At 69.9% G+C, this 56316-nt stretch carries 48 protein-coding genes, 5 pseudogenes and 1 riboswitch (1 of these 54 only partly in view); of the genes and pseudogenes, 34 read left to right on the plus strand and 19 right to left on the minus strand.

Annotated elements, in window-relative coordinates; all coding sequences use genetic code 11:
- Positions 1–375, minus strand: a pseudogene (locus tag IEZ15_RS31050) (IS3 family transposase); the annotation flags it as partial.
- 20 nt (positions 376–395) lie between these two features.
- Positions 396–524, minus strand: a complete 129-nt coding sequence (locus tag IEZ15_RS46500) for a hypothetical protein (protein ID WP_268250449.1) — start codon at positions 522–524, stop codon at positions 396–398.
- Between the two features lie 265 nt (positions 525–789).
- Between IEZ15_RS46500 and IEZ15_RS31055 the strand changes: the two genes are divergently transcribed.
- The 3 genes from IEZ15_RS31055 to IEZ15_RS31065 all read left to right on the plus strand — a co-directional run bounded on the left by IEZ15_RS31055 (position 790) and on the right by IEZ15_RS31065 (position 2825).
- Positions 790–1425 (plus strand): ATP-dependent Clp protease proteolytic subunit, encoded by a 636-nt coding sequence (locus IEZ15_RS31055; protein ID WP_308427461.1) that lies wholly within the window; start codon positions 790–792, stop codon positions 1423–1425.
- A gap of 7 nt (positions 1426–1432) precedes the next feature.
- Entirely contained in the window at positions 1433–1741 is a 309-nt protein-coding gene (locus tag IEZ15_RS31060; protein WP_189280341.1) for a hypothetical protein, read from the plus strand.
- 434 nt (positions 1742–2175) lie between these two features.
- A riboswitch (cyclic di-AMP (ydaO/yuaA leader) is annotated at positions 2176–2348 on the plus strand.
- A gap of 3 nt (positions 2349–2351) precedes the next feature.
- Complete coding sequence (locus IEZ15_RS31065) at positions 2352–2825, plus strand: C40 family peptidase (RefSeq protein ID WP_189280342.1); 474 nt, start codon at positions 2352–2354, stop codon at positions 2823–2825.
- 83 nt (positions 2826–2908) lie between these two features.
- On the opposite strand, the gene IEZ15_RS31070 is transcribed toward IEZ15_RS31065, so the two are convergent.
- Complete coding sequence (locus tag IEZ15_RS31070) at positions 2909–3544, minus strand: LysE family translocator (protein ID WP_114243299.1); 636 nt, start codon at positions 3542–3544, stop codon at positions 2909–2911.
- Between the two features lie 72 nt (positions 3545–3616).
- Here IEZ15_RS31070 and IEZ15_RS31075 point away from each other — a divergent pair, with 72 nt between their 5' ends.
- Complete coding sequence (locus IEZ15_RS31075) at positions 3617–4555, plus strand: LysR family transcriptional regulator (protein WP_189280343.1); 939 nt, start codon at positions 3617–3619, stop codon at positions 4553–4555.
- Between the two features lie 43 nt (positions 4556–4598).
- Here the strand turns inward: IEZ15_RS31075 and IEZ15_RS31080 are convergent, their stop codons facing one another.
- Entirely contained in the window at positions 4599–5027 is a 429-nt protein-coding gene (locus tag IEZ15_RS31080; RefSeq protein WP_189280344.1) for an ATP-binding protein, read from the minus strand.
- A gap of 204 nt (positions 5028–5231) precedes the next feature.
- Between IEZ15_RS31080 and IEZ15_RS31085 the strand changes: the two genes are divergently transcribed.
- Together IEZ15_RS31085 and IEZ15_RS31090 are read left to right on the plus strand one after the other, a co-directional pair.
- A complete protein-coding gene (locus IEZ15_RS31085) occupies positions 5232–6092 on the plus strand; it encodes a helix-turn-helix domain-containing protein (protein ID WP_189280345.1) in 861 nt (286 codons plus the stop codon).
- 24 nt (positions 6093–6116) lie between these two features.
- Positions 6117–6323, plus strand: coding sequence for a DUF397 domain-containing protein (locus IEZ15_RS31090; RefSeq protein ID WP_114243303.1), 207 nt, complete (start codon positions 6117–6119; stop codon positions 6321–6323).
- On the opposite strand, the gene IEZ15_RS31095 is transcribed toward IEZ15_RS31090, so the two are convergent.
- Positions 6316–7458 carry an 8-amino-7-oxononanoate synthase gene (locus IEZ15_RS31095; RefSeq protein WP_189280346.1) on the minus strand — a complete coding sequence of 381 codons (1143 nt, stop codon included), beginning with the start codon at positions 7456–7458 and terminating at the stop codon, positions 6316–6318. The genes IEZ15_RS31090 and IEZ15_RS31095 overlap by 8 nt on opposite strands.
- 142 nt (positions 7459–7600) lie before the next feature.
- Between IEZ15_RS31095 and bioB the strand changes: the two genes are divergently transcribed.
- The 4 genes from bioB to IEZ15_RS31115 all read left to right on the plus strand — a co-directional run bounded on the left by bioB (position 7601) and on the right by IEZ15_RS31115 (position 11512).
- Positions 7601–8767, plus strand: a complete 1167-nt coding sequence (gene bioB / locus IEZ15_RS31100; protein WP_114243305.1) for a biotin synthase BioB — start codon at positions 7601–7603, stop codon at positions 8765–8767.
- On the plus strand, positions 8760–10064 hold the full coding sequence (locus IEZ15_RS31105; RefSeq protein WP_189280347.1) for an adenosylmethionine--8-amino-7-oxononanoate transaminase: 1305 nt from the start codon (positions 8760–8762) through the stop codon (positions 10062–10064). The genes bioB and IEZ15_RS31105 overlap by 8 nt, the downstream gene beginning before the upstream one ends.
- 1 nt (position 10065) lies before the next feature.
- Complete coding sequence (gene bioD, locus IEZ15_RS31110) at positions 10066–10755, plus strand: dethiobiotin synthase (protein WP_189280348.1); 690 nt, start codon at positions 10066–10068, stop codon at positions 10753–10755.
- Between the two features lie 79 nt (positions 10756–10834).
- On the plus strand, positions 10835–11512 hold the full coding sequence (locus IEZ15_RS31115; protein ID WP_189280349.1) for a class I SAM-dependent methyltransferase: 678 nt from the start codon (positions 10835–10837) through the stop codon (positions 11510–11512).
- A gap of 30 nt (positions 11513–11542) precedes the next feature.
- On the opposite strand, the gene IEZ15_RS31120 is transcribed toward IEZ15_RS31115, so the two are convergent.
- Positions 11543–11914 carry a fic family toxin-antitoxin system, toxin component gene (locus IEZ15_RS31120; RefSeq protein WP_093551070.1) on the minus strand — a complete coding sequence of 124 codons (372 nt, stop codon included), beginning with the start codon at positions 11912–11914 and terminating at the stop codon, positions 11543–11545.
- Positions 11911–12138, minus strand: coding sequence for an antitoxin (locus tag IEZ15_RS31125; RefSeq protein ID WP_189280350.1), 228 nt, complete (start codon positions 12136–12138; stop codon positions 11911–11913). The genes IEZ15_RS31120 and IEZ15_RS31125 overlap by 4 nt, the downstream gene beginning before the upstream one ends.
- Before the next feature lie 270 nt (positions 12139–12408).
- Here IEZ15_RS31125 and IEZ15_RS31130 point away from each other — a divergent pair, with 270 nt between their 5' ends.
- The 8 genes from IEZ15_RS31130 to mug all read left to right on the plus strand — a co-directional run bounded on the left by IEZ15_RS31130 (position 12409) and on the right by mug (position 22020).
- On the plus strand, positions 12409–15138 hold the full coding sequence (locus tag IEZ15_RS31130) for a SpoIIE family protein phosphatase/ATP-binding protein (protein ID WP_189280351.1): 2730 nt from the start codon (positions 12409–12411) through the stop codon (positions 15136–15138).
- Between the two features lie 62 nt (positions 15139–15200).
- Positions 15201–15626 carry a GNAT family N-acetyltransferase gene (locus IEZ15_RS31135; RefSeq protein WP_189280352.1) on the plus strand — a complete coding sequence of 142 codons (426 nt, stop codon included), beginning with the start codon at positions 15201–15203 and terminating at the stop codon, positions 15624–15626.
- Positions 15627–15800: 174 nt separating this feature from the next.
- Complete coding sequence (locus IEZ15_RS31140) at positions 15801–17138, plus strand: hemolysin family protein (RefSeq protein WP_189280353.1); 1338 nt, start codon at positions 15801–15803, stop codon at positions 17136–17138.
- The gene (locus tag IEZ15_RS31145) at positions 17135–18154 is read left to right on the plus strand and encodes a hemolysin family protein (protein WP_114243313.1); all 1020 of its coding nucleotides are present in this window, start codon (positions 17135–17137) and stop codon (positions 18152–18154) included. Before IEZ15_RS31140 ends, IEZ15_RS31145 begins: the two co-directional genes overlap by 4 nt.
- A 182-nt stretch (positions 18155–18336) precedes the next feature.
- Positions 18337–18993 (plus strand): LysE family translocator, encoded by a 657-nt coding sequence (locus tag IEZ15_RS31150; protein ID WP_189280354.1) that lies wholly within the window; start codon positions 18337–18339, stop codon positions 18991–18993.
- Positions 18994–19086: 93 nt separating this feature from the next.
- Entirely contained in the window at positions 19087–19935 is an 849-nt protein-coding gene (locus IEZ15_RS31155) for an SGNH/GDSL hydrolase family protein (RefSeq protein ID WP_189280355.1), read from the plus strand.
- A 59-nt stretch (positions 19936–19994) separates the two neighbouring features.
- Complete coding sequence (gene purB, locus IEZ15_RS31160; protein WP_189280356.1) at positions 19995–21437, plus strand: adenylosuccinate lyase; 1443 nt, start codon at positions 19995–19997, stop codon at positions 21435–21437.
- A gap of 19 nt (positions 21438–21456) precedes the next feature.
- Positions 21457–22020 carry a G/U mismatch-specific DNA glycosylase gene (mug, locus tag IEZ15_RS31165; protein WP_189280357.1) on the plus strand — a complete coding sequence of 188 codons (564 nt, stop codon included), beginning with the start codon at positions 21457–21459 and terminating at the stop codon, positions 22018–22020.
- A 200-nt stretch (positions 22021–22220) separates the two neighbouring features.
- Here the strand turns inward: mug and IEZ15_RS31170 are convergent, their stop codons facing one another.
- Positions 22221–22658, minus strand: coding sequence for a hypothetical protein (locus IEZ15_RS31170; RefSeq protein WP_114243318.1), 438 nt, complete (start codon positions 22656–22658; stop codon positions 22221–22223).
- Positions 22659–22757: 99 nt separating this feature from the next.
- Positions 22758–22933 (minus strand): annotated as a pseudogene (locus IEZ15_RS45245) (ABC transporter permease); the annotation flags it as partial.
- A gap of 213 nt (positions 22934–23146) precedes the next feature.
- Here IEZ15_RS45245 and IEZ15_RS31175 point away from each other — a divergent pair.
- From IEZ15_RS31175 to IEZ15_RS31185, 3 genes are all read left to right on the plus strand, one after another.
- Positions 23147–24319, plus strand: coding sequence for a sensor histidine kinase (locus tag IEZ15_RS31175; protein ID WP_189280358.1), 1173 nt, complete (start codon positions 23147–23149; stop codon positions 24317–24319).
- Positions 24320–24323: 4 nt separating this feature from the next.
- Positions 24324–24974, plus strand: coding sequence for a response regulator (locus IEZ15_RS31180; protein ID WP_114243320.1), 651 nt, complete (start codon positions 24324–24326; stop codon positions 24972–24974).
- Between the two features lie 100 nt (positions 24975–25074).
- The gene (locus IEZ15_RS31185; protein WP_189280359.1) at positions 25075–26232 is read left to right on the plus strand and encodes an ROK family protein; all 1158 of its coding nucleotides are present in this window, start codon (positions 25075–25077) and stop codon (positions 26230–26232) included.
- A gap of 49 nt (positions 26233–26281) precedes the next feature.
- Here IEZ15_RS31185 and IEZ15_RS31190 read toward each other — a convergent pair whose 3' ends face one another.
- Complete coding sequence (locus IEZ15_RS31190) at positions 26282–27049, minus strand: GntR family transcriptional regulator (RefSeq protein ID WP_189280360.1); 768 nt, start codon at positions 27047–27049, stop codon at positions 26282–26284.
- A 437-nt stretch (positions 27050–27486) separates the two neighbouring features.
- Between IEZ15_RS31190 and IEZ15_RS31195 the strand changes: the two genes are divergently transcribed.
- The 3 genes from IEZ15_RS31195 to IEZ15_RS31205 all read left to right on the plus strand — a co-directional run bounded on the left by IEZ15_RS31195 (position 27487) and on the right by IEZ15_RS31205 (position 30666).
- A complete protein-coding gene (locus tag IEZ15_RS31195; RefSeq protein WP_189280361.1) occupies positions 27487–29538 on the plus strand; it encodes a leucine-rich repeat domain-containing protein in 2052 nt (683 codons plus the stop codon).
- Between the two features lie 122 nt (positions 29539–29660).
- A complete protein-coding gene (locus IEZ15_RS31200) occupies positions 29661–30290 on the plus strand; it encodes an SMI1/KNR4 family protein (RefSeq protein WP_189280362.1) in 630 nt (209 codons plus the stop codon).
- A 55-nt stretch (positions 30291–30345) separates the two neighbouring features.
- Positions 30346–30666 carry a hypothetical protein gene (locus tag IEZ15_RS31205; RefSeq protein WP_189280363.1) on the plus strand — a complete coding sequence of 107 codons (321 nt, stop codon included), beginning with the start codon at positions 30346–30348 and terminating at the stop codon, positions 30664–30666.
- A 64-nt stretch (positions 30667–30730) separates the two neighbouring features.
- Here IEZ15_RS31205 and IEZ15_RS31210 read toward each other — a convergent pair.
- The 4 genes and pseudogenes from IEZ15_RS31210 to IEZ15_RS31225 form a co-directional block, all read right to left on the minus strand.
- Positions 30731–31382 (minus strand): annotated as a pseudogene (locus IEZ15_RS31210) (IS701 family transposase); the annotation flags it as partial.
- 227 nt (positions 31383–31609) lie between these two features.
- On the minus strand, positions 31610–32764 hold the full coding sequence (locus IEZ15_RS31215) for a HEAT repeat domain-containing protein (protein ID WP_189280364.1): 1155 nt from the start codon (positions 32762–32764) through the stop codon (positions 31610–31612).
- Positions 32761–35040: a leucine-rich repeat domain-containing protein gene (locus IEZ15_RS31220; RefSeq protein WP_189280365.1), complete on the minus strand. Its 2280-nt coding sequence runs from the start codon at positions 35038–35040 to the stop codon at positions 32761–32763. The genes IEZ15_RS31215 and IEZ15_RS31220 overlap by 4 nt, the downstream gene beginning before the upstream one ends.
- 171 nt (positions 35041–35211) lie before the next feature.
- Entirely contained in the window at positions 35212–36708 is a 1497-nt protein-coding gene (locus IEZ15_RS31225; RefSeq protein WP_189280366.1) for an ankyrin repeat domain-containing protein, read from the minus strand.
- Positions 36709–36913: 205 nt separating this feature from the next.
- On the opposite strand from IEZ15_RS31225, the gene IEZ15_RS31230 reads away from it, so the two are divergent.
- Positions 36914–37657, plus strand: a complete 744-nt coding sequence (locus tag IEZ15_RS31230; RefSeq protein WP_189280367.1) for a motility associated factor glycosyltransferase family protein — start codon at positions 36914–36916, stop codon at positions 37655–37657.
- Between the two features lie 60 nt (positions 37658–37717).
- Positions 37718–37966, plus strand: a pseudogene (locus IEZ15_RS31235) (transposase); the annotation flags it as partial.
- Between the two features lie 89 nt (positions 37967–38055).
- On the opposite strand, the gene IEZ15_RS31240 reads toward IEZ15_RS31235, so the two are convergent.
- Together IEZ15_RS31240 and IEZ15_RS31245 are read right to left on the minus strand one after the other, a co-directional pair.
- Positions 38056–38805: an SGNH/GDSL hydrolase family protein gene (locus IEZ15_RS31240; protein ID WP_229846210.1), complete on the minus strand. Its 750-nt coding sequence runs from the start codon at positions 38803–38805 to the stop codon at positions 38056–38058.
- A gap of 112 nt (positions 38806–38917) precedes the next feature.
- Positions 38918–39802 (minus strand): RNA polymerase sigma-70 factor, encoded by an 885-nt coding sequence (locus tag IEZ15_RS31245; protein WP_189280368.1) that lies wholly within the window; start codon positions 39800–39802, stop codon positions 38918–38920.
- 153 nt (positions 39803–39955) lie between these two features.
- Between IEZ15_RS31245 and IEZ15_RS31250 the strand changes: the two are divergent.
- From IEZ15_RS31250 to IEZ15_RS31270, 5 genes and pseudogenes are all read left to right on the plus strand, one after another.
- Positions 39956–40375 (plus strand): annotated as a pseudogene (locus IEZ15_RS31250) (alpha/beta fold hydrolase); the annotation flags it as partial.
- Between the two features lie 300 nt (positions 40376–40675).
- Positions 40676–42256, plus strand: coding sequence for an alkaline phosphatase D family protein (locus IEZ15_RS31255; protein ID WP_189280370.1), 1581 nt, complete (start codon positions 40676–40678; stop codon positions 42254–42256).
- Positions 42257–42328: 72 nt separating this feature from the next.
- Entirely contained in the window at positions 42329–43702 is a 1374-nt protein-coding gene (locus IEZ15_RS31260) for an SWIM zinc finger family protein (RefSeq protein ID WP_189280371.1), read from the plus strand.
- The gene (locus tag IEZ15_RS31265) at positions 43699–46371 is read left to right on the plus strand and encodes a DUF7824 domain-containing protein (protein ID WP_189280372.1); all 2673 of its coding nucleotides are present in this window, start codon (positions 43699–43701) and stop codon (positions 46369–46371) included. Before IEZ15_RS31260 ends, IEZ15_RS31265 begins: the two co-directional genes overlap by 4 nt.
- A gap of 309 nt (positions 46372–46680) precedes the next feature.
- Positions 46681–48114, plus strand: coding sequence for a GNAT family N-acetyltransferase (locus IEZ15_RS31270; RefSeq protein ID WP_229846211.1), 1434 nt, complete (start codon positions 46681–46683; stop codon positions 48112–48114).
- On the opposite strand, the gene IEZ15_RS31275 is transcribed toward IEZ15_RS31270, so the two are convergent.
- Positions 48050–49306 (minus strand): trans-sulfuration enzyme family protein, encoded by a 1257-nt coding sequence (locus IEZ15_RS31275; protein WP_189280373.1) that lies wholly within the window; start codon positions 49304–49306, stop codon positions 48050–48052. The two genes, IEZ15_RS31270 and IEZ15_RS31275, sit on opposite strands and share 65 nt — an antisense overlap.
- 59 nt (positions 49307–49365) lie before the next feature.
- Between IEZ15_RS31275 and IEZ15_RS31280 the strand changes: the two genes are divergently transcribed.
- From IEZ15_RS31280 to IEZ15_RS31290, 3 genes are all read left to right on the plus strand, one after another.
- Entirely contained in the window at positions 49366–49863 is a 498-nt protein-coding gene (locus tag IEZ15_RS31280) for an Lrp/AsnC family transcriptional regulator (protein WP_189280374.1), read from the plus strand.
- Positions 49864–49910: 47 nt separating this feature from the next.
- The gene (locus IEZ15_RS31285) at positions 49911–51596 is read left to right on the plus strand and encodes a DUF885 domain-containing protein (RefSeq protein ID WP_189280375.1); all 1686 of its coding nucleotides are present in this window, start codon (positions 49911–49913) and stop codon (positions 51594–51596) included.
- 62 nt (positions 51597–51658) lie between these two features.
- Positions 51659–52117: an Lrp/AsnC family transcriptional regulator gene (locus IEZ15_RS31290; RefSeq protein ID WP_189280376.1), complete on the plus strand. Its 459-nt coding sequence runs from the start codon at positions 51659–51661 to the stop codon at positions 52115–52117.
- On the opposite strand, the gene IEZ15_RS31295 is transcribed toward IEZ15_RS31290, so the two are convergent.
- Together IEZ15_RS31295 and IEZ15_RS31300 are read right to left on the minus strand one after the other, a co-directional pair.
- The gene (locus IEZ15_RS31295; RefSeq protein WP_189280377.1) at positions 52107–55298 is read right to left on the minus strand and encodes an AAA family ATPase; all 3192 of its coding nucleotides are present in this window, start codon (positions 55296–55298) and stop codon (positions 52107–52109) included. The genes IEZ15_RS31290 and IEZ15_RS31295 overlap by 11 nt on opposite strands.
- Positions 55295–56316: the 3' portion of an exonuclease SbcCD subunit D gene (locus IEZ15_RS31300; protein WP_114243341.1), read on the minus strand. 145 nt of this gene lie beyond the right edge of the window; 1022 of the gene's 1167 nt are visible here — the last part of the coding sequence; its start codon lies off the right edge, out of view; it ends in the stop codon at positions 55295–55297. The genes IEZ15_RS31295 and IEZ15_RS31300 overlap by 4 nt, the downstream gene beginning before the upstream one ends.

Genomic DNA, 56316 nt, shown 5'->3' on the forward strand with positions numbered 1-56316 from the left:
CGAGGGCCCGGTGGCGACCAGTTCGGGCACCGTCTTGTCGGCATGGGTGGCCTGCCGTCGGCGCTCACCGGACTGATCCTGCTCGCGCAGGATCCGGTACATCGCCGAGACGGAGCAGTGATAGCGCCCGGCATCCAGCTCGCGGGCCCAGATCTGCGCGGGCGCCGGCTCGGCGTACTCGTCACCGTTCATCAACTCGACTACCGCAGCCCGCTCTTCGGCCGTCAGGGCCGATGGCTGCACCTGCGGGGCACGTGCTCTGCGGGGTGGTGCCGGCCGGAGCCGACGGTAGTGCGTGGCGCGGGAGCGGCCGGTCAGCCGGCAGGCGGCCATGATGCCCAGCTGAGCCTCGACGCCGGTGAACGCCTCGTCCACGACAGGGCCGGCGGCAGGCTTCAGTCCGCGCTCTCGGAGATCATTTCCAAGAGCGCGAAAGCTTTTCCCATCACCTCGAGTGCGGCCTTGTTCCCTGCCAGGTCCCTCTGCAACCGCTCCACCTGCTGCCGCAGCTTTTCGTTCTCCACCTCCGCTGCGGACTTCTTCGCACGGGCCGGGCTGGTCCGGCGGTCGACCAGGTTTTCCAGGGCCCCGGCGTCCCGGGCGGCCCGCCATTCGGAGGGAGATGTCTAGAGATTGTGAGATATCCGCCCTCTGCGAACAGCCAAAACAGCCTCTGACCTGGGACTTTTAGTGGATCAACAGGATCACGCTCCCATAACCTTCTGTACGTCCTGTACATTTTTCACAGTACAGATCCCCGTACAGCCCCGGAGGAAAGGCAACGCCATGCTGTTCCGCCCCACCGCCCGTTACGTGCTGCCCGAGTTCACCGAGCGCACGACCAACGGGACCCGCACCCTCGATCCGTACTCCAAGCTGCTCGCCGAACGGATCGTCTTCCTCGGTACGCCGGTCGACGACACCGCGGCCACCGATCTGATCGCCCAGTTCATGTATCTGGAACACGACGCCCCGGACCGGCCCATCTCGCTCTACATCAACTCCCCCGGCGGCTCGTTCGGAGCCATGTCCGCGATCTACGACACGATGCAGTACCTCACCTGCGAGGTGGAGACCTACTGCCTCGGCCAGGCCGGTTCCTGCGCGTCCACGCTGCTTGCCGCGGGCGCTCCCGGCCGGCGGCACGCACTGCCCGGCGCAAGGGTCGTCGTGGAGCAGCCCGAACTCACCGAGCCGGTTCAGGGCCGGCCGTCCGATCTGGAGATCGAGGCACGGGAATTGGAACGGGTCCGCGAGATGATCACCACACTGTTGGCCCGTCACACGGGCCGCAGCGCAGAGCAGATCGCCACCGACATCGAGCGCGACCTCATCCTCGACGCGGCGGGCGCCAAGGCGTACGGTCTGGTGGACCACATCATGGAGAACCGGAAGTCGTCACACCCGCCGCACAGTGCGAGGTGAACGTCCGATGCAGCCACCGGAGTTGCCGCCGCTCCCCGCACTGACGCGCGCCGAGGGGGAGTTCATCGACTGCTACCTCGAAGTCCTTGACCAGCTGGGCCGGATCAACCCGGCCCGCGGCAGCGACACCTACGGCGCACTGCGCGCCGCGCAGGCACTGGCCTCACGGGCGGGCGCACTGCGGGACGCCCTCGCATTGATGCATGAGCGCGGCGAGGCGCAGATCCACGCCGCCACCTTGGCACGGGCGCTGCGCGTACTGGACGGGGAACGGCGGGCCGGACGCGTCACCGTACCCCCTGCTCAGACGAGTTGATCAGCCCACTTCTTCTCCGACCCCGGCCGGGTACGGCCAACTCCCCCGACTTCAACTCCGACGGGGTTTGCTCAACCCACGCCGACCCCGACTCCGGCGGACTTCGCTCAACTCCCCTGCGCGACACGCCCGGCAGGCACGTCGAAATTCCTAGCTCGTTCGGCGTAGGAGTTCCCCCTCACGGGCGACATCTCAACTTGCTCTTTCTGCGAGGGCAGTGAGCGGAATCTGCCATTCCACCCCTGGTACGAGACCGGTCCGAGTGACGTGCACGGTCTTCGGCGTCATCATTCTCACCCAAACAGGCCATTCGTGAGGAGAGTCACATATCGTCGTTTCCCATCGGAAATCCGGCAGTCGGTGCGTCAAGATCCCTGGGACGACAAGCCCCCGCCACCGCGACGGGGCGGTCCGGGCGGACGCCGAGTCCTGCCGCCGTCCGGATGCCTGGTCGACAGAAGTGGATCGGCAGGAGTGGAGGACCCGAGCACAACGGGTCGACCGGAACACCGGTCGCCCCTCGGGGTGAAGCCGCCGAGCGCGGCCGGGCAACTTCGCCAGCCCGAACCCGACAGGTCATCCTTCACAGGCGGCTGACGAAGGGTTGCGCATGACTGCGCAGGTTCATGTCCCGTCTCTGCTCGCCCGGGCCGGCACGGCCTCGGTTCTGACACTGGCCGCCGTCGGCGGCACCATGCTTGCCCCGGGCGCCACGCCGCAGGCCCAGGCAGCGACCCTCTCGATGAAGGCACTCAGCATCGCCGCCTCGAAGAAGGGATCGCCGTACGGGTGGGGGGCCACTGGCCCCAACCGTTTCGACTGCTCGGGTCTGACGGTCTATTCGTTCAAAAAGGCGGGCAAGAAGCTCCCGCGCACGGCCCAGCAGCAGTACAACAAGACCCGCCATATCCCGGCCTCGCACCGGCAACGCGGCGATCTGGTCTTCTTCCATTACGGCCGCAGCATCTACCACGTGGGGATCTACGCCGGTAAGGGCAGGATCTGGCACTCGCCGAGAACCGGCGCGGTGGTGCGGCTGGAGAAGATCTGGACGAAGAGCGTCTATTACGGGCGGGTCCGCTGATGCCTGTCCGGCGGACCGGGCCCGCGCCCCCGGCCGTGATCCGGCGGACAGGCCCTGGTCTCCGCCGCCCACCCGCTCGCCACTCAGTGCAGCAGGGGGCCTGACACCAGCACCAGCCCCAGACCGGTGAGCGCCGCGCCGCTGCCACCCTCGATGGCGCGGGCGGTACGCGGCCGGCGCAGCCACCGGCCCAGCCGGTCCACCATGAGGGCCACGGCGGGGAACCAGATCAGCGCCAGCAGCACCACGATCATTGCGAGCAGCAAGGTCCTCGGGAGCGGCGGCTGCCCGTCGGGAACGAACTGCGGCAGCAGACTCAGGAAGAGCACCGGCGCCTTGGGATTCAGGGCGTTCGTGAGGAAGCCCTGGCGCAGTGCGCGTACGGTTCCCTGCCCTGCTGGTTCGCCCTCGGCCCCGCCCGCCCCGCCCGTGGTGCGACGCCGCGCCGCGCACAGGGCGCTGATGCCGAGGTAGAGGACGTAGGCCCCGCCGAGCAGCTGAACGGTGCGGAACAGTACGGGCAGCGTCACCAGCACAGCGGCAAGCCCGGCGACGGCCAGCGCGGTGTGCACGAGGAGTCCACCGGCAACACCCAGCGCGGTCGCCACCCCCGCTGACCGGGAGGCGAGCGCGTTGCGTACGACGACGGTGAAGTCCGCGCCCGGCAGCGCGACCATTCCAGCGGCGATCCCGATGAAGGCGATCAATTGTGCGTCCATGGGTCCACCCTGGCCCGGCGGAGCCTTTAGCGTGTACTTGCAATCTTCTGGGTCTGCCAAAAGGAACGCTTAATGTACGACCCGACACGGCTCGCGGCGCTGGTGGCAGTCGCGGAGGCCGGATCGATCACCCGGGCCGCAACCCGACTCGGATACACCGCGCCCGCGCTCTCCCAGCAGATCGCCAAGCTGGAGCGGGAGGCGGGCGCCGCACTGCTGGTGCGCCACCACCGAGGGGCCCGCCTCACCGCCGCCGGCGAGCTGCTGGTCGGACGCGCACGCCGGATCCTCGACGAGATGGACCTGGCCCGCCACGAACTGACCCGTCTCTCCGGACTCTCCGGCGGACGCCTCCGGGTCGGCACGTTCACCACCGCGGGCATCCATCTGTTGCCGCCGGTGCTGAGCGCCTTCCGTCGCGCCCACCCGGATGTGGAACTGGCGGTCACCGAGTACGAGCCGCCGGACGGGGTCGCGGCGGTGGCCGCGGGCGAGGTCGATCTCGCGCTGACCCATGTGTACGAGCCGGCTGCCACAGCCTCCTGGCCCTCCGGGGTATTCGCCGAACCGCTGCTGGTCGAGGAACTGGTCCTGATCACGGCGGTCGGGCAGATGCTGTCCGAAGGCACCGGGAGACTGCCGGTGACGGAACTGGCGGGGCGCCCGCTGATCAGCAGCGCGCCGACGCATCCACCGCGCCGTGGGGTGGAGCAGGCGTTGGCCGAAGCAGGGGCGACGCCCGCCGTGGTCTGCGAGTCGCCCGGCTATGCGCTGGTGTGTGCGCTGGTCAGCGCGGGCATCGGAATGGCCGTCGTACCGGAGATGGTTGCCGCGATGTCGTCGACGCCGTTGTCCGTGCGGCGGCTGGAACCCGCTTCGTTCCGGCGGACGATCTCGATGGTGCACCGCGGCAACCGGGCGAGCGCCGCGGCGGCAACACTCCAGGCGCTGTTGCGCAGTGGGTTCGGCCGGGCTGCCTCGGCGCAGCGTCCGGGCGGCGAGGGCGGGTGATCACACGATCGGGAGGCGGGGAGGCGGCGGATCGGACGGTCGGTCAGCTCTGCAGGGTGCTCCACGGGAGCGCGATCCAGACCGTCTTGCCTCCGTCGGCAGTGGGGGTGACGGTGAGCCGGCCCCCGCACTCCTTGGCCAGACAGCGAATGATCACCATGCCGCGTCCGTTGTCCTGCTGAACGGCGGCCGGCAGCCGCCGGGGCCAGCGCGGGTGACTGTCCGTCACACCCAGATGCAGCTGTTCCTCCCGCTCCAGCCTCAGGTCCACGGTGAAGGTGGGCGACTGTCCGAAGGTGTGCTGGACTGCGTTGGTCGCGAGTTCCGAGACGATGAGTCGGATACTGTCGGCGAACTCCGTGTCGATGGCCAGGCCCCATTCGGTCAGCACCCTTGCCACATATCTCCGGGCCGACGAGACCGAGACCGGATCGCTCGGCAGAGTGACGCTTGCTTCCTGATGGTCTGCCATGGCGAGCCGTCCCTTTCCCACTTGGACCGACCCGCGACCGGTCCCGGTTGTGCTTCGCGCCAGATTGCCACTGATGCTGCCCTCTGTGACGGCGATCCACCAAGATATGCATATATCTGTCGCTCAATGCGGTGAACCCTGCCACGCAAGACCCTATGCGGGCGTCACACTGTCCGCTCGGCAGAAGAGGGAGGGAGGCCGCAGATGCAGCACGGCCCTGCGGTGAGGCGCCGCAAGCTCGGGGAGGAGCTCCGGAGTCTGCGCCATGTGTCCGGACTGACGAGCCGGGACGCCGCGCGGATGCTCGGCTGGCACCAGTCGAAGGTGAGCCGGATCGAGACCGGTGTCAGTGGGGTGCGGCCGGCCGATGTGACCCGGCTGCTGGACGCGTACGGCGTGGACGACACGCAGCTGCGGACGCTCCTGGCGGCGCTGGCGGGTTCTGCGGGCGGTGGCGGCACCGGGTGGTGGCACGCCTATCGCGGCCTGATCCCGCCGCAGTACCGCGACTTCATCAGTCTGGAGTCCCAGGCCCGGACCGCACGGACCCTGGAGACCTCGGTGGTGCCGGGGCTCCTGCAGACGGCCGACTACGCACGTGCGGTGACCCGGGCCTCGCTGGACGGGTTGCCCGCCGGCCGGCTGGACTCGCTGGTGGAGGTGCGGCTCGCCCGGCAGGGGGTGCTGCGGACCGATCCGCCGCTGCGACTGAGCGCGGTGCTCGACGAGGCGGTGCTCCGGCGCGAGGTCGGCGGGCGCCGGGTGATGAGAGACCAGCTGCGCCATCTGACTCGCGTGGCTCAACTGCCCCATGTGGAGCTTCAGTTGCTGCCGTTCTCGGTGGGCGGCCATGCCGGCCTCACCGGTCCTTTCGTAATCTTCTCATTTCCGAACACTTCTGATCTGGACGTGGTAGTTCTCGACCATTTGACGAGTAGCCTCTATCTGGAGCGGAAAGAAGACCTTGAGGCGTACAGCTCGGCCTTCCGCACGATGCAGGCACACGCGCTGTCGCCGGAGCACTCGTTGGACCTCATCGCCGCGGTCGACCGCGACGGTCGGTGACACCGGACTGCCCGAGGGGGGCTCATGTCGGATTGCCTCGCACAGCACGAGTTACGGTGGCGGCGCAGCAGCCGCAGCACGGGTATGAACAACTGTGTGGAGGCCGCGCCGTTCGGAGACGGGCGGCTGGCCGTGCGGGACTCCAAGGATGTGTCCAGGCCACCGCTGCGGTTCTCGGCGGCGGCCTGGACATCTTTTGTCTCCGGCCTGCACCGGGGTTCGGTCAGCTGACGGGAGCGGTCCGCCGTACGACCGCCACGGCGGTGGCGATCTGCTCCTGGGTCAGATCGGCTCGCGCGGTCAGCCGCAGCCGGGAGACACCGTCCGGCACCGATGGCGGCCGGAAGCATCCCACCGCGATACCCTCGGCGCGGCAGTCGGCCGCCCAGCGCACCGCGGCGTCCGCCGAGGGTGCCCGCACCGAGACCACGGCCGCGTCGGGGCGAACGGCGGTCAGACCGGCCTCGGTCAGCTGCTCGTACAGAGCGGTGGCGACCGCACGGGCCCTGTCGGCGCGTTCCGGCTCGCGACGGATCAGCCGCAGGCTCCCGAGAGCGGCGCCCGCCGCGGCCGGTGCGAGGCCCGTGTCGAAGATGAACGTACGGGCCGTATTGACCAGGTGTTCGATGACCCGGGCCGGACCGAGGACCGCCCCGCCCTGGCTGCCCAGGGACTTGGAGAGGGTGAGCGTGGTGACGATTCCCTCGCCTCCCGCGAGACCGGCGGCGGCGAGCGCACCCCGGCCGCCTTCGCCCAGCACTCCGAGGCCGTGCGCGTCGTCGACGAGCAGTGCCGCGCCCTCCGTCCGGCAGGCGTCGGCCAGTTCGGGCAGCGGCGCGGCGTCGCCGTCGACCGAGAAGACCGAGTCGGTGACCGCCAGCGCGCGTCCCCCGTGTGCGTGCAGGACCTTGCGTACGGCATCGGGATCGGCATGCGGTACGACGGCGGTCTCGGCCCGGGAGAGCCGGCAACCATCCACGATCGAGGCGTGGTTGCCCGCGTCGGAGACGATCAGCGAACCGCGGCCGGTGAGTGCGGTGAGGGCGGCGAGATTGGCCGCGTAGCCCGATGACAGCACCAGGGCCGCCTCGAAACCGCAGAAATCGGCCAGCTCGCGTTCGAGTTCGGCGTGCAATGCGGTGGAGCCGGTGACGAGCCGCGACCCGGTCGCCCCCGCTCCCCACCTGCGCGCGGCCCCGGCCGCGGCGGCGGTGACCTCGGGGTGCCGGGTCAGGCCCAGATAGTCGTTGCTCGCGAGGTCCAGCAGTTCCGGTTCGGCGGGCCGGGGGCGGAGCGTGCGGACGAGTCCGGCGTCCGCACGGCGGCGCGCCTCGTCGTCGATCCAGTCGAACGGGGCGAAGGGCATGAGCGGTCCCTTTTGTAGGCAGCTCACAGACCCTAACCGGGCATGCAGCGGGTCATGGTGTGGCAATACACACACCCCAGACGGGCTCTGTTGTCCGGTTCCTCCTTGGCTGCGGGCAGTGCCGTAGGACAGGATCAACGCCATGGACCTCCTGAACACGCTGGTGGACAAGGGACTGCGGCGCGAACTGCCGACCCGCGAAGAAGCCCTCGCCGTACTGGCGACCTCGGACGACGATCTGCTCGAAGTGGTGGCCGCGGCCGGAAAGGTGCGCCGTCAGTGGTTCGGGCGGCGCGTGAAGCTGAACTATCTGGTCAATCTCAAGTCCGGGCTCTGCCCCGAGGACTGCTCGTACTGCTCGCAGCGGCTCGGCTCGAAGGCCGAGATCCTCAAGTACACCTGGCTGAAACCGGACGAGGCGTCGAAGGCCGCCGCCGCCGGGGTGGCGGGTGGCGCCAAGCGGGTGTGTCTGGTGGCCAGCGGTCGCGGTCCGACGGACCGGGATGTCGACCGGGTGTCGGAGGCCATCGAGGCGATCAAGGAGCGACACGAGGGCGTCGAGGTGTGCGCCTGCCTCGGTCTGCTCTCCGACGGACAGGCCGACCGGCTGCGGTCGGCGGGAGCCGACGCGTACAACCACAACCTCAACACGTCCGAGGGGACGTACGGGGACATCACCACCACCCACACCTATGCGGACCGGGTGGAGACCGTGCAGCAGGCGCAGGCCGCCGGGCTCTCGGCGTGCTCCGGGCTGATCGCCGGAATGGGTGAGAGCGACGCCGATCTGGTCGATGTCGTCTTCTCGCTGCGCGAGCTCGACCCGGACTCGGTACCGGTGAACTTCCTGATCCCGTTCGAGGGCACCCCGCTGGCCAAGGAGTGGAACCTCACCCCGCAGCGGTGTCTGCGCATTCTGGCGATGATCCGGTTCGTCTGCCCGGACGTGGAGGTGCGGCTCGCGGGCGGGCGTGAGGTGCATCTGCGCTCGATGCAGCCGCTCGCGCTGAACCTGGTCAACTCGATCTTCCTGGGCGACTACCTCACCAGTGAGGGACAGGCGGGGCAGGCGGATCTGGACATGATCGCGGACGCCGGTTTCGAGGTGGAGGGAGCGGGGACGACGACGCTGCCTGCGCACCGTGCACAGGCGGGTGGCGGCTGCGGTTCGCACGACGGCGGGTGCGCACCCTGTGGCGACGCGCCCGCAGATGCCGCCGCCGAGCCGAGCGGGATTCCGGCTGCACGCACGGATCTGGTGGCGGTCCGCCGTCGCGGCGCGGGGACGGATCTCGCCCCCAATGCCTGAGGCCCTCTCCCCGGCCGAACTGCGGTCCCTGGACCGGGACCACGTCTGGCACCCGTACGGCCCGATGCCGGGGCGTCAGGAGCCGCTGGTCGTGGAGTCCGCGTCCGGGGTACGGCTCCGGCTCGCCGAACCGGCCCACGGGCAGCACGAATTGGTCGACGGCATGTCGTCCTGGTGGTCGGCGGTGCACGGCTACAACCACCCGGTGCTCAATGGAGCGGCACGCGGTCAGCTGGACCGGATGAGTCATGTGATGTTCGGCGGGCTCACCCATGAGCCCGCCGTGCGGCTGGCCACGCGGCTCGTGGAGATCACCCCGGAGCCGCTGCAGCATGTTTTCCTCGCCGACTCCGGGTCGGTGTCGGTCGAGGTCGCGGTGAAGATGTGTCTGCAGTACTGGCGCTCGGTCGGGCGGCCGGTCAAGCAGCGACTGCTGACCTGGCGCGGCGGCTATCACGGGGACACCTGGCAGCCGATGTCGGTGTGCGACCCCGAAGGTGGCATGCACGAGCTGTGGTCCGGCGTACTGCCCCGGCAGATCTTCGCGGACGAGCCGCCGGCCGGATTCGACGCGGAGCCGGATGCCGCGTACGTACAACACCTGTGGGAACTGATCGCGGAGCACGCCGACCGGCTGGCCGCGGTGATCGTGGAGCCTGTGGTGCAGGGCGCGGGCGGGATGCGGTTTCACTCCCCCGCCTATCTGCGAGTGCTGCGCGAGGCCTGCGATGCACATGACGTGCTGCTGGTGTTCGACGAGATCGCCACCGGTTTCGGCCGTACGGGGAAGCTGTTCGCTGCGGAGCATACGGGGATCTCGCCCGACGTCATGTGCGTGGGCAAGGCACTGACCGGCGGCTATCTGACGATGGCGGCGACGCTGTGCACCTCGCGGGTGGCGGAGGGCATCTCGCGCGGCGAGGTGCCGGTGCTGGCGCACGGGCCCACGTTCATGGGTAATCCGCTCGCCTCCGCGGTGGCGTGCGCCTCCATCGACCTGCTGCTCGGCCAGGACTGGGAGAAAGAGGTCGAGCGGATCGGCGGCGGGCTGCGGGACGGTCTCGCCCCGGCGGCGGAGCTGCCCGGGGTACGGGATGTGCGGGTGCTGGGCGCTATCGGTGTCGTACAGCTCGATCACGAGGTGGACATGGAGACCGCGACCCGGGCGGCGGTACGGGAGGGCGTGTGGCTGCGACCGTTCCGCGATCTCGTCTACACGATGCCGCCGTATGTGACCGGTGACGAGGATGTGGCGCGGATCTGCCGCGCCGTGTGCGCGGCTGCGCGGGAGGGCTGAGATGACGGTTCTGGTGGTGACAGGTACGGGCACGGAGATCGGCAAGACGGTCGTGACCGCGGCCGTGGCGGCGGCGTGCCGGGACCGCAGTGTCGCGGTGCTCAAGCCCGCCCAGACGGGCCTGGCCCCCGGCGAGCCCGGGGATGCCGCAGAGGTGGCACGGCTGGCGGGCGGCCATGTGACCGCGGTCGAACTGGCCCGTTTCCCCGAGCCGTTGGCACCTGCCACGGCCGCCCGCAGAGCGGGTCTCCCGCCGGTACGGCCGTACGAGGTCGCCGAGGCGGCCGAGAAGCTGGCGACCGAACACGATCTGGTGCTGGTCGAGGGTGCGGGGGGACTGCTCGTACGGTTCGACGACGACGGCGCGACCCTGGCCGACGCGGCACGGCTGCTGGGCGCACCGGTCCTGGTCGTGGCGGCGGCCGGACTGGGCACGCTCAACACGACCGCACTGACCTCGGAGGCCCTGCGGGCCCGGGGGCTGGAGTGCCTCGGTGTGGTGGTGGGCAGCATGCCCGCCGAGCCGGACCTCGCGGCGCGCTGCAATCTGGCAGACCTTCCGGTGGCTGCGGGCGCCCCGCTGCTGGGTGCCGTACCGGCCGGTGCGGGGGCGCTGGCGCCTGCTGACTTCCGTGTCCTGGCCGGGAGTTGGCTGGCGGCGGAACTGGGCGGCAATCGGCCGGCCGATTGAGCGGACGAGCCGCGAGGGACGGGGGAGAATCGAAACAGCCGTACCTTTCCGGTCGAGCACCGTGTCGAGGAGGTCCGTCATGCGTCTGCGCAGCACGAAAATCCCGGAGGACACGGTGCACCACCCCGTCTTCGCCCGGTTCTACGCCCGGATGAGCGTGGCCGCGGAGACCGGGGCGGGACTGGGCGCGCTGCGCTCGGAGCTGCTGGCCGGTATGTCCGGCCGGGTCATCGAGATAGGTGCGGGCAACGGCCTGAACTTCGCGCACTACCCGCCCGTGGTGTCGGAGGTGGTGGCCATCGAACCCGAGCGCAGCCTGCGGCAGTTGGCGGTGCGGTCGGCGCTGCGTGCCGGAATTCCGGTGGATGTGGTGCCGGGCGTGGCGGAGGCCCTGCCGGTGAAGAGCGAGGCGTTCGACGGGGCCGTCACATCGCTGGTGCTGTGCACCGTACGGAATGTGGAGCGTTCGCTCGCGGAGATCGTACGGGTGCTGCGGCCGGGCGGCGAGCTGCGCTTCTTCGAGCATGTGCGGGCCGACGACCGGGCCATGGCAGCGACCCAGCGGGCGCTGGACCGTACGGTCTGGCCGCTGGTGACGGGCGGGTGCCACACGGCGCGCGACACCCTGGCCGCCATCGAAAGGGCCGGGTTCACGGTGGAGACCTACCGCAGGGTCAGGATGCCCGACTGGGGAATCCGGCTGCCCACGTCCGCATGCGTGCTGGGCGTGGCGCGGCGGCCGGCCGTGGTCGACTGACGCATCGGCCACCACCGCGTACCGGCGGTGTCACAGACTCCACTGGCGCAGTTCGTCGGCGATGGCCCGGACGTCCGCCTTGCCCTCCTTCACCAGTCGAGCCAGGTCGCGCACCTGCTCGGGGGAGGTGATGACCTTGAGCCCGGAGGCGACGAGATAGCCGTATGCGACGGCCGAGGAGAACATCGCGTTCGAGTGTTCGAGCGCCGGAACGTGGAGCAGCAACTGCAGAAGGGCAGCGGCCCTGGAGTGCGGGTCGCTGTAGACGGGGCTGCCGAAGATCTCGGCCTCATGACGGGCCACCGCAGCCACGAGCGCACCCCAGTCGACGACCTGCGGATCGCCGGGGGTCTTGTGCTCGGCCACCATGAGCAGCCAGGAAAGGTCGATCTGGAGGTTCAACGCGTGCCTTTGCACTCCGGGCCGAACTCCTCGGCGAACACCGACTCGTACTGCTTCATGAAGTCGGCCGCGGCTTCGACAAAGGTGTGTCCGACCTCGCCCGCATCCTGCTTCACGAGCTCCTCTATGTAGCGGTTCACACTCATTCCCCTCTGCATCGCGCGCTGTCGCGCGGCCTCGGCGGTGGCCTCGTCCACTCTCACGTTCAGCTGAGTCTTGGGCACAGAAACACGCTAGCGCGGGTGCGCTAGCACCGGCAAGAGGAGCCCTCGGGTGCCCTGTACACCGGTCGCCGGTGACCGCATGGCGGAATTCGACCTCCGCCTTCTTCGTCGACTCTGCGAGGGCACCGCCCGGGGCAAGGGGAAGGGTGCCACCGGGATGCGGCGGCCCCCAGAAGCGGATTGCGACGGCCGTGTGCTCCCGCCGGAAAGGCCCTCCCTGGCCTGCCTCGCCTCACGCGCCGTCGACCTTGCGGTGTTAGAAAGGGCAATGTGGCCAGACGTTTCGGCCGATTCCGGAACGCACCGGTTCGGTCACTCACGGAGAAACACCCCTGGAGCCTCGCCGGGCAGGTCTTCGCCCTGCAGGTGGCTCTGGTGGTGTTCCTCGTGGCGGCCGCGGTGCTGGCACTCCTGCTGCAGTCCCGGCACGACACCAACACGGAGGCGAGACAGCGTTCGATCGCCGTCGCAGAGACGTTCGCGCACTCGCCGGGCGTCCTGGCCGCGCTGAAGTCACCCGATCCCTCCAAAGTCCTCCAGCCGCTCACCGAGGCGGCTCGGAAAGCGGCCGGCGTCGACTTCATCGTGGTGATGGACACGAAGGGGATCCGTTACACGCATCCCGATCCGAGCCAGATCGGTAAAAGGTTCGTCGGCACCATCGGGCCATCGCTGGCCGGCCATGTGTACACCGAGACCGTCAAAGGCCCGCTCGGCCGCGAGGTGCAGGCGACCGTCCCCATCTACGACCTCGGTCACAAGGTCGTGGGCCTGGTGTCGGCCGGCATGAAGGTCAAGAACGTGACCAGCGTGGTGTCCCGGCAGATTCCGATCATCCTCGGCACCGGAGCCGCCGCGCTTGCCGTGGCCACGGCCGGGACGGCGCTGGTGGCCAGACGGCTGCGGCGGCAGACCCACCGTCTGGGCCCCGCCGAGATGACTCGCATGTACGAGCATCACGACGCGGTGCTGCACGCCGTACGCGAAGGCGTGCTCATCGTCGGCAACGACGGTCGGCTGCTGCTGGCGAACGACGAGGCCCGACGGCTGCTGGATCTGCCGCACGACGCCGAGGGGCGGCACATCTCGGACTTGCCCGGCCTTGATCCCGGCACGGTGGAGCTGCTGACCTCGGGCCGTGCGGCCACGGACGAAGTGCTCCTTGCGGGGGACCGCTTGCTCGCGGTGAACCAGCGGCCCACGGATCGCCACGGTGGCCCCGAGGGGACGGTCGCGACCTTGCGTGACTCCACGGAGCTGCGGAAGCTGTCCGGAAGGGCGGAGATCGCCCGCCAGCGGCTGAGACTTCTGTACGACGCCGGGCTCGGCATCGGTACCACCCTCGACGTGGTGAGTACGGCCGAGGAACTGGCGAAGGTCGCGGTCCCCCGGCTGGCCGACTTCGTCACCGTCGATCTGTCCGACCCGGTCCTGCACGGGGACGAGCCGACCAGTACGGGCACGGACATGCGCCGCACCGCGATCCAGGGCATCCGGGACGACCATCCCCTCTATGAACGCGGCCGCCTGATCGACTTCCTCCCCTCCACTCCGCAGGCACAGGCCTTCGGCAGCGGCCGGTCCGAGCTGGTGCCCGACCTGTCCGCCGCACCCGGCTGGCTCGCCCAGGAACCGGAGCGGACACAAAGGATCATCGAGTACGGCATCCATTCGCTCATAACGGTGCCCCTCCAGGCACGGGGCGTCATCCTGGGCATGGTCAATTTCTGGCGCTCGGAGAAGCCCCAGCCCTTCGAGGAGGACGACCTGTCCCTGGCCGAAGAACTGGTCGCCCGGGCGGCGGTCAGCATCGACAACGCCCGCCGCTACACCCGCGAGCACGCCATGGCCGTGACTCTGCAGCGCAGCCTGCTCCCGCGGGCCCTGCCCGAGCAGAGCGCCCTTGAGGTCGCCCATCGATACCTGCCCGCGCTCTCCGGGGTGAGTGGCGACTGGTTCGATGTGATCCCGCTCCCGGGCAGTCGGGTGGCGTTGGTCGTCGGGGATGTCGTCGGCCACGGCCTGCACGCAGCCGCCACGATGGGACGGCTGCGCACGGCCGTGCACAACTTCTCCACGCTCGACCTGCCGCCCGACGAGATCCTCAATCACCTCGACGACCTGGTCGGGCGTATCGACCAGGAGGAGGTGGAGACGACCGTCGGTGCGGTGATCACAGGCGCCACCTGCCTGTACGCGATCTACGATCCCGTCTCCCGCCACTGCGCCATGGCGCGGGCCGGGCATCCCTTGCCCGCGCTGGTCCAGCCCGAGGGCAGTGTGTCGTTCCCCGATCTGCCGGCCGGGCCGCCCCTGGGCCTGGGCGGCATGCCGTTCGAGACCGCGGAGCTGGAACTGGCGGAGGGCGCGCAGCTCGTCCTCTACACCGACGGGCTCATCGAGGACCGCACCCGGGACATCGACGTGGGGATGGAGTTGCTGCGTCAGGCGCTGGCGTCCCATCCCGACCGGCCGCCGGAGGAGAGCTGCCAGGCAGTGCTCGAGGAGCTCCTGCCCAGTCGGCCGAAGGACGATGTGGCGCTGCTCATCGCTCGCACACGGGCGATCCCGCCCGACCACGTCGCCGACTGGGACGTGCCGTTCGATCCCGCCGCTGTGGCGGGGATGCGCGCCGCCGCGGCCGAGAAGCTCGACGACTGGGGGCTGTCCGAGCTCGCGTTCGCCATGGAGCTGGTGCTCAGTGAGCTGATCACCAACGCCATCCGCCACGGTTCCGCCCCGGTCACGATACGGCTGCTGCGCGACCGCACCCTGACCTGTGAGGTGGCCGACAGCAGCAGTACCTCGCCCCATCTGCGGTATGCCGCGGCATTGGATGAAGGAGGCCGCGGCCTGTTCCTCGTCGCGCAACTCTCCGAACGCTGGGGCACCCGCTACACCCCCCAGGGAAAGGTCATCTGGGCGGAGCTGGCGCTGCCCCGACCCGATGGGAGCGTGGGCGGCACGGCGTTCTTGAACATCCTTGACGCGGAACTCTGACAGCCGGATCTCCGCGCGGAAATCGTTCGCCGAGCAGGCCGGCCCTCTGCTTGGGTCGCCCCATGAGTGATCTCCACATCCGCTGCGCCGGCCTCACCGATATCGACCCCGTGTTGCGGTTCTGGCGCGAAGCCGCGGAAGGAACGAGCATCAGCGACGACCACGACGGGGTGGCGCGACTCATCTCGAGGGACCCCGGAGCCCTGCTTCTCGCAGAGCGCGAGGGCCTTCTCGCGGGAACCGTCATAGCCGGTTTCGATGGTTGGCGATGCTCCGTCTACCGGCTGGCCGTACACCCGGACTGCCGCCGGCGAGGCATCGCCACCGCCTTGATGGCAGCAGCGGAACAGCGGTTCGTCTCTCTGGGCGGGCGACGGGTGGACGCCATGGTCCTGGAAGCCAACGAACGGGCGCACCACACGTGGACTGCGGGTGGCTACCACCGCGAGGATCGCTGGCGGCGCTGGGTGAAGCCCCTCACGGACTGACACGATCAGCCGAAAGGGCAAACGACTTTGCCGATCCTTTACGATGGGTGGTCTCCTGACCGATCCTTCCGAAAGGTGTGAGCGTCCGCCCATGGGCGAGCCTCCCAGTAGCCGACATCGCCGACATCGAGCGATCCTCCTGCCCCTGCCCGATCATGGGACGGAGGTGAACCGATGACCGAAGTGCTTCTGCTGCTCGTGGCGGTATTGCTCTCGCTCGCCTGCGGCGCCTTCGTTGCGGCTGAGTTCTCTCTGACGACCGTCGAGCGCGGTCAGCTCGAACGGGCCGTGGAGCGGGGTGAGCGCGGCGCGGCGAGCGCCATGAAGGCCGTACGCAGCCTGACCTTCCAGCTCTCCGGCGCACAGCTCGGCATCACCGTCACCAACCTGGTGGTCGGCATGCTCTCCGAACCGTCGATCGCGAAGCTGATCCGCGGTCCGGTGGAAGCCGTGGGCCTGTCCCCCAGCGTGGCGTCCTCCCTGGCCCTCGTCCTGGGAACCGCGCTGTCCACCGTATTCCTGATGGTCGTCGGCGAACTCGTCCCGAAGAACTGGGCGATCTCCTCCCCGCTCGCCGTGGCGAAGGCCGTGGCGACCCCGCAGCGGGCCTTCACCGCCGTCTTCCGACCGTTCATCAGCCACCTCAACAACACCGCGAACCGGATCGTGCGCCGCATCGGCCTGGAACCGGCCGAGGAGCTGGCCTCCGCCCGCAGCCCGCAGGAGTTGGTGGCACTGGCCCGGCACTCGGCCAAGGCGGGCGCACTGGAGGCCGACACCGCGGAACTGTTCGTCCGCACCCTCAATCTGGCGGAGCTCACGGCGGAGAACGTCATGACCCCGCGGGTGCAGGTCACCGCACTTGAGGTGCAGGCGACCGCCGAGGACGTGGCGAACGCCACCCGTGCGACCGGGCTGTCCCGCTTCCCCGTCTACCGGGGCAACCTGGACACCGTCGTCGGCGTGGCACACATCAAGGACGTGCTGGCCATCCCGGTCGAGCAGCGGCCCCGTACACGCGTCTCGGAGATGCTGCGCGAGCCCCTGCTCGTACCGGAGACCCTCACCGTGGACCGGCTCCTGGACCGGCTGTCCGGCAAGCTCGCCATGGCCGTCGTCATCGACGAGTACGGCGGGACGGCCGGCGTCGTGACTCTGGAGGACATCGTCGAGGAGGTGGTCGGCGAGGTGCGCGACGAACACGACCCGCACGAGACGCCGGACCTGGCACCGGCGGGTGAGGACGCCGACGGACGGACCCTGTGGTCGGCCGACGGCGCCGCCCGCCTCGATCAGCTGAAGAGAATCGGACTGCGGGTGCCGGACGGACCGTACGAGACGCTCGCCGGACTTGTCGCCACCGAGGTCGGCCGCATCCCTGCCGTCGGTGATTCGATCGAGCTGGCCGGCTGGCGGGTCGATGTGGTGGACGCCTCCGGGCGCCGTGCCGCGCGAGCCCTGCTGCATGCGCCGCTGCCCGGCGACGACGAGCAGACGGAGGAAGCACGATGACCGCCGTCCAGCTCTTCATCGGACTGATGACACTGGTCGTCAACGCCTTCTTCGTCGGCGCGGAGTTCGCGCTGATCTCCGTACGCCGCAGCCAGATAGAGCCGGAGGCCGAGAACGGGAACCGGCGGGCGCGCAGCGTCATCTGGGGCCTCGAACACGTATCGGCGCTGCTCGCGGCGGCACAGCTGGGCATCACCCTCTGCACGCTGGTCCTCGGCATCGTCGCCGAACCGGCCATCGCGCATCTGCTGGAACCTTTCTTCACCGCGGTGGGTGTGCCGCACGGACTGATCCATCCGATCTCGTTCGTGATCGCGCTGTCCGTGGCGACCTATCTGCACATGCTGCTCGGCGAGATGGTGCCGAAGAACATCGCTCTGGCCGAGCCCGTGCGGACCGCACTGCTGCTCGGACCGCCGCTGGTGACCCTCGCCAGGGCGCTGCGCCCGGTGATCTTCGCCGTCAACGCCTTCGCCAACGCGCTGCTGAAGCTCCTGCGGGTCGAGACGAAGGACGAGGTGTCCGCCACGTTCTCCGACGACGAACTGGCCCGGCTGGTGAAGGACGCCGGGGACGCCGGGCTGGTCGACGACCGCGCTGCCGAGCGGCTGCACCACGCCCTTGAGCTGGGCCGTCGCCCGGTGCGGGATGTGGTGATGCCGGTGGAGCGGGTGGTGTACGCGAGGATCGGGACGACGCCGGAACAGCTGGAGCAGCTCTCGTACGAGACCGGCTTCTCGCGTTTCCCGGTGATGGACAGCGAGGAGCGGATCCTGGGCTACCTCCATGTGAAGGACGCCCTGGACGCCACACCGCGCGATGTGCCGTTCCCCGTGTCGGCAATGCGGCCGATCGCCCGGGTGCGGGCCGCCACACCGCTCGACGACGTGCTGACCGCGCTGCGGCGCAGCCGCACACATCTGGCGGCGGTTCTGGACGAGGACGATCGACTCGCCGGAATGGTCACGATGGAGGATGTGCTGCGCGAGCTGGTGGGCCGACCGCAGGCGCGCTGACCGCTGGACGGGGGCCACTGGGGGCCGGGTGCGGGTTCCATCGCAGGCAGGCCGACCGGTGACCGGCGGGGGCGCGGTGCGGGTTCCATCGCAGGCAGGCCGACCGGCGGGGGCGCGGTGCGGGTTCGGCCGCGCCCACCCGCAGAAGGGGGCGCCACCCGGCTCGGTTAGGCTGACAGTCCATGGCAATCAGCACCGCACTATGGTCATTCGCCCTGGTCGTAGGGCTCCTCACCCTCACTCCGGGCCTCGACACGGCCCTCGTCCTTCGCACCTCGGCGCTCGGTCACCGCAAGCGTGCACTCGGTGTCGTCCTCGGCATCCAGAGCGGAACCCTGGCCTGGGGCGCGCTCACCTCGCTCGGTGTCACAGCACTGCTCACCGCCTCGCACGTCGCATACGAAGCGCTGCGTTACGCCGGAGCCGCGTATCTGCTCTGGATGGGCGGAAGCATGATCATCAGCACCTTGCGCGGCCGGGGCGCCGAGGGGGTGGAGGTGCCGGAGGCCAAGGCTCATGCCCTGGCTTCTCAAGGAACCGACGGGCTCGCTGCCGGGTGGCGGCAGGGCGCCCTGACCAATCTGCTCAATCCGAAGATGGGCGTGTTCTACGTGGCCGTCCTGCCCCAGTTCATCCCGGCAGGCGCCCCGCACTTCGCCACAGGCCTCCTGCTGACCGGGGTGCACATCGTGCTCGGCCTGCTCTGGTCGGTGCTGTTGATCGCCTTCGCCCAGCTGCTGCGGGGCTGGCTGCAACGCCCGCAGGCCCGTCGGCTGCTCGACCGGATCACCGGGACCGTCATCGCCGGGTTCGGCCTGCGGCTGGCCCTGAGCGACTGAGAACGCGACCGCCGTCAGCGCACTGCGACGCCCGGTACCCGGCCTGCGCCTTCCGGAAGGGATCGGACCCCACCGCGATACGATCGCATCGCCATGGAAATGAATGCCTCCTACACCAGTCTCGTCGCGGTCGGCGACTCGTTCACCGAGGGCATGTCGGACCTGCTGCCCGACGGCTCATACCGGGGCTGGGCAGACATCCTCGCCGGACGGCTCGCGGTCCGCACCCCGGGATTTCGCTACGCGAATCTCGCCGTACGGGGCAAGTTGATCGCGCAGATCGTCGACGAGCAGGTTGATGCGGCCGCCGCCATGCAGGCCGATGTCATCACGCTCGTCGGCGGTCTCAACGACACGCTGCGGCCCAAGTGCGACATGGGCATGGTCCGCGAAAAGCTCGAAGAGGCCGTGGAGCGTCTCGCGCCCTCGTGCAGGAAGCTTGTGCTCATGCGCAGCCCCGGTCGCAACGGCCCGGTGATGGAACGCTTCCGCCCTCGGATGGAGGAGTTGTTCTCCCTGGTCGACGAGTTGGCTGCCCGCCACGGAGCGTCGGTCGTCGATCTGTACGGAGCACCGGCCCTGGGCGACCCCCGTCTGTGGGGCGTCGACCGGCTGCATCTGACGGCCGACGGCCACCGCCGGGTGGCGGAGGCGGTCTGGCAGACGCTGCGGCTGCCGCCGGAGAACGACTGGCGGACGCCGCTCCCGGCCTCCGCACCTCCGAAATGGGCGGTACGACGCGTCGACGACGCCCGCTTCGCCCGTCGGCACCTCATACCGTGGATCGGCCGCCGTCTGACCGGCCGTTCGTCCGGAGACGGGCGGACAGGCGCCCAGTACAGCGCTGAACTGGGGAGAGCGTTCTGGGTCACCCCCGAGGATGCCCGCGACCCCGGCCCGGTGGCGACGTGGCGCCAGGTGGATGTGACTCCGCTCTCGTAGCAACCCACAAACCGGACCGCGGCGCTGGCCTGCACAAACCGCCAGTAGAATCTGGACACGTGACTGCTGTGTCTGCGAAGCCTCGCATCCCCAATGTCCTGGCCGGCCGCTACGCCTCCACGGAGCTGGCCGTCCTCTGGTCCCCCGAGCAGAAGGTGAAGCTGGAACGCCAGCTGTGGCTGGCGGTGCTGCGCGCTCAGAAGGACCTCGGGATCGAGGTGCCGGACGCCGCGCTCGCTGATTACGAACGTGTCGTCGACCAGGTCGACCTTGCCTCGATCGCCGAGCGCGAGAAGGTCACCCGGCACGACGTCAAGGCCCGGATCGAGGAGTTCAACGCCCTCGCCGGCCATGAGCAGGTCCACAAGGGCATGACGTCCCGGGACCTCACGGAGAACGTCGAGCAGCTGCAGATCCGGCTCTCCCTGGAGCTGATGCGCGACCGCACGGTGGCGGTCCTGGCCCGGCTCGGCAAGCTGTCGGGCGAGTACCGCGAGCTGGTCATGGCCGGCCGCTCCCACAACGTCGCCGCGCAGGCGACCACGCTCGGCAAGCGGTTCGCGACCGCGGCCGACGAGCTGCTGGTGGCCTACGGACGGCTCGAGGACCTGCTGGGCCGCTACCCGCTGCGAGGCATCAAGGGTCCCGTGGGCACGGCCCAGGACATGCTCGACCTGCTGGGCGGCGACGCCGGAAAGCTCGCCGAGCTGGAGCAGCGCATCGCCGGGCACCTCGGTTTCGCTCAGGCCTTCACATCGGTCGGCCAGGTCTACCCGCGCTCACTCGACTACGACGTGGTGACGGCACTGGTGCAGCTGGCCGCGGCGCCCTCGTCGGTCGCGAAGACGATCCGTCTGATGGCCGGGCACGAGCTGGTGACAGAGGGCTTCAAGCCGGGTCAGGTCGGCTCCTCCGCGATGCCGCACAAGATGAACACCCGCTCCTGCGAGCGCGTCAACGGCCTGATGGTCATTCTGCGCGGCTACGCGTCGATGACCGGCGAGCTGGCCGGCGACCAGTGGAACGAGGGCGATGTGTCCTGCTCCGTGGTCCGCCGCGTGGCACTCCCCGACGCGTTCTTCGCATTCGACGGTCTCCTCGAGACCTTCCTGACGGTGCTCGACGAGTTCGGGGCGTTCCCGGCCGTCGTCGCCCGCGAGCTGGACCGCTACCTCCCGTTCCTCGCCACGACCAAGGTTCTGATGGGTGCGGTGCGCGCCGGTGTCGGCCGTGAGGTCGCCCACGAGGCGATCAAGGAGAACGCGGTCGCCTCGGCCCTGGCCATGCGTGAGCAGGGCGCCGAGCGCAACGAGCTGCTCGACAAGCTGGCCGCCGACGGGCGCATCCCGCTGGACCGCGCACAGCTGGACGCGCTGATGGCCGACAAGCTCTCCTTCACGGGAGCGGCGGGCGACCAGGTCACCGCGCTGATCTCCCGCATCGAGGAGATCACCAAGCAGCACCCCGAGGCCGCCGCATACACGCCGGGCTCCATCCTCTGACAGCCGCCACCGCAGCCGGATGACACCCGAAGAGCTCCAGGCCGCCCGCGACAGCACCGTTCCCGATGTGGTCGCGGGCGGCCTGCGTGTGCTGTTCTGCGGGATCAACCCGAGCCTGATGACAGGGGCAACGGGCCACCACTTCGCCCACCCCGGCAACCGCTTCTGGCCGGTACTCCACCGGTCCGGCTTCACCCCCCGGCAGCTGAAGCCGGCAGAACAGACCGAACTGCTGCGATACGGACTGGGCATCACCAACGTGGTCGCCCGGGCCACCGCACGGGCGGACGAGCTGTCCACCGAGGAGTTCCGCGAGGGCGGACAGATCCTGGCAGCCAAGGTCGAGCAGCTGCGACCGCGGTGGCTGGCAGTCGTGGGGGTCACTGCGTACCGCACCGCCTTCGGCAAACGAACCGCCCGGATCGGTCCGCAGGACCACACGATCGGCGGCGCCCGCGTCTGGGCCCTGCCCAACCCCAGCGGCCTGAACGCCCATTGGACCGCTCAGACGATGGCGGAGGAGTACGGACGCCTCCGTACCTCTGTCGAATGCGATGGCATCAGCACCACCGAAGGAACCTGACTCCCCGGCGGCTGTACGGCGACTCGATGCCGATGGCCGTCCGGTTGCGGTTGCGGTTGTGTCCGTGGCAGGAGGCTGGTGCCTGGCCCATGACGGCGAGCGGTGGCGGGGCCAGGGCCCGTCCGCAGGAGGCGGATACCCGGGCCGGACACAGCGGACGGCTGTCGCGCTCCGCCTCAGCGGGCAGCAGCCTGCTCACGTCACGGCGGATCAATCTCCGTCACTACAACGCTCAACTCGCAACCGGGGCCTTCCTCCTCCAGGTAGAGCCCCATGGCAACCCATCGGTCCTCGATCCGCCAGAGCTGGAGATACTCGCAGCCCGCAACCGTCTCGGCCCATGCCTCCGGTATTTCCTCACCGGCCATCATCCGCTCCTGCGCACTCCACAGACTGATCGCCTGCGGCTCGCCCCAGCGACCGGTGAACAGCGTCAGCAGCGCGTCATGCTCTGCGAGGCACTGGGCCCGGTGCTCCAGTCGCCCTGCCTCGTCGTCGTCCCAGTGATCGATGTCCGCGTGCAAGGAAACTGTGTGATAGCCGGGCCCGCTGACTCCCGAGCCTGACCGGATGCGCTCCGCGGGGAATTCCCGGGTGCGCATCCCGTCGATGAGGCGGAGGTGATGTGCGGTGGTCATGCCGCTAGTAAACCGCCCAGCACTGACAAGCCGCCCCGCGTCATGGGCTTTGAGGGGCTTTCAGCCGTCTTGCTCCATCTTTGAGGACGTGGCAGCGGGCTATGCGTCCCTTCGCCGGATCGCCCACCAGCCTGCGGGTAGTGCCGCCGATGCCCACGTCGCTGCCACCGTGAGTCCGCTCCACACGGTCCAAAACTGCCTTCTGGGCTCTGGTGGAGCACCAACTGTCCTGCCCTGTCGGGCAGATACTGTGCCGCGCCGCCGGCGACGTCTCCATGGCGTCGGAGGTGAGGTCGAGGCAGGCCTGTTCCAACGTGGCCTGTTCATCGATGAGTTCGAGGACGGAAATGCCTTCGGCGGCGGCTGTCGCACCGATCTCCCCGGCCTTCGCGCGGTCGCGCCCGGTGCCAGGCCTCCCCCCGCTCGGGGGAGCCGCCGGGTCCGCTCGGGGGAGCCGCCGGGTCCGTGCGGGCTGACACGATGGCAGCATGTTCCGCCTTCTCCGACCGCTCGCCGTACCTGTCACCTACACCCGGTGGCTGCATCTCCTCATCCCGGGTGCGGTCTACAGCGTGTGGCTGTACATCTCCCCGGACACTCCGTGGGCGCCCATGGTCTTCGCTGTCCCAGTGGGGTTGTTGCCCGCCATGCGGCTGGCCGAAGGTGTTCAGGCACAGCTCCTGCTCACGCCTGCCGAGCGGGGCCGCCCCCACGCGGCGATCTCCACAAGCGCTGCGGCCACTTGGACGGATCGCTGGCGAACCGTGTTGTGGCTGGAAATACGACTGCTGCTCTGCGTCGCCGTGGGGTTCGCAACAGTGCGGCTGCCGACGACCGCGGTTGATCTCGTCCTCACCGCGGCGGGCGACGGCCCGAGCGGCGAATGGCTGGTCCGCGCAGTGGCGCCGCGCTGGTGGTACGCCCTGCTGGCACCTCTGCCCATCCTCGTACTGCTTGCCGTGGTTGCGGCGAGCGGAGAGCTGATCACTGCGACCGCGCGTCGGCTCCTCAGTCCCTCACCGGCGCAGCGGTTGACGGCTCTGGAGGAGCGCACCGAGCAGTTGCTGGAGCGCAATCGCATCGCACGGGAGCTGCATGACTCGATCGGGCACGCGTTGACGGTCGCGATCGTGCAGGCGGGTGCGGCCCGGGCGGCTGACGACCCGGAGTTCACCGAGCGTGCACTGGCCGCGATCGAGGAGACCGGCAGGGACGCGGTCGACGATCTGGAGCGGGTTCTGCGGGTGCTGCGCGAATCGGGAACACCGGTGGGGCAGCGGCCCACGCTCGCGGAGGTGGACCGGCTCCTGGACTCCGCGCGTGGTTCGGGGGCCGAGATCGATGTGGACGTCTCCGGTCCGCTGGAGCAGGTTCCGGGGACGGTCTCCCGCGAGGGGTACCGCATCCTTCAGGAGTCTCTCACCAATGTGCTCCGTCACTCCGGGGCGGTGCCCGTCCGGGTGCGCATCAGCGTCACGAACGGCCGGCTGGAGATGGAGGTGACCAATCCGCTCACTGATTCCATGGGCACGCCGGGCGGTGGGAGCGGGCTGCGGGGCATCCGCGAGCGGGCCGCGCTGCTGGGCGGAAAGGCCAAGACAGGTCCGTACGACGGCGAATGGAGGGTGCACGCAAGTCTTCCGTTGAACGGCCTAGGCTGACCTGATGCCGGTTACCGTTCTTCTGGTCGATGACGAACCCCTCGTCCGCGCGGGGCTGCGTGCGGTTCTTGAGGCTCAGCCCGATATCGAGGTGGTGGGCGAGGCTGGTGACGGCGCCGCAGTGATCCCGTTGCTGCATCAGCTGCGTCCCGATGTGGTGGCCATGGACGTCAGGATGCCGCTGATGGATGGCATCGAGACAACGCGGGTGGTGCTGCGGACCGTGCCGGAACCACCGAAGATCCTGGTGGTCACCACATTCGAGAACGACGAGTACGTGTACGAGGCGCTGCGCGCCGGAGCGGACGGTTTTCTCCTCAAGCGTGCCCGGCCCGCCGAGATCGTGCATGCGGTGCGCCTGGTCGCAGAGGGCGAGTCGTTGCTGTTCCCGGCGGCGGTCCGGCATCTGGCCGCCGCGTACGGCACGAGCAAGGCGCGGGCGGCCATGGACCGGGCGTCGCTGACCGGCCGTGAGGCTGCGGTCCTCCGGCTGATGGCCCGTGGCCTGTCGAACGCGGAGATCGCCGCAAAGCTCGTGGTCGGTGTCGAGACGGTGAAGACCCATGTCAGCGCCGTACTGGCCAAGTTGGGTGCGAGGGACCGTACCCAAGCGGTGATCGCAGCGTACGAGTCCGGGTTCGTCGCTCCGAGCTGAGGGCCGTCGGCGCCGGATACCCGTTCCGGCCCGCAGTCGCCCTGCACCCGGGCAGCGAGTACCATCCGCCTGACATGCGCACGAGCTGGGAGGACACACCGTGGGCCGGCTGACCGGTGGGGATCCGTCACTGCTGCGACGGATCAATTCCGCGGTGGTGCTGCATGCCCTCCGGGGCGCCGACTCCCCCACCCTCACGGACCTGACCCGGGTCACAGGTCTGTCCCGGCCGACGGTCGAGGGCGTCATGGAGGGGCTCTTCGAGGCCGGACTGGTCGTGGAGTCGTTGCCCGACGGGGGTGAGACCCGACGCCAGGGGCGGCCGGCCCGCCGGTTCCGGTTCCGCGCCGAGGCCGGGCATCTGCTCGGTATCGAGATCGGCCCGCATCGGATCTCCGCACTGCTGTCGGGGCTGGACGGCCGGATCATCGGGGCGGGCTCACGCGAGGTGTCGGAAACGGCCTGCGCCGACGACCGGCTCGACAAGGCCAGGGTCGTGGTCGCCGATGTCCTGCGGCGGACGGGCGTGGCCCGGAGCAGTCTGCGTGCGGTCGGGGTCGGCAGCCCGGGCATCGTGGAGGCCGACGGCACCGTACGGCTGGGCACCGCACTGCCGGACTGGACCGGCCTGGCGCTGGGTGAGCGGCTGAGACGCTCCTTCCGCTGCCCCGTCCTCGTGGAGAACGACGCCAATGCCGCGGCGGTCGCGGAGCACTGGAAGGGTGCAGCCACCGAGTCCGACGACATCGTGTTCGTCCTGGCAGGGCTGAGCCCGGGCGCCGGTTCGCTGATCGGCGGGCGGCTGCACCGCGGTTTCGGTGGTGCGGCGGGTGAGATCGGCGCGCTGCATCTCCTCGGCCGCGAGGCGACGCCGGAGAAGCTTCTGTCGACGACGGACACGCCATTGGACCCGTTGGACGAGCCTGCGGTCGCCGCCGTGTTCGCAAAGGCACGGCATGGCGATGTCCGGGCGCAGGCGGCGGTCGAGCGGTTCATTCAGCGCCTGGTGCATGATGTCGCGGCGCTGGTGCTGGCGCTGGACCCCGAGCTTGTGGTGATCGGCGGCTGGGCCGCGGGGCTGGACGGTGTGCTGGATCCGCTCCGCCGTGAGCTGGCCCGCTACTGCCTTCGGCCGCCGCGGGTCACACTGTCGCTGCTCGGCGAGGCGGCGGTGGCCACGGGGGCTCTGCGGTTGGCTCTCGACCATGTCGAGGAGCAGCTCTTCGCGGTGGAAAAAACGGTGACGGCCCGCCGCTGAGTGCGACGGGCCGTACGCAGACATGGCAGACCGGCGGAGCCGGTCGTGCTCAGGAGGCCTGGCGCTCCTGGCCGTGATGGCTGATCTCCAAGTCGCCCGAGTCACCGAAGGTGAGCCGGCAGGTGTCGGCCCGGTAGGTGGCGACGGAGAGCGCCGCGGTGCCGCCCGCCACGAGATAGCGGGTGGTGACGACGAGAACAGGGGCGCCGGGAAGCCGGTCGAGCTCCTTGGCGTCGTCCACGCGCGCCGAACCGAGCTCCACCGAACGGTCCTGGCCGTCGAGGCCGAGGCGGTGCAGTTCGCGCAGGACGCCGCGGGCCCGGGCGGGGCCGGAAGGGGCGTCGATCGCGGAGAGTTCGGGCACGGACGACGACGGGACGTACAGCAGTTCCGCCGCGACCGCCTGTCCGTGGGTGACCCGGATCCGGCGGACGATGTGCACCGGCTCGTCGCCGTCCACGTCGAGCATGGCCACCACAGATGCCGGTGCGACCGCCGTCGTGCAGTCCACGGGCTGCCACGCCTCGACGGCGCCGCCGTCGGACCAGTCCCGCTGTGCCGTGGAGACGGCAACCCCGACCCGCGGCGGGGCGACGGTGGTTCCGACGCCGCGGCGGCGCTGCAGCCTGCCTTCGAGTTCGAGCTGTTCCAGAGCCTGCCGGAGCGTGGCTCGGGCGACTCCGAACCGGGCGGCGAGCTCGCGCTCGTTGGGGAGGATCTCACCCACCGCAAAGTCCGAGTCGAGTGCCTCACTGAGCACGGTCTTGAGGTGCCAGTACTTCGGCTCCTGCACCGTTTCCAGCTGCGTGGTCCCCACCCTGTCCTCCGCAATCGCCCAGCGGCTTTTCCGCGACGTTATTTATTAAAGGTTCCTGTCTTAACGTTGAGACCATAGGGCGGGACACACCCTTGGTCAAGACCAATCCTCCTTCGGTCACGCAGCGAAACGACCCTCTGCCGCAGAGCGTTCACAAGACGTTCGTGGTGCCGTGAGCCGACCGCAGCACTAGCCAGAGGCCGCCTCCGACAGCCACGTATGCCCGAACGCCTGCCCGCCGAGGGGCACCTGCCGCCGATCGGCGGGCAACATACCTGGTCACAGCGGTGCAGGCGCTCCTGGAACCACCACGCCGCGCTCGGTTCCGGCCGGTGAACTTCCGTAGCCGATTGCGTGGTTTCCCGGATGTCCTCGTCGCCCGGTGTCTGTGAATGTGGGTGCCTCAGGGGCGAACGGCGCAGCGGGAGGGACGGGTCATGGAGAGCACCACACCACAGGAATCGGGTGCGGCGCGGGGTGCCTCCGGCGCGGTGAGGCCGGTCCTGCCGCCGCGTGGTCACGAGGTCATCGGCGCGCGGGCCGCGGAGGAACGCTTCGGCCTGTCTGCCGACATCGGCAAGCCGGGCCACGATCACGCGTCGACGATCCGTCTGTACGGCGCCGGCCTGCACATCCGGGGTGACCTGGTCGCCCGGCACGGGGCCAGGCGCTGCGCGGACAACATCGTCGTGGATGGCGACCTGGTCATCGACGGTGCCCTCGACTGGTGGGAGGATCCGGACGGACCGCAAAGGTTCCTGTTGGTGACCGGGGATCTGAAGGCACGCTCGGTCCACCTCGGGGAATGCGTCGACCTCGTCGTGCGGGGGGATGTGGAGGTGAGCGGCGGAGTCTTCGCCTGGAGCCTCGGCGAGGGGCCGCTGGACGGCGATACGACGCTGACGGCCCGGAACGTGCGTGCCCGCTGCGTGTCGCTGCACGGGCACGTCGACATGGTGGTGCACGGAGATCTGGTGGCGGCCTGCGGCATCCTGGGCCGCGGCGTGGACGACCGCGGGTCGCTGTCCGTGGCCGGGCGCACCCGGGTCGGGGAACTGGTCACGGCCGACTGGTTCACCGTGACGCCGACGGGGCCGCGGGAGGTCGGCCGCAGCGCGGCGGTCGATCTGCGGGGCCTGCCGGAAGGTCTGCCGGAACTGCGAGAGCTGATCCGGCCCGAGCTGCTCGGCGACGTCGGCGACACCGACGACCCGCTCGGCCGGGAGCTCGGTGACCGCATCGAAGCCGCGCTGGCAGCCGGGATGCCCGTCCTGCGCGACACGCCCGGGCCGCAGCTGGCGGCCTCCGCGGACGAGGTGGCACGGCTGCGGGCCCGGCCCGCGGAGGTCACCGAACTCGACCTTGCGACGCACCAGGCCCTGTGGCAGGACCCGGAACGGGTGCTGGACTTCACCGCACTGCGCAGGCTCCGGCTCGCGGGCAACCGGTGGTCCGGCGCTGACCGGCTGCTGGCACGGCTCGGCGAGTTTCCGCATCTGAAGGAACTCGACATCTCGAACATGGCGCTGGCACAACTGCCCGCGGAAATCTGCCTGCTGCGTGGCCTGCAGGTGCTGAACATCGCCGACAACCCCCTGCGGGCCCTGCCCGACCAACTTGGTGACCTCTCCGAGCTGCGGGTACTGCGTACCTGGAAGCTGTCGTGCCCTCTCCCCGACGCCCTGTCCCGGTTGCCCGCCCTCGAAGAACTCGACCTGTCATGGCTGCACCCGGCACCGGCCGACCGCGTCGAGGACGACCCGGAGCTCGTCCCGTTCCCGCGACTCGCCACCCGGATACCCGGATTGCGCAGTCTCAACCTGTCGGTGGCAGTGCTGGATTCGGTCCCCGACGACCTGCTGCTCGCCACCGCGCTGGAGGAGCTGAACCTCGACAGCGCCCTGGGCCGGGTGGAGCGGCTGCCCGACCTGTCACGGCTGCCACGACTGCGCGTCCTGCGTATGAGCGGCAGCAGCGGCAACGCCGACCACTACCCCGGCCACCGCCTGCTCGACCGCGTGTGGGCGATCACCACGCTCGAAGAGCTGGAAATCAGCCGCTGGGGCGAGCAGACCCGGTACAACGAACGGACCGGACACAGGGAAGGGGTCCGGCCGCCCTTGACCCTGCCGGACGACGCCTTCGCCCGGCTGTCCCGACTGCGGGTACTGGACCTGGGGTTCAACGGCCTGACGACGCTGCCCGAGTCGTTCTACGCGCTCACCGAACTCGAGGACGTCACCATCGACTTCGGCCTTCTGGACCCGCCCGTCCGGCAGCGGCTCGCCGCCCTCGCCCGCAGCGAGCCCGACAACCCCGCCCGCGACTGGATCCGCGCCGTACAGGTCAAGCTGCTCCTCAAGGCGGACCGTACGGACGACGCCTACCAGGCCGCCAACCGGATCCTCGCCCGCCGCCCGGACTTCCGCGGCCTCGCCGACGTCGCCGCCTCAGCCGGCTACCGGACCTGGCGTGGCGACGCCGCCTGACGGCGCGTTGAGGCCGGCCGACGGCTTCCCGCCAGTCCCGTCGGCCCACCACCGGTGCCCGCCGCGTGCGGCACTACCGGAACGAGACCGCAAGAAGACCGCAAGATGAATGGAGCAGAGCGTTGATAGATGTACACGACAGCCTGGCGATCCTCCGCCGCGCCGCCGGGGACGGGACCGTCACGATCTCGGCATCGGAGCCTGCCTCGGCCGAGGCCGTAGCGAACCGGGAAACGGGCCTTGAGCCGCACTTCGGAAGCGTCAGCTGGACGGCGCCGCCCAGTTATCGGGCCTTCCTCGCCGAGCACAACGCCTTGAGCTGTGGACGCGAGACGGACGGCGGATCGGCGGAGTTCACCGTCGTCGATGACAAAGCCATCGCCGAGCTGAACGCGGATCTGGTGCACCTGCCCGAGCATGTGGGCCGCGGGGACGGCCGCTGGCTGTCCACCAACCATTTGGTCGGATTCGCCGTCGACGGGGGCAACGAGGCGGTGTGGTGCTTCGATGTCACCCAGCCGGACGCGGAGGGCGAGTACCCGGTCTACTACCACCACCAGGACGCCCAGGAGGGGCTCGCGCGCTATGTCGATGGCGGCGACTGGGAGTTCGCGGACGAGGCACGGCCGGACTATTCCTCGTTCGCGGCCTGGCTGGGCGCGATGAGTGCCGCGTTCACCGCACGCCGGCCGCCCAGCTGGTTCCAGGATCTGGGCGCGCCGTTTCTGAGGTTCCACAACGCCGCGCGCTGACGGCCCCCTGGGTCAGATCCGGCGCGGCATGGCGTGGGTACAGGATGGAGGCGGTATGGCAGGAGAATCACCGACCGCGGAGTGGCCGTCGGGCGGACCGCTGCTCGACGCATGGCGGATCAGGGCGGCGTACGAGCGGGTGAGACCGGCGCTGATAACGGATCCGCTGTTCGCCGAGGACGCCGCGGACTTCGACGTCAGTGTGGAGGAGCTCGACCGGTGGATGAGCCGCCCGCCCGGCTGCCTGGACGGTGACACGCTGTGGGACTGGCTCGGCGGAGCCGATCAGTACCGGTGGGCGGGCCTGTGGGTGCTGGCCGAAGCCTTCGCCGGTCCCGCATCGCTGCGGCTCGCCGGGCGGGTCGCAACTCCGTAATCACCGAGCCTGTGCCCGTTCCTGCTGCCAGTGTCCCCAACCCCGCCTATCCGCGCGACCACTTGATCTGCTGGGACTTCGGCACCGCCACCACGTAACCGACTTCGAGCTGTTCGAGCAGGCGGCGGAAGTTCCAGTCCTGCCCGTACGCCTCGTCCGCGGCCACCCAGGCGGGCCGGCAGACCCGCGGCCAGGCAGCGGCGCACGATGTCTCCGGCCAGCTCCCCCTTGGTCGCGAAGCCCCGCTCCTCGGGGATCTTCGCCGCCCGGCAGCGGTCACGGTCGGAGGTCCAGGACTTCGGCAGATACAGCTCCCGGTCCACCAGAGCCCGGCCCGAACCGGTGGCATAGGCGGCGAACACACCGATCTGGCAGTTGTCGATCTTTCCCGAGGTGCCGGTGTACTGCAGGCCGACCCCAGCCGAGGTGGTGCCCTCCTTGATGAACCCGGTGTCATCGAGAATCAGCACACCACCCGGACCGAGCTGCTCGGCCACGTAATCACGGACATCGTCACGCAGGGCGTCCGCGTCCCAGACGCTGCTGTTCAACAGCCGCTGGAAACCGTCCGGCGTGCGGCGGCCTGCCCATTCCGCGATCTGCCAGCCGTTCTTGCGTGTCACCCGCTCCAGCAGACCACGGACATAGTCCCGCATCCGCCACCGCAGATCCGCCCGAGTGAACCTACCCGCCACCCGCGCGAACACCGACTCCAACTGCGGCTTGACGTCGAGCTCGCGCGGATTGTTCAGCAATCCCTGCGATCCAGCACTACGGAGCGATTCAGCGGTGCCGCACTTCGGCCATCCGGCGCCCCGGCAGCCTGGCGACGCGACAGCGCAGCACAGAGCTGCCGGGAATTCCGGCTGTCATCTCATCGGTGTCTTCGACGTTGGCGGCGGCCACTGACAATCGGCCCCCGGCCGACGCCCGGCCGCCCCGGTCATGCACGGTCCAGCCATTCCTCCAGCGCGTCCGGGGTGTCGGGGAGCCCGTACTCCGAGGACAGGCGCATGCCCAACTGCCCCGACGCCCAGATCCGGTCACCGGTCAGCAGCGCCCGCAGCATCGCGTGCTGGCAGGGCGTCAGCGTGTCCGGGCTGCCGGGTTCGGCTTCGCCGAGCGCGAGGGCGACCAGATCCGCGGCCTCTGCCCATGGCACCTGGTCCTGGTTCTCGATACCGGCGATGGAACGTCCGGCTGCGTCCAGTGCGGCGTCCCGGGAGGCGGCGGGCAGCTGGTGGAGCGTCGGGACGATCAGCTGTTCCGGGGAGTTGAAGCAGAAGCCGGTCCTGGGCTCCATCTCGTATTCCTCCGGATCGGCACTGATCGCGCCCAGCTCCGCGACCAGTACGTCGATGGCCGTGGCCGGGACATCGGGGGTGGCGATCCTGCTCAGCGCCACCGCCGCCGCCCAGCGGTCGGGGTCGTCCACGTCGGCGAGCATCCGCTCCAGAGGGGCAGTGTCGGACCGGTCCCCGCAGGCGCCCGCCAGCAGCCCGATGGCGATGAGCACAGTCGTGCGGTCACTTCTGGGCAGCGGGCTCCGGACGCTCAGCCGACGCAGCGCGGGCAGGATGTCCGCCGCCCTGCCAGGGAACCAGGCCAGGAGATGGACCGCCTCGCCCGCGATCCCCGGGTCCTGGTGATCCAGCAGCGGCACGATGACCGGCACGCCCGCTGCCACGGCCGCATGGGTGGCGGCCTCGAGTTCCCTGTCCTGCTGCGGCCAGCCGGCGAATCCGGCCTCGTCGTAGCCGTCCGGCAGCAACGCGGCCTCGTCCTCGCCGACGACCAGGTGACGCAGGTAGACCAGGACGCGGGCCGGGTGAGGTGTGGTCCCCTCGGCGAGCATGTGCAACAGGAACGGCACGGCGTGGAGCGTGGCCTCGTAGACGCTTCCCTGGTGGTAGAGGTTGGACCACATACGGTCCCACGCCTGTGTCCGGCGTTCCCGGTCGCCGCGGACCAGAGCGCGCAGCTGCTCCGGGACGTCGGTCGCCGGGCCGTGGGCGTGTCGGAGTTCGGCCCAGGGCACCTGGTCGAGTTCGTCGAGTGGGCGGGTGCCGGGCGACGGTACGGCGCGGTCGGGTCTCACCGGGCGCTCCCCGGGGCCTCGGGTGCGGCGGTGCGCTGGGTCTGCCGCCACGACTGGAATTCGGGCAGCGCCGCGATGTCGGTGAGGTCGCCGAAGGACGGGTCGCGGCTGAGGATCTGGTCGGCCACCCGGTAGGCGTCGTCGGTGCGGCCGAGAGCGAGCAGGACGCGGACCTGGGTGTCGCGGACGAAGTCGTACTCCGGGGCGTCGGCAACCGACAGTGCCTGCTCGACTGCGGCGAGCGCGCGCTCGGGTTCGCCGCTGTGCAGCAGATGCCAGGCGAGGGCGTTGCCGGTGCGGCGTTTGACCTCTTCCTGGAAGGCGCCCTCGTCGGTGAAGTGCCAGATCGTGCCGGGTACCAGGGAGAGTGTCTGCTCGGCGTAACGGATGAGCTTCGCGGTCGGTTCGGGGCGGTCGCCGTCCGGGGCGTTCTCGGCGAGTTGGCCGAGGGCGTCGACCAAGCCGTAGTGGGCGTAGAGCCGGTCGTAGTCGGAGTGGCAGGCGCCCGGGGCGCAGAGCGCGACGGCTTCCTCGAAGGCGGTGACGGCCGCCGCGTGGTCCTGCGCGACCTGCTTCTCGGCGCCCATCCTGACCAGAGCATGCACGGACTGCCAGTTCGGGTCGTGGACGACCTCCTTGGTGCCGGTGTCCCGCAGGTCGAGCCGGGTCCGCGGAAACATCGCGCGCAACCGCTCCAGCGTGGGCCGGTCGAGCTTGGTGTACCGCAGGCCCGCGAAATCGAGCCGGCGCAGTCCGAAGAACGACTCTGGAAGGGTGGTGAGTTCGTTGAACGACAAGTCGATGTGTCGCAGGTTCGACAGGTGGGTGAACGCGTCGTCGGGCAGCGCGCGGAAGGCGGTGCGCGCCTTCCGGCCGTCGAACGTTTCCTTGCCCCAGCGGTCGATCTCCAGGTGTTCGAGGGTGGTGATGTCCCAGATTCCGGAGAGCAGGTCGCGGCTGGGCGGGGGCTGGTTGGAGCCCGGGGTTCTGCCGCTCAGGCGCAGGACGCGCAGCCGGGGCAGCCGGGCCAGGTCGGGCAGCCGCGTCAGCCGGGCGGACAGGGAGTTGCTCAGGTTGAGTTCCTCCAGTTCGGTCAGGTTCAGCAGTTCGTCGGGGACGGAGGCCAGCCAGACGTACGACAGGTCGAGTGTCCTCAGTCCGGTCAGGCGGGTGACGATCGGAGGGAAGTCGACCAGGGTGTCGCAGTGGTAGCGGCCCTGGTGCTGGCGGGACAGGTCCAGTTCGCGCAGCGTGTGCAGCCGGGCGAGCGTGTCGGGGAGCGGGCAGGTCAGCTTTGCGGCGTGCAGCACCTCCAGGCGGTCCAGGTCGCCGAGGGAGTCCGGCAGGGCTGTGAAGGCGTTGTCGGAGATGTCCAGCAGCCGCAGGTTCCGCAGCCGGCCGATGGACTCGGGCAGCCCGGTCAGCTGTGTCCCGGCCAGGCGGAGTTCTTCGAGGGCGGCCAGCTCGCCGATGCGCGGGTCGATTGTCTTGAGCTCGGCGTTGCCCTCCAGGGAGAGGACCCGGAGGTTGGGGAAGGAGAGGAGCTGCTCGGGGAAGTGCCTCAGCTTGCGTTCGGACAGGTCGAGTTCTGTCACCTCCTCCGCACGCACCAGCAGCGCGTCCAGCTCCTCCAGGGCGGCCAGATGGCTCGGCCGGACCCCGGCGCGCAGCACCTGCCGCCCCTCGCGCAGGGCCTCCTTGATCTTCCACGCGTCGGCCGTGCCGTGGTCGTCTAGGAGTTCGGGCAGCAGGACGGTGTCCAGCTCCTCTTCGGTGAAGTCCACCGGGCAGTTGGTGTAGTGGGGGTCGGCGACGAGCAGTGCCTGCGGCTGCTCGGCGAAGGTCATGCCGAAGTACGACCTGCTGATGATGATCCGGGCGCGGGTCCGCCCGCACACCACGAGCACACCGCCGTCTTCCCCGTACGAGCCGCAGATGCCGCCCGCCACCTCCAGGTCACCACGCACCACCACGTTGGGGCAGCCGGACAACAGCACGTTGCGCGCCCGCAGAGCCCCGGTGACCAGGAAGAAGTTGCCGCCGCTGTCGTCCCACCAGGCCAGGTCACCGTCGACGGTCAGATCACCGTCCACGACGGTGTTGTACGGCACCCAGTCGCTGTCGCCCTCCGGCTCCAGGTGACCCGCGACATGCAGACCGCCCTCGTACAAGCGGATCTCCTGCTCGTCGGCGAAGTCCACGTACGGGTAGCCGACATCGGCGGAGACCCGGAACCGCTCCTCCGCCTCCTGGGCGCTGATGAGGCGGTACCCCACCGGTGAGTGCACCGTTGTGAGGGCGGGGGGTACTGACGGGCCGCTCTGGGATTCGTCATCGGCCATCTGTGGTTGCTCCGTGGGGTGAAGTGCCCGGTAAGGCGGATTCGGTGGGGGAAGTGCGAGGCGCGGTCGGCTGGGGCGGGCCGCCAGGCCGACGGGTACATGCGCTCAGTGGGCCTCGGCTTGCGCGTCCGCGCGGAAGACCGGCAGACCCTCGCGGAGCCGGGCGAACAGCAGACCCCGGTCCATCATTTCCTTGCCCTCGTCCTCGTCCTCGTCCTCGTCAGCGGCGAAGACCTCGTCCACCAGCAGCTCGCGCAACTGCTCCTGGACGCCTTCGCCGTGCCCCTGCTGGAAGTCGTCCAGGTCGAAGTGGAGATCCGCTTCCACCGAGGCGATCGTCGCGTGCTCGTCCTCGATGACCAGGCGGGCGCGGATGGTGCCCGCCTGGAGCGTGTTGTCGTTGTAGTAGCCGTAGACGACATCGGCCTCGATGTCTCCGTCGACGGACATCTCGCCGTCGGTGAACACCCCTCGGGCCGTCACCCCGCCGCGGATGGCCACCACCGAATCCGGGCCGCAGTCCGCCAGCACGCCTTCCACCGCCAGGGAGCCGGTGACCACGAAGGGGGCCACCACATCCAGGTCGCCCTTCACCACCAGGTCGCCGTGATGAAAGAACGGCGTGTCCACCGACTGGTCGCCGACCAGGGTGCACGTCGCACCCGTTCCGCCGAGCGCCCTGGCGCACAACTCGGGAAGATGCGGCAGATGGTCGGGATTGCAGCCGTTGCCCAGTTCGGCCACGAAGTCCTGGTAGCTGTCGAAGTCCGGCTCCACCCGCCTGGTGAGCCAGCCGCTGTCGTCCGGGATCCCGGCGGCCTCACACACCTCGGACAGCTCGGCCCGCATCACCCCCGCCGCTTGCCGCAGCGCCTCCATGTCGATGGGCAGCGGCCCGCCCTCCACCACGGGATACCGCACATGCGCCGGGGCACCCGCAGCCTCCAACAGAGCCACGATCTCCGACCGTGCCTGCCGCTGCTCCATGCTGTACTCCGGCAGACGCAACGCGATCCCCAGCGGAGTCCGGCCGAGGCCGTCGACCGCGGCGTTGTCGGCGCCGTGCTCCAGCAGCAGCTTCACCAGCCCCGGTCGCGCCGAACGGACGGTCGCGTGCAGCGGAGTGTGTCCGCGATCGTCGACCGCGTCGGTCGGTGCGCCGTGGTCGAGCAGGAAGGCGTAGAGCGGCACGGCTGCGCAGCTGTTGTGGGCGAGGGACCCGCCGGTGGTGAATCTGCTCGGGCCGTCCAGCCGGGCGCCGTGCTCGACGAGCAGGGCCAGCACCTCCACGGAACGCCGCACCACGGCCACCGGATCGGAGTCGTTCAAGGCCACGGCCCACACGGCGGGGGTGACACCGTTCTTGTCGACGGCGTGCACATCCGCGCCGCACTCCAGCAGCGCCCGTATCACCTCAAGGGAAGGCAGCGGGTCGTCGGCGCTGTAGGGGGCCTTCACCGCCCGGTGCAGCGGGGTGGCGCCCTGCTCGTCGTGCGCCGAGACATCCGCCCCGTCGGCGATCAGTGATCGAACCAGTGCGGCACCCTCGGTGGGGTCACCGCCACGATCAGGCTCGACAGCAGCAAAAAGGGATTCGCTCATGACTTTGCTCATGGTGAGGACTCCTGGACAGCGCACTGACAACGGACCCCGGCAGGCCGGACGCCGGACCTGACGGAACGTAGAACATGTGACCAGGCCGTTGGTCATGAGCAGGGAGGTTCCGGTGGTTTCCGTGGCCGATTGCGTAGTTCTACTGACACTGGCGCCGGTCGAGACGCACACGGGGAGACGGCGCCATGCTCGGATGGGCCGGGTACCGCAGGCCGGCCACATCACGAAGGAGAACGAAGCCGTGCAGCTCGACGAAGAAGGCCAGGCGAGTTCGATCCCGGAGATCCTCGAACAGTTTCCCGGCCGCGAGTGGTCGTGGGCGCTGGAGGCGTTCGAGTACTGGGGCGCACCGCCGACGGTGCGGGTCTACCCCTCTGGATGCACGACGACGCAGCCGGTCGAGACCGGCGACGGCCCGTATTTCGTGGTGGTGGACGGCGACCTCACGTCCACCGCCCCCGTGGATCTCGCGACGTGCGACTACACCCCGGGGCTCGTGATCGTGACCGGGAGCCTGAACGCCCCCTTGCTGTATTTCGCCGACAACATCCGTGTGTTCGTCGGTGGCGATGTCCGCGTCAGCGGTGCCTGTCTTGGGGCACTCGGAGACCGCAACGCCATGCTCACCGTCGAGGGCGAGCTCCACGCACGCGCCCTGATCCTGGGCTCATACGCCGAGGTCTGCGCGGACGGAGGCATCCGTGCGCTCGTCTACGCCCACGGGTTGGATCAGCTCTGCCCCGACATCGTCAGCGACGGCTTGGGAGACGACTCCCGCTTCTTCCGCCCGGAGTTGCTCGACCACCACGAGAACTACCCACCCATACTGTCCTTTCCCGCGGCGGTCAAGGCCGCCTTCGCCGGGGAGGAACTGTTCCTGCCGGGGGTGGAGGAGCGCTTTCCCGAACGCCTGGTGCTGCGCCGCGACTCCGCATGACAGACTCCCGGTGACGACGCCGGACTTCCGTACCAGGTTGGATAGTTCCACGGATGCCCACGCCGGACGGCAATCCGTGCCGTCATCCCTCAGCCTTCGGACCAGGTCGGTCACCGCCGGCGGCGCGGCCGTGCCGGTGGCCGGCCGCCCGCCTTCGACGCCGAAGCGTACAAGCAGCGCAACGCGGTGGAACGCTGTATCAATCGGCTCAAGCAGTGGCGCGGCCTGGCCATGAGAACCGACAAGCTCGCCATCGCCTGCCAGGCCGCACTCCACCTTGCCGCCATCCTCATCTGGAGCCGCAGATGACCGAGGTTCCAGACTTCGGTCCACCACCTGCACCTCGTCGGCACGCAGACCTCCGCGCCCTTGGATGGCCGGCGGGGCCGCATGCCCTCCTACCGGTTGAGGATCTGCTCGACCGTGTCGGCCACCTGCTCGGCCTGGATGTCGCGGCCCTTCTCATTGGGATGCGCATACCAGGGGACCTTGGCTCCGAGATCGATCTGGGAGTCCTCCAGCAGGCCGCCGATGCCCCGGTCGGCGCCGTCGCACGCCGTATTGCCGCCGGTGTGGGCGTAGAGGTCGACGAAGTCGGCGCCGCCTTCGGCGTCAGCGGCGGCCTTCTTCATGACGTCGTTCAGCCGCTTCTGGATCTGGTCCAGGACCGGCAGAGCGTCCTTGGAGATGTCGGCGAACGGCAGCTCCGTCTGACCGGGCGCCGCGGTCAGGCACTTGGTGGTGTCCTCGGGCACGAGCCGGGGGTAGCCGACCAGGACGCGCTTCGCGTCGGGGGCGAAGTAGCCGATGCGGTCGAGCAGCTCCTCCAGATCCCCACCGACCTGCTCGAACCGACCGTCCAGCCACCGCTTGCCGTCCCCGGACTCGAAGAACTCACCGCACTTTGAGGCCGGCTTGTCCCCATCCACCGGCTCTCCCGGCAGCAGGGGGTGGCCCCGGAGCTCGTCGGAACACTGCTTCAGGATGCGGTTGAAGCCCAGCGTGTTGCCGCCCATGCTTCCCACGGCCAGCTGGGTGTCCTGCTTGAGCGCGTCCTGCTGCGGCGGGACCGTCATGCCGGGCAGCAGCAGCTCCTGTTCTTGCCAGAAGTGCTCGACGAGGGCGCCTGGGAAGGAGACACGGCCCAAGCCCCACGGCCGGGCAGCCCGTGGGGCTTCGGGCAGGGGCGACAGAGGGTCCCTGAGTAAACCGCAGGCGCCCGCGACGGCCGGGGGCGCGCCCAGCGGCCCGGAGGTCCGACTACACTCCTGTCAGACTGATGAGCTTGTCCGGATTGCGCACGATATATACGCACTGAATGAGCCCGTCCCTGACGTCCACCTGAAAGACGGAGTCGGGCTTTCCGTCCGAGAGCACGAGCAGGCCCGGTGCACCGTTGAGCTCCAGGAACCGGATGTCGAGGTCCTGGGTCTGCTCGTGAGTCACGGCGAAGAGGAAGCGGCCGACCTTGTCGGCGCTCTCGATGATCCGCAGCGGCGCCTTGGACTTTCCTCCGCTGTCGCCGACGAGGCGCACATCGGGTGCGAGCAGGGCCAGCAGCTTCTCGATGTCACCGCCCGCCGCCGCCGCGAGGAACCGCTCCGTGAGGTCACGACGCCGGGCCGGGTCGACGTCATAGCGCGGTTTGCGCTCCTCGACATGGTGCCGCGCACGTCCTGCGAGCTGCCGTACCGCGGCCTCGGTCCGGTCCAGGGTGGCGGCGATCTCGGCGTACGGGAAACCGAACGTCTCGCGCAGGACGAAGACGGCCCGCTCCAGCGGCGACAGCGATTCGAGGACGACAAGCACGGCGACCGATACGGAGTCGGCGAGAACCGCCTGTTCCGCGGCATCGGGCACGGTCGGTCCGAAGTCGGTGACGAGGGGCTCCGGCAGCCACGGCCCGACGTACGCCTCGCGCCGCGACTGCACCTGCCGCAGCCGGTCGATGGCGAGACGGGTGATGATCCTCACGAGAAAGGCGCGCGGCTCCCGTACCTCCTCACGTGATGCGGACGACCAGCGCAGCCATGCCTCCTGCACCACATCCTCGGCGTCGGCGATCCCGCCCAGCATGCGGTAGGCAACCCCGGTGAGCACGGGGCGGTGGTCCTCGAAGATGTCGGTCGCGGTGTCGACTGTCACCCCTCCATCCCAGCCGAGAGTCCGCAGACTGTCCAGCACGAACCGCGCGGCCTCTCGAACTGCAAGCTACCGAGCGGTAATTGTTGTTGACGAGACGTCTAAGTCGCCTTCAGGCATGGCCCGTTCATGCTGGATCACCCCGGGAGCACCAGCATGGCCACCACGGTCTCGTTCGGCGTCGGCTCACCGCAAGGGCCTCGGACCGTGTCCGTGGCGTATAAACGGACCGGTTCCGGAGAGCCGTTGCTCCTGCTCCACGGCATCGGCCATCACCGTCAGGCCTGGGATCCGGTGCTTCCCGTCCTGGCCGTGGAACGGGATGTGGCAGCCGTGGACCTTCCTGGTTTCGGTGCCTCCTCGGCGCTGCCCGACGGTGTTCCGTACGACCTGGCGAGCATGGCTCCGGTGCTCGGTGCGTTCTGCGAGGAGCTCGGCCTGGACCGGCCGCATGTGACAGGCAATTCGCTGGGCGGTCTGCTGGCCCCGGAGCTGGGCCGCGAGAAGCTCGTGCGGTCGGTGACGGCGCTGTCGCCCGCCGGTTTCTGGACGCAGAGCGAGCGGCGCCATGCCTTCTCCTGACGGGCGCCGAGGCAGGAGCGGCCCTGCGGCCACTGGGCGACTTCGGCACCGTGCCCGCCACGGACCGAACGGTGAGCATGGTTCTCGGCTACGCACATCTGGCTCCCCAGGACATCGCGCAGGGTGTGCGGTTGCCGGCAGCGGCTCAGCGATACGACAGCGGACCCGACATCGGTGAGGGCCGGGGCCGGGTGTTCATCCGAGGTTGGTGTGCGCGCCGCAGACGGGCACAAGGGTGGGGTCGGTCGACCAGCCGGCCGTTCGTCCGCTGTCCACTGCCCCGGAGGCGCCTCGATGTCGTACCGTCCGCGTATTCCGTCCCTCGACCGCCGCGGTGTGCTGCGCGGTTCGCTCGCCGCTTCGGCGGCGCTGGCACTCCCCGTGGTGGGCGCCGCGGCGCCCGCCTTCGCTCTGTCCGGCAGGCCGCGCGCGGCCTGGGGCGTGCAGGTCGGCGATGTCACCGCCTCGTCCGCGCTGGTCTGGGTCCGGTCGGACCGTCCGGCCAGGATGGTCGTGGAGACATCGGCGACGGAGTCCTTCCGGCGGGCCCGCACATGGCACGGTCCGCTGGTCGGTTCCGACACGGACTTCACCGGGACGACACCGCTGTATGGGCTGCCACCGGGTGAGCAGGTCCACTACCGGGTGACGCTCTCCGATCCCGAAGACCCCCGTCGCACCGGCGAACCGGTGTACGGAACCTTCCGGACCGCGCCCGCCCGGCGCCGGGACGGGGTGCGCTTCCTGTGGTCCGGCGACATCGCGGGGCAGGGCTGGGGCATCAACCCGGACATCGGCGGCTACGTGGTGTACGACGAGATGCGCCGTCTCGACCCGGACTTCTTTCTCTGCAGCGGCGACAACATCTACGCGGACGGCGTGATCGAGCCGAGCGTGACCCTGCCCGACGGGCGGGTCTGGCGCAATGTCACCACGCAGGAGAAGGCGAAGGTCGCCGAGACCCTTGCCGAGTACCGCGGGAACTTCCGCTACAACCTGCTCGATCGCAACCTCCGCGATTTCAACGCGCAGGTGCCTTCGATCGTTCAGTGGGACGACCACGAGGTACGCAACAACTGGTATCCCGGGCAGATCCTCGACGACTCCCGCTACACCGAGAAGAACGTCGATGTGCTGGCGGATCGCTCGATGCGGGCGTTCCGCGAGTACTTCCCGGTGTCCACGCTGCATGCCTCGTCCGACGAGGGGCGGATGCACCGAGTGGTGCGGCACGGTCCGCTGCTCGATGTGTTCGTCCTCGACATGCGGTCCTTCCGCAACGCCAATTCCCCTGGCCGGCAGCCCGACGACACCACCGGCATCCTCGGCGCCGAGCAGCTCAGCTGGCTCAAGCACGAGTTGTCGCGGTCCCGCGCGGTGTGGAAGGTGATCGCCGCAGACATGCCGCTGGGGCTGGTGGTCACCGACGGTGCGACGGATTTCGAAGCGGTCGCACAGGGCGATCCCGGAGCCCCGCTCGGCCGTGAGCTCCAAATCGCTGAACTGCTCCGGTACATCAAGCACCGGCGGATCACCGGCACGGTCTGGCTGACAGCCGATGTGCACTACACCTCGGCGCAGCACTACGAGCCCGAGCGCGCAGCGTTCAAGGACTTCGCACCCTTCTGGGAGTTCGTGTCCGGGCCGCTGGCAGCCGGTCAGTTCCCGGCCAACGCACTCGACGCAACGTTCGGTCCCGACCGGGTCTTCGTGCGGGCGCCCGACCGCGCGAATGTGTCACCGATGGAGTCTCCGCAGTTCTTCGGTGAGGTCGACATCGACGGCGACAGCGGCGAGTTGACCGTGCGGCTTCGGGCGCAGGGCGGTTCTGTACTGTTCAGCAAGGTGTTGCAGCCGGGGCGCGTCGGACAGTGATTCAGCACGCTGACAGTCGGCCCCGGGCAGTGGCCGGGGCCGACTGTCAGCGGTGGGTTCTACGGTTTTTGCATGACCCGATCCGTTCAGGCATTGGCCTACGCACGCCCGTCCGCTCTGGAGTCCTCGCAGACCGGACAGTTCCTCGGCCTGGAGACCGCCGGTGGTCACACGCCGCGGGGCGCCGAGCCCCACCCCCGGTTCTTCTCCGGATTTCTCACATCGCCGAGAATCGCTGCCCGCGGCCTGCTGGCCGTGGCGGACGTGGCGTCCGCGCGCTATTACCAGCGCACCCTGCCCGCCTCGCTCGACCCGGTGGTGACGGGCAACGGCGACCGGTTGCGCTTTGAGTCGTTCTCCGGCTGTTGCGGGGTGTATGCGCGCCTCGATGTGCTGCGGGACGGTCTGGACGGTGCGCGGACGGGTCACGGTACGACGAATGTGGATGTGAACAACCCGCTGCGGGAGGCTCTTTCCCGGATAGCGGTGGACGATCCACTGCACATGCGGGTGGGGCCGGACGAGTTGGCCGTCACCACCATGGACGGTCCGGTCGTGGAGAAGAAGGTGCCCTTGCCTGACCGGTGGTTGCGCGGCTTCGCCGAGGCGCAGGTGGTGTCCGCCGGTTTCGATCTGCGGGCCGAGTTGTCGGCCGCGGAGGCCGTACGGTTCCTGCGTTCGCTGCCTCGTTCGTCGGGGAATGCCTCGCGGGGCGCGCAGTGGGTGGTTCCCGCCGGGAAGACGTTGCGGCCGACGACACGGCCGGTGGCGGGGGCGGTGTGTTTGCCGGGCCCCGAGCGGCTGGTGGCACTGCAGCGTGTGTTGCGTCATGCGACGTCACTGCGGGTGTACGGGCCGGTGGCCGACGGGGCGGCGACCGCGAGCGCCTGGGAGGTGGTGCTGCCGGGCATGCGGCTCACCCTGACGCTGTCGCCCGATGCCTCACGCGGGTTCTCCGGCGAGGGCGGGGTGCTCGATGCGCTGGCCACCGACGATGCCGCGGCCGACGCCGAGCTGGTCTCCGTGCTCCTGGCCTGGGAGCCGCGGATCGAACCCGCCGACCTCGCGGAGCAGTCGGGTCTGACGGTGGAGCGGGTGCGGGCCGCACTCACCCGGCTGGGGACAGCGGGCCGGGTCGGCTACGACCTTGCCGACGCGGCCTACTTCCACCGCGAGCTGCCGTACGACGCCGACCGGGCCGAGCGGCACAATCCGCGGCTGGTGGCGGCGCGGCAGCTGGCCGGCTCGGGCGCAGTCGTGCTCGACGGGGAAGTGGCGGCCGTGGCCTCGGGAGAGCGCCGCTACCAGGTGAGGGAGAAGGACGGGATGTCGAGCTGTACGTGCCAGTGGTGGGCGGACTACCGCGGGCGGCGGGGCCCGTGCAAGCACGCGCTGGCCGTCCGGATGGTCCGTCGCGGTGCACCGGTCGTCGGAGGCGTGCGATGAAGGAGCTGCTCACCGCAGTACGGGAAGGTCGCAAGCAAGACGTGCCGGCGTTGCTGGCCCGGCTGGACAAGGCCGAACGCCGTTCGGCGCTGGCGGAGTTGAAGGAGCTCCGCAAGGAGGCGCGGAGCTGGCACTGGCGCGAACAGGACAAGATCAGGAAGGCCCTGCTGGTGGCCGGGGCGGGCTGTCACACCGGCGCCGCGGGCTGCGCCACCTGGATCGGGGGCCGGGATCTGCTGGGCTGGACACGGTCCCCGTACCCGCTGGTTCTCGAAGTCCTGGCGGACCGTGACCCTGCCTGGCTCGGTGACGTCGCGCATCGGCTGGCGGGGCGGGCCGCGACGGCGGAGACCGCGTACGAGCTCATCTCCGGGCTGGTGAAGATCGCTCAATGCCCGGTGCCCACCACTGACGGCTTCGTGCAGGGCTGGGCCGAGACAGTGTCGACCGCACCCTGGCGCCGGCAGAGGACGCAACCGCTGCGCGACATCCTCCGTGCCGACCCGCATCTGACCGTTCTGGTGCCGCTCCTGTTCGAGGTGGCGGAACTGCCGCCACAGGTGACCTGGATCGATGAAGCCGACAACCCGTGCCACTGGCCCGAGGCGCTGGCCTCCCTCGCGGACGAGGGCCTGTTGGAGCGGTCGGTGCTCGTCAACAGTTGTGTGACCCGGCTCCTGCGCGGCGGAAAGCCCGGCGATCTCCGGTTCTTCCTGGCCGTGTTGCGCCGGCTCGCGCTGACCGAGCAGGAGGAGGCCGAGCGGGTCGCCGACTGGATCGGCATGGCCGCGGACGGGATCTCCACCGTGGCCGGCCATGCCCAGGAGGCGCTCGGTCGTCTGGGCGAGCGCGGAGAACTGCCCGTGCGGGCCCTGGCAGATATGTCGGGTTCGGTGCTCTTCCGCACCGAGAAGAAGCTGGTCCGGGCTCAGCTCGTACTGATCGGCAAGGCACTGCGCCGCGATCCGTCGACGGCCGACGAACTGCTGCCCGTCGTCGCGGAGGCCTTCGGGCATGAGGACATCGCCATCCAGGAGCGGGCGCTCAAACTCGTGGCGCGGTACCTGCCCGTCGTCGGTGACCCGGTGCGGGAAGAACTTTCCCTGTCCGCCTCGCTGTTGGGACCGGCTCACCGCACCGCTGCGGCCGAGGTGTTCGGCGACCTGCTGGGCGACCGGTCGGCTGCTGAGCCGTACGAGGAGCTGCTGCCACCCGCTCCGCCCCTGCATCGTCTCGAACCGGCACCGGCGACGCTGCCCGAGCTCGTCGAGGAGGTGGTGGTCCTGGCGAGATCCGCATCGCGCGATGTCACCGCCTTCGAGCGGGCGCTGGACGGACTGGTCCGCCATGCCCACACCGATCGGTCGGCGCTGACCGACGCGCTGCGTGATGCGCTGGCGGGTCAGTGGTGGCTCGACGACGAACCGTTGCCGGAGGTCGAGCGGCGGCTCCGCTCGGAGGCGGGTATCGAGCTCGTCGTGGCCGTACTGCTCGGACGGGTGCCGGTGCAGGCCGTGCAGGACGGACGCGCCGCCTGGACCGGCACCGGGACCTGCGTCCATGCCGCGCTCAAGGGGGTGATGAAGGCCCGGCTGTGGGAGGCCGCCGACGCCGTGCTGAGCGGCAGCGCACCGTTCCTGCTGGCTTTTCCGACATGGCACACCGGCTCGCTCGACCCTGCTGTGCTGGTCGAGCGACTGCGTACGTATCAGCAGCTCGGGATCCGGCCCGGAGACGCGGATTTCGCCCAGGCCCTGCTGCGCGTGCGGCGCAACGGTCAGCACGAGGCCGCGGCGGCGGCCGCCCTGCTCGGCACCCCGGAGGGTGACCGGCTGGCCGCCTGGCTGCAGGCCGACGAGCCGCTCGCGCCCGTATTCCGGTTCGATCTGGAGAAGCAGACGTCCTTGGCCCATGGCTGGGACATGCGACAGCCGACCGACTGGAACCGGCGCGTCCTGATGGCCAGCAACGAACGCCCTTTCATCCAGCGGGAGTTCCCTCGTTCCTTCCACTGGCTGGGCCATCCGCATACGCCGCGCCATCGCATCTGCTACCACTGGGGCGACCAGCCGGGGTCCTGGCTCGCCACGCTGCCCGAGGACGGCGAGACACTGGCCGCATGGCTGCTGCCGAGCATCGCAACTTGTACGACCGATGAACTGAGGGGCTCGGCCCAGCCGCTCACCGCACTCGTCGAACTCGGCGGGCCCGCCTCCGAGGCCATACATCTGACCGTGGCATACGGGCTGGGAGCCCGACATCCGGAGGACCGGCTGTCGGCGGTGGACGCCCTGCTCATACTCGCGGCCCAGCAGCGGCTGGACGCGGCGTTGCTCGGCAAGATGCTCGCGATCCTCCACGACCACAGCCTGGTGAAGCCCAGTCGTATCGCGGATTCCACCCGTACCGCGGCAGCCACCGGGGCATACCGGACAGTACTCTGCGTACTGGCCCCCGTTCTGCCGGGACTGCTGGCGCGCAAGAAGGGACCTCGCGGGCTGAGCGACCTGCTCTCCGTGGCCGCCGAATGCGTGGAGCACTGCGGTGCGACAGGCACCGAGCCGATACTCGGGCTCGCCGAAACTGCCGCACGCGGCGGATCCTCGCAGCTGGTACGTCAAGCAGCGCGCCTGAAGGCGGCCTGGGAGCAAGGTTCGGTACTGACATGACCACCCAGGACATCCTGGCGTAACCCGCAGCGACCTGTCCGGGGTGCTGGGTTCTGCCCTGACAGGGCAGGTCCCGTCCGGCGCGGCGGCCCCTGTCCCGGCCCGGTGCTCGGGGGTCCGGGCCCGGACGGGAGCTGCCGTGCCGCCGTCTCATGGCCCGGGCCCAAAGGAGGCCGCAATACTGCTGCGAACCACAATCGATCAAGACATTAATCCGCCAAAACCGGTGATAGGGGACCAGACCCACACTTAACCGATCAGTCACAGAGCGTTCGTGATCAGGCAACACCGCTCAGTCACAGTGAAGGCATGACTGACGTGACATCCGCCAAGACCGCCCGCCGCTCCCACCACTGGCGGCGGGACGTGACCGAGCTGGCCGCACTGTTCACCGCGGTCGCGGTGGCCGACGCGATCGCCAACCTGATCGGACACCAGCCGGACGGACCGTATCTCCTGATCGCCTCGGCCGTGGCCCTGGCCGCCACAGCCGCGTTCCACACCTGGTGGGCACGTCGCCACAGCCACGCCCCGCCGCCGACCCGCACCGACCTCATCCCCGAAAGCGACAGCGTGTCCCACCGCACCGACGCCGCCGCGACCGCGCTCGTGACCACGCCCGCCACCACAGGCCCGGCCCTGTCCCCCGAGAACGCGGTGCTGTGGCGGATGCGTACCACCGTTCGGGACATCCCGGGCAGTCTGGCCGCGCTGTGCGTCGCGCTCGCCCGGCAGCGGGTCGACATCCTCACCCTGCAGACACACCCGCTGGCAGAGGGCACGGTCGACGAGTTCCTGCTGCGTGCCCCCGCCCCGCTCCAGGCCCAGCAGCTGAGCCGGGCGATCTCCGCCGCGGGCGGCTCCTCCACCTGGATCGAGCGGGCCGACGCGCACGACCTGGTGGACGCCCCGACGCGCATCCTGGGCCTCGCCACACGCACGGCCCTGGACGCCGCCGAACTCCCCCTCGCCCTGCGTCAGCTGCTCGGCCGCTGCACGATCCATTCGCTGCCCGCCGTCTCGCTCACCGGCCGCACAACCGGTGGGACCGCGCCCGTCGAGGGCGTGCTGGAGGAGACGGTGATGCGGCTGCGCGACCCGTCCGGAGGTGCCATCACCGTCGAACGGCCCTACCTTCCGTTCACCCCGACCGAGTTCGCCCGGGCCCGCGCCCTGGTAGAGCTCGACGCCCGGCTCGGCCCCCGTATGCCGCGCAGCGAGCAGGTACTCACCCTTCCCGAGGGCAACGAGATCACCGTGCGCCGCGCGGACCGCAACGACCTCGAAGAGGCCCGCGCCATGCACGACCGCTGCTCCGAGCAGACGCTGCGGCTGAGGTACCACGGCCCGGTCCGTGACGCCGACCGCTACCTGGACCATCTGCTGAGCCCTCGCTTCGGCCGCACTCTGGCCGTGCAGACGGCCTCGGGCCGCCTGGTCGCCCTCGGCCACCTCCTCTGGGACGGCGACGAGACCGAGGTCGCCCTCCTGGTCGAGGACGAATGGCAGCGCCGCGGGATCGGCTCCGAGCTCCTCGGACGCCTGGTGACGCTCGCCATCGAGGCAGGCTGCGAAAGCGTCTACGCCGTCACCCAGGCCTCCAACACCGGCATGGTCGCGGCCATGCGTGCGCTGTCCCTGCCGCTCGACTACCAGATCGAGGAGGGCACTCTGGTCATCACCGCACGGTTGGACGCAACTCCGGTCCGTTCGCTGCCGCCGTACGAGCAGGCCGGCCGCTGACCTCCTGACGGAGGACTTCCTGACGGCCCGCCTCCTGTGAGCTCAGTGCCTGGCACAGATCGGCCCACAGATCCTCGACATCCTCCAGACCGACCGACATCCGCAGCAGCCGGTCCCCGACGCCGGACGCCTGCCGGTCTCCCTCATCCACAATGCGGTGGCTGATGGAGGCCGGATGCTGGATCAGAGTGTCCACACTGCCGAGACTGACCGCGGGTGTGATGAGACGTACGGCCGAAATCACGCGGTGCGGATCCCCGTACACCTCGAACGAGACCATCGCCCCGCCAAGCTTCGGGTAGTGGACCCGGGCGATACGCGGATCGGCCGTCAGCCTGCGGGACAGTTCGGCGGCGCTCGCGGAGGCCGCCCGCACCCGAACCGGGAGCGTGGCGAGGCCGCGGAGCAGCAGATACCCGGCCATCGGGTGCAGCACCCCGCCGGTGGCGAAGCGCACCTGCCTCAGGCGGGCCGCGAACTCCTCGTCGCAGGCGACGACCCCGCCCATCACATCGCCGTGCCCACCGAGGTACTTGGTGGCGCTGTGCAGCACGATCCGCGCGCCGTGCTCGACGGGTCGCTGGAGTACGGGCGTGGCGAAGGTGTTGTCGACGAGCAGCGGCACGGAACCGCAGGAGTGCGCGATCGCGCGGATGTCGACCTCGGCGAGCGTCGGGTTGGCGGGCGTCTCCACCATCACCAGCCCGGTGTCCGGACGGATGGCCTCCGCAATGCCCGCAGGGTCGGTCCAGGTCACTTCGGTGCCCAGCAGACCGGCGCCGAGAAGGTGATCGCTGCAGCCGTAGAGCGGCCGGACGGCGACCACATGGCGCAGTCCCATGCTTGCCCGGACCAGCAGGACGGCGGTGAGCGCCGCCATTCCGCTGGCGAACGACACGGCACTCTCTGTTCCTTCGAGCCGGGCGAGGGCGGTCTCGAAGCGGCCCGTCGTCGGGTTGTCCAGCCGTGCGTAGACGGGCGGTCCTTCGAGCCTGGCTCCGGTGGCGGCGAAGGTGTCGATCCGCTCGGCCTCGCCCCTGGAGTCGTACGAGGGGTAGGTGGTGGACAGATCGATCGGCGGGGCATGCAGGCCCAGGGCCGCGAGATCGTCGCGGCCTGCGTGCACGGCTTCGGTGGCCAGCGCCCTGGAACGGGTTGTCGTCGAGGGCGCCATCGAGGATTCTGTGTCCATGACATAACCCTGAACAAATACCGGACCTTTATGCGAAGGCTCCGTGCTACGTTCGGCAGATGGCCGATTCAGTCGTTCTGGACCCGGTGGACCTGCACATTCTGCGACTGCTGCAGAACGATGCCCGGACCACCTACCGCGAGCTGGCCGCCGAGGTCGGGGTCGCACCGTCGACCTGCCTGGACCGGGTGGCCAGGCTGCGCCGCTCCGGCGTCATTCTCGGCCATCAGCTGCGTCTGGACCCGGCGAAGCTGGGCCGCGGCCTGGAGGCGCTGCTCTCCGTACAGGTCCGTCCGCACCGCAGAGAGCTCATCGGCCCGTTCGTCGAACGCATCAGGACGCTGCCCGAGTCCCGCGCGCTCTTTCATCTGACCGGGCCCGACGACTACCTGGTCCATGTCGCGGTCACCGACACCGCGGATCTGCAACGCCTCGTACTGGACGAATTCACCTCACGCCGCGAAGTGGCCAGGGTCGAGACCCGGCTGATCTTCCAACAGTGGGAGTGCGGACCGCTGCTGCCACCGTCCTCAGGATCGGCCGGGACTGGCCACTGAGGCCGAATCATGATGACGCGGGGGCCCCGCCGTACGAGGATGTCCGCATGTCAGACATTCCCAGCAGCGCGCTCCCCCGTCAGGTCGCCGACACCTACGTCGACGCATTCATCGAACTCGACCCGATCGCCGGCACCTATCTTGGTGTTGCGGAGAGTTCGCGCCGCCTTCCCGATTTCTCCCCCGCGGGGCAGGAAGCTCGTGCCGAGCTCGCACGCACCACCCTGGCGAAGCTCGATGCCGCCGAGCAGTTGCCCGGCGCGGACAGCGATGCCGAGCGCCGCTGCGGCCGCCTGCTGCGTGAGCGCCTCACGGCGGAACTCGCCGTCCATGAGGCCGATGAGGGGCTGCGTACGGTCTCCAACCTCGCCTCCCCGGCGCACAGCATCCGTGAGGTGTTCACGGTGACGCCGACCGAGACCGACGAGGACTGGGCGGCGGTCGTGGACAGGCTGCGAGCGGTTCCCGCCGCGCTGGAGGGTTATCGCGAGTCGCTCGCGCTCGGCCTGGAGCGCAAACTGTTCGGCGGACCGCGCGCCACGGCCACCTTCATCGACCAGCTCGACGAGTGGTCCGGCGACGGCGGGACGGGATTCTTCCAGGAATTCGCTGCCGCCGGCCCGGCGTCTGTGCGTACCGATCTGGACGACGGCGCCCGCCGTGCCACCGAGTCGGTCGCGGCGCTGCGCGACTGGATGCGCGATGTGTACGCCCCCGCGGTCGAGGGTGCGCCGGACACGGTGGGCCGTGAGCGGTACGCGCGCTGGTCACGCTACTTCAACGGCACCGACCTGGACCTCGACGAGGCGTACGCCTACGGCTGGTCCGAATACCACCGGCTGCTCGCCGAGATGAGGACCGAGGCCGAGAAGGTCCTGCCCGGCGCGGGTCCCTGGGAGGCGCTGGCCCATCTGGATGTGCACGGCAAGCACATCGAAGGGGTCGATGAGGTCCAGGCCTGGCTGCAGAGTCTGATGGACGAGGCGATCGAGGCCCTCGACGGCACTCACTTCGAACTCGCCGAACGGGTACGGAAGGTGGAGTCCCGCATCGCGCCGCCCGGCGGCGCCGCGGCCCCGTATTACACGGGCCCGTCCGAGGACTTCTCGCGCCCCGGCCGCACCTGGCTGCCCACCATGGGCGAGACCCGCTTCCCGGTGTACGACCTGGTCTCCACCTGGTACCACGAGGGTGTGCCGGGCCACCACCTGCAGATCGCCCAGTGGACGCATGTCGCCGACAGCCTCTCCCGCTACCAGGCGTCGATCGGCGGTGTCAGCGCCAATGCCGAGGGGTGGGCGCTGTACGCGGAGCGGCTCATGGACGAACTCGGCTTCCTGCCGGACGCCGAGCGCCGCCTCGGCTATCTGGACGCGCAGATGATGCGGGCCTGCCGGGTGATCGTGGACATCGGTATGCACGCGGAGATGGAGATCCCCGCGGACTCCCCGTTCCACCCCGGCGAGCGGTGGACCCCTGAGCTGGCCCAGGAGTTCTTCGGCAACCACAGCGGCCGTCCGGCCGACTTCGTGGAGAGCGAACTCACCCGCTATCTCTCGATGCCGGGGCAGGCCATCGGTTACAAGCTGGGCGAACGCGCCTGGCTGCTCGGCCGGGAGAACGCCCGCAAGGCACACGGTGACGCGTTCGACGCCAAGGCCTGGCACATGGCCGCCCTGTCGCAGGGGCCGCTCGGACTCGACGATCTCGTGGATGAGCTGTCCAAGCTCTGACCCGCCTCTCGCCCCCTCCCCTCCTGCTTTTTCGGCACTCCTGATGGAACGTTCCGGCGGGAGTGACCGGGAGGGGGCACTCATCCGGCCCGGACGCCACCGACTGGCGCATCCTCGATGTCCTGCAACGTGAAGGGCGCGCGACGTTCGCGGAGTTGGCGCGGGCGGTGGCGATGTCCCCGAGCGCCGTGACCGAGCGGGTGCGCAGACTGGAGCAGGCAGGGGTGATCAGCGGTTACGCCGCGGTGGTCGACCCCGACCGGCTCGGACTGCCGATTCTCGTTCTCGTACGGCTGCGCTGTCCGAACGGCAATTACAAGCCGTTCCACGATCTGCTCGACACGACTCCCGAGATCGTGGAGGCCCACCATGTCACCGGCGACGACTGTTTCGTGCTGAAGGTCACCGCACGCTCGATGAGTCACCTGGAGGAGGTCTCGGGGAAGATCGGCGCCCTCGGCTCCGTGACCACGAGCGTCGTCTGCTCCTCGCCGCTCCCCCGGCGTGCCATCAGCCGCTGACCTCGCCCGTGGTGCGGTGCCGTACCGCCGATCCGTGCCGCTCCTTCACCACTTCGAGCTGTGCGGGGATACGGCGGCGCAGGTCGGCGACATGGCTGACGATGCCGACGCTGCGGTCCCGCTCGCGCAGCGAGTCCAGTACGTCGAGCACCTCGTCGAGGGTCTGGTCGTCCAAACTGCCGAAGCCCTCGTCGATGAAGAGGGTGTCCAGGCGTACGCCGCCCGCCTCGTCGGTGACGACATCGGCGAGGCCGAGCGCGAGGGCGAGCGAGGCGAAGAATGTCTCGCCGCCCGAGAGCGTCGCCGTATCGCGCTCGCGGCCGGTCCACGCGTCGACGACATGCAGGCCGAGGCCCGACCTGCGGCCTCCGGTGCGGGCATCGGAGTGGACCAGCGTGTAGCGGCCGGACGACATGCGCTGCAGCCGTGCGGTGGCGGCTGCGGCGACCTGTTCGAGCCGGGCTGCGAGCACGTACGACTCCAGCCGCATCTTGCGTTCGTTGTCGGCGGAGGTACCGGCCGTGAGCCCGGCCAGCCGTGCCACCCGGTCGTACTCCTCGCGCAGCGGACCGAGCCTGCGCACCTCGTCCGCGGCGCTGCGCGACAGCCGGTCGAGCTCGGCACAGCGCTCGCGTGCGGCGGCCAGTGCCGCGGAGGCGTCCCGCAGCTGCCGCTCGGCCATGTCGTGTGCGGTCCGCGCGACATCGACCTCGGCTCGCGGGCCGTCGGCTGCTGCTCGGGTCACGGTCTCGGCGAGACGGTCGGCAACGGCGGCCGCCTCGGACTGCCAGGCGTCGATGAGACGCTGGAGTTCGCGCTGTTCGGCATCGGTGAGGAGGGTCGCGGCCGCGGCCTGCGGGGTGTCGAACCCGGCCCGGAACGCGGCGTCCGCGAGCCGGCCGTCGGCCTCCTTGCGGCGCTGTGCGGCCGTCTCCTCCTCCCGTACCGTCTCGGCGGCCTCGGCGAGCAGACCGACCCGGCGCTCCAGCAGCTCGGCGTGCTCGGCGACGCTGCCGGACTCACCGCGGGCCGTCGCCAACTCGGTCTCCAGTGCGATCTGTTCACGGTCCAGGCCTTCCCGCAGGGAAGTGCGGGCCGCGGCCCGGCGCTCGGCCAGCTGCCGGCTCTCGAGGCGCTCGGCCTGTTCCCGCTCGGCGGCTGCGAGGGCCTCGCGCGCCGCGTGCATACCGGCAGCGGACCGATGCGCCTGCGCATGCATGCGCGTCAACCGGTCGACGAGTGCGCCGAGTTCGGTGACGGTGGGGTCGGCGAGGGACTCGGTGGCGACACCCGGAAGGGGTTGCTCGGAGTCGGCCGCATCGATGGCAACCACCTCAGCCCCGGACACCGGCTGCCGCGCAGCCGAATCAGCGGCGACAACCCCGGCCAACCGCCCGGACACAGCCGGCTCGGCGGCATCGGCGCCGTCCCTCGGCTGCGGCACGGCCGCCTGTGCGGCAACCCGGGCCGCCATGTGCTTCTCGTGTACGACCCCGAGCTCCCGGTCCACCTCCGTGCGCGCCTCCTCGGCCCGCCGGTACGCGTCGAGAGCCCTCTCCTCGGTGGCCCGGTCGACATGCCCGTCGGCCGCGCGGGCGGGCTTGGGGTGGTCGGCCGAGCCGCACACCTTGCAGTCCTCGCCGTCCACCAGCTCCGCAGCCAGCTCTGCGGCGATGTCGCGCAGTCGTCGTTCGCGAAGCTCCAGCCACGACTCATGGGCACCCGAGGCCTGCTCACGGGCTGCGGCCAGCCGCTCGGCGGCGGCCGACGCCTGGATGGCCAGCGCGTCGCGGCGGCGGGCCGCTTCCAACCGTGCACGGGCCGGCTCCAGCCGCCCGGCGAGCTGTTCGGCTCGAGTGGCGGCTTCCTGGGCCTCCTCGATGCGTGCCCGCAGGTCGTGGCGTGTCGATTCCCAACCGGCCAGCCAGCCTCTCGCCTCGTGGATCAGCTCGTCGTCGGCCCGGGCCTGGCGCTCCAGTCCGGCCCGCTCGGCGTCGATCTCCGCGCTGCGCCGCTCGGCGCGCTTCGCGGCGTCGAGCCCGCCGAGCTTCTGCCGCAGGCTTCGCTCCAGTTCCGCCAGTTGTTCGGCACCGGCGTCGCCCAGAGTGTCGGGCAGCAGTGCACGGGCGCGGTCACGGGCATCGCGGGCCGTGCGGTAAGCACGCTCGGCATCGTCGCGCAGCTCCAGTGCGGGGGCGACGAGGTCTGCCTTGCGGGCCCGCGCCAGCCGTTCGTGGTGTCGGTCGTGGTCGGGGCGGCCGACTTCGACTGCGGTGGCGCGTCGCTGCGTCTCCTCGTAACGCTGCTGGAGTCCGGCGAGTTCGCGCTCGCTGTCGAGGGCCAGGCGTGCGGCCGACTGCCGGCCTTCGGCCATGGCCAGTACGGACTCGGCGATGTCGAGCCGTTCCCGGGCGCTGCTGCGGGCCGTCGCGGCCCACTCCAGCACACCCTCGGCGAGCCCCGGTTCGCCGGGCTGGATGTCGGGCAGCGGCGATTCGCTAAAGGCCGGTCCGGCGGCCTGGGCGATCCGCTGGGCGACCGCGAGGATGCGTTCGTCCCCGGCCCTGACCTGTGCTTCGGCGGTACGGCGCAGCTCGGCCAGGCGCTCCTCGACCGCGGCGAACCGGCGGGTGTCGAAGAGCCTGCCGAGCAGTTTGCCGCGCGCCTCGGCATCGGCGCGCAGGAAGCGTGCGAAGTCACCCTGCGGCAGGAGCACCACCTGGCAGAACTGGTCCCGGCTCATCCCGATGAGCTGGGTGATCTCCTCGCCGATCTCCTGGTGCGAGCGGCTCAGCGGCTGCCAGCCGTCGTCGGGGTCGTACTCCCGCAGCCGGCTCTGGGCCTTCTCCGTCGTGAAGCCGTTGCCCTTCTTCTTGGGGCGGGGCTGTGCGGGGCTCCGGGTGACTTCGAGGCGCCGGCCTCCGACGGTCAGTTCCAGCTTGACCTCGGTGGGGAGGTCTGCCGGGGCGTGGTCGCTGCGCAGCGAGGTGCCGGGGCTCTGGCGGGCGCCGGGCACCGCGCCGTAGAGGCCGTAGCAGACGGCGTCGAGGACCGAGGTCTTTCCGGCACCGGTCGGCCCGTGCAGCAGAAAGAGCCCGGCCGAGGAGAGTGCGTCGAAGTCGATGTCCTGCGTGGCGCCGAACGGCCCGAAGGCGGTGAGGCTGAGCCTGTGGAGTCTCAACGGTTCACCTCGCGCACGCTGTCGTCCACCCGCACATGGTCGAAGGCGCCGCGCAGCACCGTTCTCTCCCGCTCGTCCGCTGCGGAACCGCCCCGCACATGTGCCACGAAGTCCTCCGCGATCTGCTGGTCGTCGCGCCCCTTGAGGCGCTGTGCGTACGAGGCGAGCGGGTCGTCGGGGGCCCGGTCGGGTTCGAATACGAGACTGAGTGTGTGCGGGAACCGCTCGACGAGGCGAGCCATGGGCTCGACCGGGCGCACCGGGTCGGTGAGCGTGGCCTCCACCCAGGATTCCCGGTACTGCTCCAGCGCGGGGTCGTCGATGAGGGTGTCGAGGCGGCCGCGGAGTCTGGCGAGCGGGCGGGGCACCGGGCAGTCGATGCGCTCGGCGCCGATCGTTCCCGAGGCGTCGAGGTCGATCAGCCACATCGTCTTGCGGTGGGCGGCCTCGGAGAAGGAGTACGCGAGCGGCGAGCCCGAGTAGCGGACCCGATCGGTGACGGTCTGGCAGCCGTGCAGATGCCCGAGCGCCACGTAGTCGACGCCGTCGAAGACTCCGGCGGGTACGGCAGCCACCCCGCCGACGGTGATGTCGCGCTCGCTGTCGCTGGGCTCGCCGCCCGCGACGAAGGCGTGGGCGAGCACCACGGACCGGGTGGTGTCCGGGCGGCTCGCAAGGTCGGCGCGTACCCGGTCCATGGCTGCTGTCAGCACCGCCTCGTGCCCGGCGCGCTCCGCCTTGAAGACGTCCTTCACCAGGGCCGGTTCCAGGTAGGGCAGCCCGTAGAACGCCACGTCGCCGTGTGCATCGGGCAGGACGACGGGGGTGGCGCAGTGGGCGGGGTCGGTACGCAGATGGATTCCGGCCCGCCCGATCAGGCCCGCGCCGACGCCCAGCCTGCGTGCGGAGTCGTGGTTCCCGGAGATCATCACGGTGGGCACCCCGGCGGCGGCGAGCCGGTGCAGTGCGTCGTCGAAGAGTTCGACCGCGGACAGCGGCGGGACTGCCCTGTCGTACA

Source organism: Streptomyces atratus, assembly GCF_014648655.1.
Taxonomy (GTDB): Bacteria; Actinomycetota; Actinomycetes; order Streptomycetales; family Streptomycetaceae; genus Streptomyces; species Streptomyces atratus.

What these genes read in the sequence shown, in the direction of transcription:
- IEZ15_RS31060 (WP_189280341.1), top strand. Translation starts at nt 1,433, where the DNA reads ATGCAGCCACCGGAGTTGCCGCCGCTCCCCGCACTGACGCGCGCCGAG.
- IEZ15_RS31105 (WP_189280347.1), top strand. Translation starts at nt 8,760, where the DNA reads ATGCCTGAGGCCCTCTCCCCGGCCGAACTGCGGTCCCTGGACCGGGAC.
- IEZ15_RS31150 (WP_189280354.1), top strand. Translation starts at nt 18,337, where the DNA reads ATGGCAATCAGCACCGCACTATGGTCATTCGCCCTGGTCGTAGGGCTC.
- mug (WP_189280357.1), top strand. Translation starts at nt 21,457, where the DNA reads ATGACACCCGAAGAGCTCCAGGCCGCCCGCGACAGCACCGTTCCCGAT.
- IEZ15_RS31280 (WP_189280374.1), top strand. Translation starts at nt 49,366, where the DNA reads ATGGCCGATTCAGTCGTTCTGGACCCGGTGGACCTGCACATTCTGCGA.
- IEZ15_RS31155 (WP_189280355.1), top strand. Translation starts at nt 19,087, where the DNA reads ATGGAAATGAATGCCTCCTACACCAGTCTCGTCGCGGTCGGCGACTCG.
- IEZ15_RS31070 (WP_114243299.1), bottom strand. Translation starts at nt 3,544, where the DNA reads ATGGACGCACAATTGATCGCCTTCATCGGGATCGCCGCTGGAATGGTC.
- IEZ15_RS31205 (WP_189280363.1), top strand. Translation starts at nt 30,346, where the DNA reads ATGGCAGGAGAATCACCGACCGCGGAGTGGCCGTCGGGCGGACCGCTG.
- IEZ15_RS31075 (WP_189280343.1), top strand. Translation starts at nt 3,617, where the DNA reads ATGTACGACCCGACACGGCTCGCGGCGCTGGTGGCAGTCGCGGAGGCC.
- IEZ15_RS31080 (WP_189280344.1), bottom strand. Translation starts at nt 5,027, where the DNA reads ATGGCAGACCATCAGGAAGCAAGCGTCACTCTGCCGAGCGATCCGGTC.
- IEZ15_RS31090 (WP_114243303.1), top strand. Translation starts at nt 6,117, where the DNA reads ATGTCGGATTGCCTCGCACAGCACGAGTTACGGTGGCGGCGCAGCAGC.
- IEZ15_RS31115 (WP_189280349.1), top strand. Translation starts at nt 10,835, where the DNA reads ATGCGTCTGCGCAGCACGAAAATCCCGGAGGACACGGTGCACCACCCC.
- IEZ15_RS31170 (WP_114243318.1), bottom strand. Translation starts at nt 22,658, where the DNA reads ATGACCACCGCACATCACCTCCGCCTCATCGACGGGATGCGCACCCGG.
- IEZ15_RS31065 (WP_189280342.1), top strand. Translation starts at nt 2,352, where the DNA reads ATGACTGCGCAGGTTCATGTCCCGTCTCTGCTCGCCCGGGCCGGCACG.
- IEZ15_RS31095 (WP_189280346.1), bottom strand. Translation starts at nt 7,458, where the DNA reads ATGCCCTTCGCCCCGTTCGACTGGATCGACGACGAGGCGCGCCGCCGT.
- IEZ15_RS31145 (WP_114243313.1), top strand. Translation starts at nt 17,135, where the DNA reads ATGACCGCCGTCCAGCTCTTCATCGGACTGATGACACTGGTCGTCAAC.
- IEZ15_RS31285 (WP_189280375.1), top strand. Translation starts at nt 49,911, where the DNA reads ATGTCAGACATTCCCAGCAGCGCGCTCCCCCGTCAGGTCGCCGACACC.
- bioB (WP_114243305.1), top strand. Translation starts at nt 7,601, where the DNA reads ATGGACCTCCTGAACACGCTGGTGGACAAGGGACTGCGGCGCGAACTG.
- IEZ15_RS31135 (WP_189280352.1), top strand. Translation starts at nt 15,201, where the DNA reads ATGAGTGATCTCCACATCCGCTGCGCCGGCCTCACCGATATCGACCCC.
- IEZ15_RS31175 (WP_189280358.1), top strand. Translation starts at nt 23,147, where the DNA reads ATGTTCCGCCTTCTCCGACCGCTCGCCGTACCTGTCACCTACACCCGG.
- IEZ15_RS31180 (WP_114243320.1), top strand. Translation starts at nt 24,324, where the DNA reads ATGCCGGTTACCGTTCTTCTGGTCGATGACGAACCCCTCGTCCGCGCG.
- IEZ15_RS31140 (WP_189280353.1), top strand. Translation starts at nt 15,801, where the DNA reads ATGACCGAAGTGCTTCTGCTGCTCGTGGCGGTATTGCTCTCGCTCGCC.
- IEZ15_RS31225 (WP_189280366.1), bottom strand. Translation starts at nt 36,708, where the DNA reads ATGAGCGAATCCCTTTTTGCTGCTGTCGAGCCTGATCGTGGCGGTGAC.
- IEZ15_RS31275 (WP_189280373.1), bottom strand. Translation starts at nt 49,306, where the DNA reads ATGGACACAGAATCCTCGATGGCGCCCTCGACGACAACCCGTTCCAGG.
- IEZ15_RS31265 (WP_189280372.1), top strand. Translation starts at nt 43,699, where the DNA reads ATGAAGGAGCTGCTCACCGCAGTACGGGAAGGTCGCAAGCAAGACGTG.
- IEZ15_RS31195 (WP_189280361.1), top strand. Translation starts at nt 27,487, where the DNA reads ATGGAGAGCACCACACCACAGGAATCGGGTGCGGCGCGGGGTGCCTCC.
- IEZ15_RS31085 (WP_189280345.1), top strand. Translation starts at nt 5,232, where the DNA reads ATGCAGCACGGCCCTGCGGTGAGGCGCCGCAAGCTCGGGGAGGAGCTC.
- IEZ15_RS31255 (WP_189280370.1), top strand. Translation starts at nt 40,676, where the DNA reads ATGTCGTACCGTCCGCGTATTCCGTCCCTCGACCGCCGCGGTGTGCTG.
- bioD (WP_189280348.1), top strand. Translation starts at nt 10,066, where the DNA reads ATGACGGTTCTGGTGGTGACAGGTACGGGCACGGAGATCGGCAAGACG.
- IEZ15_RS31230 (WP_189280367.1), top strand. Translation starts at nt 36,914, where the DNA reads ATGGGCCGGGTACCGCAGGCCGGCCACATCACGAAGGAGAACGAAGCC.
- IEZ15_RS31270 (WP_229846211.1), top strand. Translation starts at nt 46,681, where the DNA reads ATGACTGACGTGACATCCGCCAAGACCGCCCGCCGCTCCCACCACTGG.
- IEZ15_RS31260 (WP_189280371.1), top strand. Translation starts at nt 42,329, where the DNA reads ATGACCCGATCCGTTCAGGCATTGGCCTACGCACGCCCGTCCGCTCTG.